Genomic DNA, 57,671 nt, shown 5'->3' on the forward strand with positions numbered 1-57,671 from the left:
TTCCAATCAACGTCCAAATTGTACAAGCCATAAAAATAGACAAACTCGATTTTCATCGAGTTTGTCTACAGTCTGAAGCCCGCACTCATGTGCGGGCTTTTAACTGTTTTATAGCGCTATTTTTAGTATAGTACTAAGTTAGTGAAATGCACGTGAATTTCGGTCATTTACTTGTGATTTGGAGTAATACTCGTGAATTTCGATCAAATACTCGTGAGTTTTGGTGTTTTACTCGTGTTTGGCCATTTACTCGTGAGTTTGAGCGTAATACTCGTCAATTGGCGTAAGTACAAAAAATAAAGATTTAAAATGATAATTCTTGTGGAGGTTCACCATTGTTGTTCATCAACCGTATGCTTTCCGGCTTAATTTGCAGAATTAAATAATTTGGATCTTTCGGACCTTCGAACCACTTTTCGAAGGATTCATTCCATAATTTATCTTTCAGTTCCTGTGATTCGTTTATTTTCGAGGTACCTGAGATTTCCAGGTAAGAATCGCCCAATCCTTCATTATCATAGCCGATCAGGATATGAACATTAGGGTTCTTTTCAATTTCATCGATTTTTTCCGTCTTTCCGCTCGTTGGTGTGTATAAAGTTAATTCATCGTTAAAAAATGTCATATAGCGTGAATGTGGTTTGTTGTTTTCAACTGAAGATAAAACTCCTATTTTATGATCACGGATGATGTTCAATACTTTTTCTTTTATTTGGTTTTGGCTCATTTTTATACACTCCTTTTATTTTTTACTCTATTTACTTTTCCTCTTTTTTCATTAAGTTAAACAAAATTATGCAGTTTGGCATTTTTATGAATGAATACTGAAAGAAGTTGCCATACTAGTCATTATGTGTTCTGTTTAGAGCAATTTCATGATGTGAATCCATTTGTAAAGGTGAGTATGATGAATGAATTGTGGTGAATTACTTATCATTGGCGGGGCAGAGGATAAGTGCCTTGAAGGTGAAGTATTAAATAAATTTGTCGAGCTTGCAACCCATAGCGAAGGCGGAATAGGAATATTGCCTACAGCGAGTGAAATTCCTGAGGAAGTGAGTACAGAGTATATCAAGATTTTCAGGGATTTAGGTGTGGACAGGGTGGAAGTGATCAAGCTGGATTCGAGGCAGGATGCAGACGATCCGGCAATTTGTGAACAGCTTGCATCTTTTTCCGCCATCTTCATTTCAGGGGGAAACCAAAGCCGATTGTCTGAACTGATTGGAAAAACAAAGTTCCACGATGCCCTTTCTAAAGCCTGGCATGAAGGAATGGTGATAGCAGGGACAAGTGCTGGTGCTTCGATTTTAGGTAAATATATGATCGTTGCTGCTGACACGATGCTGAATGACAATAAGTTAAAGGTTGAAATTGGCGTAGGTTTCGGCTTCCTGGACGGACTGATAATCGATCAACATTTTTCCCAGCGTGGCCGTTTTGATCGTCTGTTAAGTGCAATAGCAGGGAAAAAAGAAATTATGGGTATTGGCATTGATGAAAATACAGCAATTTTAGTTAAAGACGGTCATTTTGAAGTAGTCGGCCAACATCAAGTATTGGTTCTTGATGGCAGCACCAGTGATTATATCAATATCACATCTTCTGATAATGGCAGTGAAGAGTTGACTCTTTCGGGATTCAACCTTCATGCACTAACCAGGGGATACCGTTTTGACCTGCTTAAAAGGAAATTGTTGATGAAAAAGGGGATCCAACAATGAAGATCAATCGAGTCCGTTATTTAAAAGGACCTAATTATTTTGCTTATACACCTACGATTTGCATTGAATTGGATATAGGGGAACTGGAACAGAAACCATCTGATTCAATACCTGGATTCAATGAAAAATTGTTAAAGGTGCTCCCGAACTTGGGAAGCCATACATGTTCAAAAGGGTATCGAGGCGGATTCGCCGAAAGGCTGAGAAAAGGAACATGGATGGGACATATATTGGAGCATATGACGATTGAGCTTCAAAACTTGGCCGGAATCGAAGCCATTCGGGGAAAAACGATAATGATGGAAAAGAAGGGTTTTTATTATGTTACCTTTGACTATCAGGAGCCTCACTCAGGTCTTCAAGCTTTTTTAGCAGCAAAAGATATCGCGGAGGCCATCCTGAATGGTGAAAAACTTATAAATGTACAATCTTATGTAAAACAAATAGAGCAGTTATATTATAAAAATAAGCTGGGGCCAAGTACCGAAGCCATTTTTAAGGCAGCGCAAGCAAAAGATATCCCTGTCGAGCGAATGGGTGATGAAAGCTTATTGCGTTTAGGAACAGGTGCAAGGCAGAAGTATGTCCAGGCGACAATCTCTAGCCAGACTTCGAATATTGCTGTTGAGAATTCATGTGACAAAGCATTGACCAAATCCATTTTAAGAGGATGTGGCCTCCCTGTACCTGAAGGGGAAGTTGCCCATTCCATTGAAGATATCTTTGCCTCGGCGGACAGGCTGGGTTTTCCGCTGGTCATAAAACCGTATAATGGGAGACAGGGTCAGGGTGTCATCACCCATATCAAAAATAAGGATGAGCTATTCAATGTAATCAATTGTTTGGAGTTGCATGTGGAGAAGTATATTATCGAACGGCATATTGAAGGACATGATTATCGGTTACTGATAGTTAATGGAGAACTTATCGCCGCCAGTTTGAGGCTTCCACCTTATGTTATTGGCAATGGCAAGGAAACGATACGCAGTTTGATAGAAAAGGAAAATTGTAATGATTTGCGGGGAGAAGGTCATGAAAAGCCGATGTCAAAAATCCCACTTACACATACCGTGACGTGTTACTTGGAAAAATCGAATCGGACGCTCGATACGATTCCGAATCAAGGTGAATTGGTTCAAGTTGTCGGCAATGCAAATCTTTCGACTGGCGGAAAGGCAATCGATGTAACGGACCAGGTTCATCCGACCATTAAGAATATGACTGTTGCAGCTGCGAAAGCGATCGGTTTGGATATCGCCGGAATAGATTTTATTTGTGAGGATATATCAAAACCGATTGAACATTCAAAGACTGCAATTATTGAAGTGAATGCTGCACCGGGAATTCGAATGCATCATTATCCGAGTGAAGGGAAAAAAAGGGATGTAGGCAAAGCCATTGTCGATTATTTATTTCCGACCAGGGAAGAGGCGGCTATACCGATCATTGCAGTGACCGGAACAAATGGCAAGACGACAACAACCAGATTGATTCATTATTTTCTTACTAATGAAAAAACAAAAGTTGGGATGACAAATTCTGATGGAGTATATATCGGCGATGAGGTATTGGATCACGGTGACTGCAGTGGCCCTGTCAGTGCAAGAATGGTATTGGCCCATCCTGAAGTCGATATTGCCGTATTGGAAACGGCCCGGGGCGGGATTCTGCGTGAAGGTCTTGCTTTTCGTAAATGTGATGTGGGGATCATCACCAATGTAAGTGAGGATCACCTCGGCCGTGATGGAATCGATACATTGGATGATCTCATTAAATTAAAGAGGCTGGTAGCTGAAGTCGTAATGAAAACAGGCTATTGTGTACTGAATGCAGATGATCCGAATGTAGCTGCCATGAACGCTTATACAGATGGGGAGGTCATTTACACCTCTACAGATGCCACCCAGCCTCACGTGAAAGCTGCGATAGATAAGGGATGTAAAGTTTGGTACGTCAATGAAAACGGCGTCATTTGTCATTCAGCTGATGGAGTCATCCATCCATTTATGGATTGCACGATGGTTCCAATTACGATCTCCGGCATGGCACGTCATAATATCGCCAATTTACTTCAGGCGTTAGCCGCAGCCGAAACACAAGGCATTTCCATGGAAGAACTAAGAAGGAAGGCTGCCACATTTATGCCTGATACGAATTTGTCCAAAGGACGGTTCAATTTGAAAAAGTTGAAAGAGCGCACGATCATCATCGACTATGCTCATAATGAAGCGGGATTGAAGGCCATATTCGAAACGGTCAGTGCCTATAACAAAAATCATCTTATCACTGTTTTGGCAGGGCCGGGGGATCGTATTGATGAAGAACTTATCAGACTCTCCAAGGTAGCGGCCATTAATTCCGATCTGTTCATCATTAAAGAAGACGATGATTTGCGGGGGAGGGAGCCGTTAGAAGTAGCCGGGCTGCTTCAGGATGCTGCGGTAGAAGCTGGGTTACAAAAAGATCGGACATTCATCGAACCTAATGAATTGGACGCATTCATAAAAGCCTGGGAGAAATCACAACCGGGTGACCTATTATTGTTCTTTTACACGGATTTCGAATATGTAGAGAGATTTTTCGAAAAGGTTTCTACAAATCCGTTGCCGAAGAAATAAAACAAAGTGATCTCACCCAGGAAATCGCTTCACTTTCCAGCGTAAGTGGAAAATGAATGTAAGAAAAAAGCTAATCCAAATGGATTAGCTTTTTTTCATGACCGTTTCATTTGCAGCCGGGACAGCGGCATGGTCTTTTTTATATATTCGCTTAAGCACGATTGACTGAACAATCATGAATATACCTCCGATAGACCAATATAGTGGCAATGCAGCAGGAGCAGAGAAAGAAATGAATAAAATCATTGCTGGTGAGAGCAAGCTCATCATCTTCATTTGTTTCTGCTGTTCTTCCGGCATTTGTCTCACGGAAATGGCCGATTGGAAGTAATAAATGACACCAGCGATTATCGCCATGGCAATATTCGGCTGACCTAGGCTGTACCAAAGGAAACTATGGGTCGCAATTTCATGGGAACCTTGAATCGCATAATAAAAGCCCATTAGGATCGGCATTTGAATTAAGAGCGGCAGACAGCCCATGTTTAAAGGGTTGACTCCATGTTTTTGGTAAAGCTGCATCATTTCCTGCTGAAGGGCCTTTTGTTTAGCAGGATCTTTCGTCTCTTTGATTTTCTGCTGGATTGCTGTCATTTCCGGTTTCAGGCCATTCATCTTCGTCTTCATGCTAAGCTGTGTTTTGTATTGTTTGGCAGTCAGTGGTAGCAAAACAAGGCGAATCAAAAATGTCATCATGATGATGCTTAAACCATAGTTGCCATTAAATAAACCAGCATTGAATTCCAGCATTTTTGTCATGGGGTTAACCAATGCTGTATGAAATGGTCCGCTCGTTGCTGCTGAGCAACCAGTCAAAAGGGTCGTTGCCAAAAATAGGACGGCAATTAAAAACATGTTTTTCTTCTTCAATATAATTTCCTCCTCGAATTGTTAATGTTTAAACAACTAGAAGGAGGCTTGGCTCATCGGAATCATCTGGTGAATCTTTTTGCCGGATAAAGGTGAAAAAGCGCTGTGCACCGCGCCAATCAAAGGTGCTGCCTGTATGAACAGGGGATTTACTTTTATCTGTATGAACGGAAGCTTGATATTTGTCATTCAAGAGCGATTGCTTTTTATTTAAGAAGTAAAACGCGGCCAGTGGAAAGACAAAGGTAAATAAGTAACCTGCCCATACCGCATGGCGAACGGTTTGATAATCGAATTCTAATAATAATTCCCACATAGGAATCCCTCGTTTTTTCTAAGATAAGAAAATTTGTCCAAAAATGATTTAGGGCCTGATATGACTTTTGACCACATTTAAATCATTACCAACACTATATCAATTCTAGGGCAAGAAAGCTAAAAAATATAGGGGTTTTTTCAAAAAATAAACAGGGAATATTTTCTGATGCATCAATTTCAAAAATAGATCAAATGGAAATCAAATTCGAGACCGTTCAGAGCAAAGGTTGCACAAATGGTCATTCGTCTACATACGGATAAATGGAAGTTCAAATTATGAGGTGAAAAGGTATGAAACCATAGGATTCATTCAATCAACAGAACGACCATAACGGTAATGAACGAAATGCACATCTCCGAAATATGGGCAATCATTTCATGGAGGGGGCCAGCCACCGCCTCGGCCGCCGCACGGAGGAGGACTGCCTCATATAGCTCCGCCATTATTCACTCCACAACTTCATGAAGGAATGTATAAGGCAATGGACACTGGGTCAATGAAAGGGTGCTTATACAAACATACGTATATTTGGCTTAAGAATGGCCGTTCATTTTGGTTTTACCCAACATATGTCGGATATAATTCAGTGGCAGGTTATCGTTGGAGACGAAGTCAACAGCGATGGGCCTATTATGGGACGGACGCGCATGAAATACAATACTTTCATTGTTATTAAAAAACAAAAAACAATCCGCATTTGCGGATTGTTCAGAATGTAGACAAACTCGATTAAAACCGAGTTTGTCTACATTTTTTTGCTTGTACAAATTTGGACATTGATTGGAACGTAGGGCACTCGCTTTCCGCGGTCGGTCCGGACTCGGCGCATTTGCGCCTGTGGGGTCTCCCTTGGACTCGCTATTCCCGCAGGAGTCTCACACACCCGCAATCAACTATGTTTTTGCCTAAAGTCTTTTGTTCTTAACCTTTAATCAAAATTTCAAAGGGAATTTTAAAAGGGATTCGGAATGGTCTCACCCTGAACCGTGTAAAGAACTAGTTATCACTTATCATTCAAAGTTTCAATCCAAAAAATAATCTGGAAAATCGGAAATGATCCCATCTACCTGCATCATTTTGAACATATGTATTTGTTTTTTATTGTTGACGGTCCATGTAAATACTTTCATCCCGTGCTTTTGGATTCGCCTTTGCAGCTTCGTATTCAAAATCGTTTGTTTTGGATTCAAAAATGACGCGAACTCGGCAATCTCTTTTATTTTTTGGTCATTGATTCGCCGTTTTATCAAAACGCCCACTTGTATGTCCGGCATTAATTGATGAAACCTTTTCATGGATTCCATATCGAACGAATGAACCATTATCTTATTTTTACTTGTTGAACATTCTTGGAATTTACCTAATTCTTCGGCAAGTTTCTCTTCTATGCCGGGATAAGCAGAGGGATGTTTCAACTCGACTAAAATTCCGACCTCAGACCCGAAATTCTCCAATACCTCACTTAGTAAAGGTATCCTTTCGTTTTTATAGCGAGAATGATACCAGCTTCCTGCATCCAGTTCCTTTAATTCGGCTGCCGTGTAATCACGGAGGTTCCCTTTGCCGTTTGTGGTTCGATCCAAGGTGGGATCATGATGAACCACAAGGACATCATCTTTACTGAGGTGGATATCCACTTCTAGGAAATCAGCACCCAATTCAATGGCTTTTTTATAAGATGCCATTGTATTCTCGGGGCAATATCCAGATGCACCTCGATGTCCAATTTTAATGGGGGAATGCTGCTTTATTAAGCTTTCAGGGAAATCACTTTTTGATCTTTTAGCGTAGAGAGCGAACAGGACAAGCATGGTTATCACAATAATAAGAAAAAATGCGGTCATCTTTCACACTCCTATCAGGCATAATGATTAAAAGTTAGCAGGACAGTCTCATTTCATAATATTACATGTTAGGCAGGAAAAAATCATGTTTTACACAATGTTATAATCCGACTTAAAGGATTTATTGGAAAGGTATGGAATACATATAATTTAAGTATCAATAAGGAGGGAAAGCAGATGGAATTGCAGGTGAAACCGAAGTCTAAAAAATGGAAGGGGAATTTTGGTTTATATTTTTCCCTTCCCATTCTCTCTTGGGCGTTTTACGATTTTGCCAATACGATTTTTTCTTCTAATATCAATACGATTTTCTTTCCATTCTTCCTCCAGGAACAGATTGGGGAAAATGCCGTTCTTGATCAGATTGCGAGTACCTTCATCTCCTACGCTAATGCGATTGCCAGTTTGTTTCTCGTTTTGTTTTCCCCGCTGTTCGGTGTCATGATCGATCGAACGGGAAAAATGAAAAAATACATTATGATTTTCACACTCATTTCTGTTGTATGTACATTTTTAATGGGGGTATTCGGGGGGAAGCCGTTGGATGGAAAGATTCTGGGCATTCCCGTTTCCTTGGCGATCGTCATTCTTTTATTTGTGATAGCAAAGTTTTTCTATCATTCGAGTCTGGTTTTCTATGATACGATGATGAGTGATTTAGGCACGAAACAGCAATTGCCGCTAATATCAGGGTTTGGCGTGGCGGTAGGCTACCTTGGAACGTTAGTGGGACTGTCAATCTATCCATTCATAAGTAAAGGGAGTTCACATGAAGCCTTCATACCCACGGCCATTTTATTTCTGGTTTTTTCCCTTCCCTTATTCTTTTTTTTAAAAGAATCTCCAAAACAGCAAAAAGCGAAAGAACCTTTTTTATCAGGTTATAAGGAAATTAAATCAACATTTAAAGAGATGCGCTCCTACCGATCGGTTTTTACATTCATGATTGCTTATTTCTTTTTAAATGATGCAATTGCGACCACTATCGGCATGATGGCCGTATACGCCAAGACTGTTGTTGGATTTTCCTCCAGCGGATTCATTTTGCTATACCTGGTATCGACAGTATCGAGCATTGCCGGATCGTTTCTGTTTGGATACGTCACGCAGTCGAAGGGACCGCGGCTGGCTGTGACATATGTGGGAGTTCTGCTCTTGGTCGCATTATTTATAGCGGTCTTCGCACAAACCGCCCTTTGGTTCTGGGTTGCAGGGAGTATGTTCGGCATTTCGCTAGGTTCGATGTGGGTGACATCACGGACGTATATCATTGAATTGACTCCGGATGAGAAGAGGGGGCAATTTTTTGGACTATTTGCATTCTCTGGAAAAGTCTCTTCAATAATCGGTCCGCTATTATATGGAACGATAACATTGATATTCCATGACCTCGGTACATTGGCGAGCCGGATGGCATTAGGGTCATTGATCATCATGGCGATAATAGGTCTTGGCTTTCTTTTGAAATTGAAGGGATTGGAAGAAGTGAAATAAGAAAAAGGGACTGGAGCCGGCCTTAATGCCGTATCCAGTCCCTTGCTTAAACGTTATACCAAAATCAAGGTGACATCGACGTTTCCGCGTGTTGCTTTTGAATAGGGGCAGGTCATGTGTGCTTTTTTGGCGAACTCTTCGGCTTCTTCCCTGCTTAGGTCGGGAATCGAAACATCCAACCTTACAGCCAATTTAAAACCGCCATCTTCCTCATCTTTACCGATCGTTACATTTGCCGTCACGGACGTATCGACCTTTTTCTTTTCTTTTTGCAGTACAAGATTCAAGGCACTGTCAAAACATGCCGCGTAACCGGCTGCGAATAACTGTTCAGGGTTTGTGGCGCGCTCACCGGAACCACCTAATTCCTTCGGTGACCTCACATCGAAATCCAGAATCCCGTCCTCTGATTTAATATGTCCTTCACGACCACCGTGTACGGTAACTGTAGCTGTATATAATGGTTTCAATGAAAACAACTCCTTTATTCATTCTTACTATCATTACTTCCCTGCTGTAAGTCTTGTTAAACAAAATGAAAGTGAGTATTGTTTGAAAATGGTATTAAATTGGAAGATATTGTTTTATAATGTACTGTATTAGGAGATGTAATACACCCATTGCAGGGAGGGTTCATGATGTTTGAATTGGATGTTCAAAGTGGAAAGCCGGTATATGAGCAATTGATGGATAAGTTAAAGGAACTAATGATCAATGAAGTTTTACAGGAACATAATCAGCTCCCATCCATCCGAATATTGGCTCAGGAATTGACCATCAATCCAAATACGATCCAGAAAGCTTACAAGCAGCTAGAGTCTGACGGGTTTATATATACCTTACCAGGCAAGGGGAATTTCGTGGCACCTCCTAGATCCTTCAAAAATTCATTGAAAGAAGAAGAGATCAGAAACGAGCTTTCAAAGGTACTCGCTGAAGCTCTGTATATCGGAATCGATAAACATGAAATTTATAGAATAATAAAGGAAATCAGTCCGTTGGCAAAGGGGGGGGATTCATGATTGAAATAAAACAGGTGAGTAAATTATATGAAGGAAAAGAAGCAATCAAAAACGTCACCTTGGTTATATCAAAAGGCTCCATATTCGGGTTATTAGGTTCAAATGGGGCGGGAAAAACGACTCTATTAAAAATGCTTTCAGGCAACCTGATACAGGATGCAGGTGAAGTTCTTATTGATGGATCATATGTGTTTGAAAACCGTGAAGTGAAAAATCGTTGTTTCTTCCTTCCTGACACGCCTTATTTCCTGGCTAACTATACGATCACGCAAATGGCAGGTTTTTATAGCCATATTTATAGCGAGTGGAATCAAGAACGTTTCTATCAATTACAGGAAGTATTCCCGATACCCGTCCAAAATAAAATACATAAACTATCGAAGGGGATGCAGAGACAGGTTGCTTTTTGGCTAGCACTCTCGACGATGCCGGAAGTTCTAATATTGGATGAACCGTTTGATGGATTAGATCCGGTCATGCGAAAAAATGTGAGACAGTTGTTGATTCAGGATGTTTCGGAAAGGGATATGACGATTTTACTATCGTCCCATAATCTCCGGGAAATTGAAGATTTAGCCGATCATGTAGGGATTTTGCATAAGGGTGAGCTTGTTATCCAAAAGGTTTTGAATGACTTGAAAGCTGATGTACATAAAGTGCAAATTGCCTTTAAGCACAAAATTCCCCATGGTTTATACCGCGGAATTCAAATCCTTAACAAGGAAAGACGCGGCAGCGTGATCGTTTGTATCGTTAAAGGTAGTGAATCCATGATTAAATCGCATTTTAATCAGTTTCAGCCAGAAATATTAGATATTCTCCCACTTACTCTTGAGGAGATATTCATTTATGAAATGGGGGATATCGGTTATGTCATCCAGAATAACCTGGATTAATAGGGAACTGATTATCTATATTTTCAGAAGTACTGGCTGGATTGGTTTCCTATATCTTGTAGGCCTCATATTTGCGCTGCCTTTGGAAATGTTAGCGATTATCTTGAATGGGAACAATGAATATGTGGAATTCGAAAACCTTTTTTCCTGTCAGCAGATGATACAGTTTGTTTTGGTCATCGTTATTCCAGTATTACTTGCCATCTTCCTTTTTCGGTTTTTACAAATGAAACAAGCCTCAGACTTCATTCATAGTTTACCGATTACGAGACGCAGCATCTACGTACATATGATTGGAACGGGAATTGGCTTCATGGGTTTGCCGATTTTACTTACAGGTTCAATATTGATATTATTTCACTCGGCAATTGATATAGAACGGCTATATACCACGACGGATATATGGTCTTGGATGGGGACTACATTTATTTTGGAAGCTTTGATCTTTTCTGTTGCCGTTTTACTTGGAATGGTTACGGGATTATCAGCCTTTCAAGGAGTGCTGACCTATATTTTTCTTACTTTGCCGGTGGGGCTTTTTGTTTTGTTTGCAGCCAATGTGAAATTTTTGATAGCAGGATTTTCTGCTGATTATTATCTAAGTGCCAATATGAATGGCATATCCCCATTATTAGCAGCAACGGAGATGGAAAAAATCACTTTCTTCTCTATTAATACATTAATTTATAGTATATTAACCTTTCTTTTTCTGATCAGCTCTCTTTTTCTCTATGAGAGGAGAAAGCTGGAGCATGTGTCTCAGGCATTTGTTTACCCGAAGATTAAGCCATTGTTTAAATTCGGCCTGACATTATGCATGATGCTGTTTACAGGGCTTTATTTTAGCGAAACGACAGGTGAACCTGGGTGGATTTTTTTCGGATATACCGTCGGTTCTTTGCTTGGATATTATTTAGGGGAAATCGTCCTGCAAAAGACTTGGCGAATACGGGTCAACCTGAAAGGTTATGTAGCATTTATAGCGGCTGTCATTGTGCTGGCACTCATTATAAAAATAGATCCCCTTCAGTATAAGACCAAGATTCCTGATGAAAAGATGATTAGCCAAATTTATATTGGGGATTCTCCTTTATTTTTTGAAGGCGATGACACGTCGGATAATGCTTCTAATTATCTTAAAGAGAAGGAAAATATTGAAGCGATCAGGTTATTGCATCAGGAAATCATCGATAAGGGTAAAAAGGTTTCCATTGGTGAATGGAATGATGGTCAATCTGTATTTCTGATGTATGAACTCAAGAATGGAAAACGGTTAGCAAGAGAGTATCATTTGCAGAATTACGACTCATACATGCCACTATTGGCAAAAATATATGAGTCGAATGAATATAAAAAAATGGTTAATCAGGTATTGAATGTTTCCGCTGAAGACGTTTCTAAAATCAAGATAACGGCAAGCGGCCAAGTGGACAAATCCATAACGATCACGGACCGTCAACAGCTGGAAGCTGCAGTGAAGGCATTGTCGGAGGATCTGAATAATCAATCGTTCGCGCAAATGACTTCTTCTTTTGGTGATTATGCCTCCATAGAGATACTTTTGAAAAATAACAAAACCATTTATATGAATTGGGACTTTTCATATACTCAGTTTTCAGAATGGATGGTAAGTACCGGACAATCGGAACAAGCGCGGTTAATGGCTGATGATATTTCTTATATCCTGGTTGCAAAGTCCGATTCGAAAATTTATCTCACGAATTCTGAAAGTGAACTTGCACAGCAGATTGAACAACAGCCAAATCGCTTGAAAATTAAGACCGCTTCTGAAATCGAGACAGCCATTGATAATGCCCAAATTGATTGGAACGGAGAGTATTCAGCTGCCTTTTATTATAAAGAAAGCAGAGATGTGGACATCAAGAGTTTTTCTGGCGAACATGTTCCCGATTTCATTTTGGATCATTTTAATGAAAAATAACGTGAATATTTCGCATGTACACATAAAGGAAAGGATGCCGCCCAATATGGGCGGCATCCTTTTGCATTGCCTATCAATTATGTTTGTGTATCTATGCTTTAGAGTTTTACGACGTTTTTAGCTTGTGGTCCGCGGTTTCCTTCTTCGATCTCAAATTCAACCTCTTGACCTTCATCAAGGCTTTTGAAACCTTCTCCTTGAATGGCGGAAAAATGTACGAAAACATCATCTCCGTTTGGTACTTCGATGAAACCAAATCCTTTGTCACTATTGAACCATTTCACTTTACCTGTTACTGTCATTCGATGAATCCTCCTAAAAAGTTAAAAAATATTAATGGTGATGATTTTACCTAGAGGGAAAAATCAATTTCACACATTATCCAGCACCCTCATTCAAGTTAAAATTATCATACGACGATGCTTGATAATATGTGAAAGCCTACAGGAAAAATTACCACAATAACCTCTGGAGTAATTTCCAGTTTTTTAGTATATACCCACCTTTATAAAGGATAAAACAAATGGAAGTAATTTATACACTCCCATTTGGGGAAAATAATATTAGACAGGTTTTATATGGGGAAATATAACGATATTGTCGCGCGGGATTTTTCTTGATTGAAATTTGACTTGGGATTCCATGTCAAATATGAAATGGCTTTATGGTGAAAACAGGAAAACAAGTTGGCATTAAAGTTTTCTGCGAAAATAATCGGGTATAGGATAAGAAAGAAAGGACTGATGAAAAATGAAGAAATTATTAAAAAGAGCTCTCATTTTTGCTGCTCCAATCATATTCAAGGAAGTAAAAAAACGCTGGAAGAACAAGCGGAATCAAAAATCGTTAAAAACTGCAAGGTAAATAAATAAACCATGAATAAATGAACGGTAATCATATGGATCAAGATAAGGGGCGCTGATTAAGCGTCCTTTGTTTTGCATCTTAATAAATCCCCTATTGGTGTTTCATTCACCTCTACATCTTTCCTTCATATCGTGTTAAAATAGAAAGGTTGATTGAAATGAATGCTGAGTAGCCAATGCTTAAGCCTTATGATATATTTCTTCTTACATATATTGTGTATGATCAGGATTTTTGCATACAAAGAAAGGTTGCCATTCCAATGTAAAAAATACAGTAAACCTCCTATAAATTTTTTTATTGATGACTCCAATAATGAAAGGAACATATTATGACTAATTTAAAAGACGAGGTTCAATCCCGACGGACCTTCGCAATCATCTCTCACCCGGATGCAGGGAAAACGACTTTGACAGAAAAATTACTGCTGTTTGGCGGCGCGATCCGCGATGCCGGAACAGTTAAAGCTAGAAAAACAGGGAAGTATGCAACCAGTGACTGGATGGAAATTGAAAAGCAACGGGGAATTTCCGTTACATCCTCAGTCATGCAATTCGATTATGATGACTTCCGTGTCAATATTCTCGATACACCGGGCCACCAAGATTTCAGTGAAGACACATATCGTACACTGATGGCTGTTGATAGCGCCGTGATGATCATCGACTCGGCAAAAGGTATCGAGGATCAAACGGTTAAATTATTCAAAGTATGCCGGATGAGGGGTATACCGATTTTCACTTTTATCAATAAAATGGACCGACAAGGTAAAACGCCGCTGGAATTGCTTGCCGAACTTGAAGAGGTATTAGGAATAGAAACATATCCAATGAACTGGCCGATCGGGATGGGAAAAGACTTCGTGGGCATTTACGACAGGTTCAACAATCGGATTGAACAGTTCAAAACTGAAGGGGAAGAGCGTTTCCTTCCGTTGAATGAAGATGGTGAACTCGAAGTGGATCATAAACTTAAGGATTCCCAGTTATATGAGCAAACTTTGGAAGAAATCATGCTGTTGACGGAAGCGGGTAACCAATTCTCTGAAGAAAACATTGCGAATGGAAAACTTAGTCCTGTATTTTTCGGAAGTGCTTTAACGACATTCGGTGTTCAGACGTTTTTGGATGCTTATCTGAAGTTTGCACCAGCTCCACAAGCACGGATGACAACATCAGGTGAAATGGATCCTGTCAGCAATGATTTTTCCGGTTTCATTTTCAAGATCCAGGCGAACATGAACCCAAAACACCGTGACCGAATCGCCTTCCTTCGCATTTGCTCCGGTAAATTCGAGCGTGGAATGAGCGTCAACTTGAGCAGGACAGGGAAACCGATCAACCTTTCTTCCTCCACCCAATTTATGGCTGATGATCGAAACACTGTAAATGAAGCGGTAAGCGGAGATATCATCGGTTTATATGATACTGGTAATTATCAAATTGGCGATACAATTACCACAAGCAAAGACATGTTTCAGTTTGAAAGGCTGCCTCAGTTTACGCCGGAACTATTCATGAGGGTAACAGCTAAAAACGTCATGAAACAGAAACATTTCCATAAGGGTATTAACCAACTTGTACAAGAAGGGGCAATTCAGCTCTTTAAAACGGTTAGGATGGAAGAATATCTGCTTGGTGCGGTTGGGCAGCTTCAATTTGAAGTATTCGAGCATCGAATGAGGAACGAGTACAATGTTGAAGTCGTGATGGAGCGTATGGGCAGCAAGATTACACGCTGGGCTGAAGATGAAAAGCTTGATGAAAACCTTCATAGCTCGAGAAGCATCCTTGTTAAGGACCGGTTTGATAAATATGCATTCTTATTTGAAAATGAGTTTGCACTTCGTTGGTTCCAAGATAAAAATCCTGACGTGGAATTATATAATCCAATGGATTTGAAATAAAGAAGAAAGCCCGTGTTTTATACACGGGCTTTCAGTTTATAGACAAAAGGGGTTCGGAATTAAAAAATTCTGAACCCCTTTTGAAATTCCCTTTGAATTTTCGCCTAAAGTTAAGAGGTTGCGGCTCTACGAGCCCACATGTTAGGCCATTTTTGGACCTCGCCATGTCCAATTGGCCATCTTCTTTAAATTAATGGCAGCGAAAGTAAGCATCGCCTGCATTGACAATTTTTTAAGTCCCCTTAAAGTAGTCCAACGCATACCATGCTTTTCTTTTGCATCTGCGAATACACGCTCAATCGTTTCATTACGTTTTGATACTTCTATTTTAAGACAAAAATGACTCTAGGCAAAAGTGTTCTGTCTAAAAGGTAAGAAAAAGTTGATTGGAGCGGGTGTTCGAGACTCCTGCGGGAAAAGCGCGTCTAGGGGAGACCCCGCAGGCGAAAGCCGAGGAGGCTCCCCGACCGCCCGCGGAAAGCGAGTGCCTGTAGTGGAAATCAACGTCCAAATTGTACAGGCCATAAAAATAGACAAACTCGATTTTCATCGAGTTTGTCTACAGTCTGAAAGCCCGTGTTTTATACACGGGCTTTTTCCTTTATCTGGGGTATTGTTTAAATATCGAAAGGTTTTTTTGATAGTACCTTAAACATGTTTCCATACTAGGGAAAATGACGACCCTTTTTGGTCAAAAAGTCTAGATAGGGTAGAAGATTCTTGAGTACTCTCTTTATTACTTTGTTGTTTTGAAATCTGTTGAAAATGCGTGTATTTTAATCATTCCTCCTGTTTTAAACATGTCGATTTTAGATATACGGAAACATGGAGATAGAAGATGGTATACAGCTGTATTTTTGAAAATTAAATAGTAACTAATTGGAAAGGTTAAATAAGAAAATCATAGTAACTTCGAGCATTGTAAGAATTGCTGGGATATTCCGCTAAACTTCTTATGAACCGCATAATACTAATAGAAAACTTGTGGATTTAACCTTGGTGCAGGAGGAGTATGGGCAAAAATTACTTATATTGAACTATCGAGGTAAGTTGGGTTCAGACATTAAAGGGGAATAATTAATTTATATCCAAGCCTACGAAGGTATAGTCTGTTTTATTATTTGGAAAATATTGCGGTTGAATCAGTGTTTTTAAGGATACATTAGCAAATGGTTAGGTTATATATATCTTCTCTTAATTGATTTAAATCACTTGGCTACCTTTTTGAACTTGATACAGTACAGAATAATTGTGTGATGTAAGCAAAATGAACATAATTAACATAAAAGTATCCCTTAAAATTAATAGAGTTTTTAGACCAAAGAGGTGTGTAGAAGTGAAGAAAGGTAAATGGAGTCTACAGTTTACTATTATGATACTGGTGTGTGGGGTGGTAGCCCTCTCATTATTCATTACAGATATTCTCATTAGCCAAACAGTTGCAGATACTATAGAAAAGAGCCAGACTGAAAAAGCAGTAAACGTGGCACGCATGGCAGCACAAACCCCGCTTGTAATCGAAGCGTTAAGTGGAAGTGAAAACAATCAGGAAGTTCAGCAATTTACCAATAGGATTAAAAAATCGACAGATGTAGAATTTGTAGTAATAATCGATAATAATGGAATCCGGAAAACTCACCCCGATCCAAGTAAAATAGGGAAAAAATTTGTTGGAGGGGATGAGAAAGATGTATTACGAGGTAGAGAGCACATCTCTATTTCCAAAGGAACTTTAGGCAGGTCTTTGCGTTCTTTCACCCCTGTTTATGATTCAGAGGATAATCAAATTGGAGCCGTGGTGGTCGGTATTTCCCTTCAAAAAGTTAATGATGCTGTTTTAAAAAGCCGTCTTAATATTTATGTAGGAACCGTTTTTGGAATATTGACCGGAATTGCCGGCGCAATACTTTTGGCAAGGTATATTAAGAAAATATTATTTGGGCTGGAACCTTTTGCTATTGCGAAGGTTCTAAAAGAGCGAAATGCCATTTTACAATCAGTTCGAGAGGGGATCATAGCGGTAGATCAGAGTTCAACCATTACCCTCGTAAACAAAGCAGCTTTAAAGATATTTCAGAAAGCGGGCATTAATGAAAATCCAACGGGTAAAAAGGTAACTAGTTATATGCCTGACTCAAACCTGGATAGAATCCTGGAGACCGGAATAGTCGAATTAGATAAAGAGCAGGATTTAAAAGATAGTGTCTTACTAGTGAATAGGGTACCGGTATTTGTGAAGGATGAAATCGTAGGGGCCGTGGCTACATTTCGTGATAAAACAGAAATACATCTGCTGGCGGAACAGCTGACTGGAGTCCGCTTATATGCTGAATCGTTAAGGGCCCAGTCGCACGAATTCATGAACAAACTTCATGTAATACTTGGTATGGTGCATATGCATTATTATGATCAGCTTGCAGCATATATTAGTGATCTTGTTGACCACAGAGAAAACGAGATTGGCTTTATTACCAAAACCGTTAAAGATCCAGTACTAGCCGGTTTTTTAATTGGAAAACTAAGTTATGCAAGGGAAGCAGGTGCTAAGCTGGCATTATCCTCTGACTTTCAATTGCCCGAACCAGAAAATGCAGCTATTACTCATGAGCTAATTACGATAATAGGAAATTTGATTGACAATGCTATAGAAGCAGTAGAAAAAAGGCCCGTTAAACGAATTGAATTAAAGTTTGATTATGCAGATGATATTTTAACTATTGAAGTTCATGATACTGGACAGGGAATATCTGATGCCAATCTTAATCATATCCTTCAAAAAGGATATACAACGAAAGGAGAGGACAGGGGGATTGGTTTATATTTAGTTAAGGCAAGCCTGGATAAGCTAGGAGGAGATCTCAATATTAGTTCAAAAGAAGGTCAAGAAACAACGTTTGTGGTTTATATACCATACAAAGCAAGGATGATGTAGGATGATTAAGGTAATGATCGTAGAAGATGACCCGATGGTTGCAGAGTTCAATAAGCGCTATTTGAATCAAGTCGATGGCTACGAATTAGCTGCTGTCTGTTCCTCAGTGGATCAAGCTCTGAATGTATTGGAAGTTCAAAGAATAGGGTTAGTTCTATTAGACATTTTCATGCCTGGGAAAAATGGACTCGATTTACTCTCGCAAATTCGAGAAAGTGAAAAAGAGATAGATGTTATTGTCATTTCTGCTGCGTCGGACATTGAGAGGATTCAGAAAGCATTAAGACTAGGTGCTGTTGATTATTTAATTAAGCCGTTTGAATTTGACCGTTTTAACGCGGCCTTATCAGCATATCGGAACAAATCAGATTTTATTCAAGATAAAAATATGCTAAATCAAGAAGAATTGGATTATCGAATTTTGCATCAAGAAGAAATTCATTTACCAGAGGAATTACCGAAAGGATTAGCACAAGATACCTTAAAGATTATATGGAATGTGATACAGGTATTTAAAAATTCTCCCTTTTCAACAGAGGAAGTCGTAAATGTGGCGGGTATATCCAGGGTATCAGTAAGGAAATATTTAAAATTCATGAAGGATATCGGTGTCCTTGATGTTAAGGTAATCTATGGAACGGTAGGCCGACCAGTCTCCCAACACAAATTTAATGATGAAAAGAGCCATATTATTCAACGTTATCTGTAAGCAGCCAAAGTGCTGCTTACTTTTTTTAATTACATAATACTAAAATTAGTTAAATAAGCTAGTGTCCTCCGTAAATGACTACTAAGATATAGTCTGGCGATTGAGTTATTTATAAATTTTTCACAAGATTGAACAAATAATCAGTAATGAGGAAATATTATTTTTGTGCTGTATATTTATTTTCCTTTTTACAGTTTTCTTTTAGTAATTACACTTCCCCAGGGAAGAATATACTCTATTGCCTGGTAATGATCATTTTTAAATATACATTTTTAGGAAGAGGGAACGTCTATGACAGCTTATGAAAAGACAAAAACGGGTTTGGTTACAACTTTAAGAGGAAAAGGTGTTCTGTCAAACCCATTTATTAATAAAGGGGTCGCTTTCACTAAGGAAGAAAGAAAGGAGCTAGGATTGGTAGGCTTGCTACCATCCCAGGTGCTTACTCTTGAGGAACAAGTAAAAAGAGCTTATGAACAATTCTCCACTCAACCGAGCAATATTCGGAAGAATGGAATGTTATATGATTTATTTAATAGGAATGTGGTCCTGTTTTACCGTCTACTTAAAGAACATCTAAGTGAAATACTGCCGATCATTTACACACCTACTGTAGGAGAGGCTATTCAACAGTACTCCCAGGAATATCACCGTCCAGGAGGTCTTTACCTATCTATTGATAATATGGAGGGAATGGCAGATGCATTTAATAACCTGGACCTTTCATCTGATGATATCGATTTAATAGTTGTTACAGATTCTGAAAGTATTCTTGGAATCGGAGATCAGGGAGTTGGTGGAATTAACATAGCCATTGGCAAATTGGCAGTCTACACAGCAGCTGCGGGAATTGATCCAAGCAGGGTGCTGCCTATTGTCCTGGATGTTGGGACAGACAATGAAAGCCTGATTAGTGATCCACTGTATATTGGTAACAGGTTTGGGCGTGTTCGCGGTGATGAATACACCGAATTCATTGATTTATTTGTTAAAATGTCTCAAGCCTTCTTCCCAAGGGCATTACTTCACTGGGAAGACTTAGGAAATATAAATGCACGAAATATAATCGATAATTATGGCGAGAAAATTCTCACTTTTAATGATGATATACAAGGTACAGGTGCAGTAACACTAGCCGCCGTAATGTCTGCCTTACAAGTAACTGGTGTTCCTTTAAAGGAACAAAGGGTGGTTGTTTTTGGTCCAGGTGCAGCAGGAATCGGTAATGCTGATCAAATGGTTGAAGCCATGATCCTAGATGGCGTTTCCAGAGAAGAGGCATATGGTAACTTTTGGGCCGTCGATTATCGTGGATTGTTGATAGATGACATTCCAGATGTTTTGAAATTCCAAAAGTCGTATTGCCGGAAAGCTGAGGAAGTCGAGGACTGGGAGCGGAATGAAGTCGGAATTATTCCATTATTAGAGGTAATAAAAAAGGTTAAACCAACCATCTTAATCGGCACTTCTGGTCAAACAGGGGCTTTCTCAGAAGAAGTTGTAAAAGAAATGGCAAAGCACGTGGAACATCCTATAATTATGCCGATGTCAAATCCGACTTCCTTAGCGGAAGCTGTTCCTGAAGACCTGATAAAGTGGACTCAAGGTAAAGCCTTAATAGCGACAGGAAGCCCGTTTGATGATGTTGACTATAATGATGTGATTTATTCAATCGGACAATCTAATAATGCATATATTTTCCCAGGACTTGGACTTGGTGCAATTGTCGCAGAAGCAACAAAAGTCTCTAAGGGAATGCTTGCAGCAGCCTCATCTGCTGTTTCAAGATTATCGGATAGCAGTAAGCCTGGTGCTTCTTTACTCCCTTCAATCAAACAATTGCAAGAGGTTTCTAAATCTGTAGCCATTGAAGTGGCAAAGACTGCCATTGAAGAAGGCATTGCGAAAGCGGATATAACAGATATTGAAAAAGCAATAACAGAATCCATGTGGAAGCCGGAGTACAAAACTATTCGTGGGAAATAAATCCAGATCATTTTGTTGTCTCAAAAGAAAGGGGATCCGTTTTAGGGGAATCTCCGTATAAGTCAGTCATAGTAATCTTTTAAATCGGACAATTTATTTGGAAAGAGAAGTGCATCTCGAGTGAATATTGGGAATATATTTTTAACATTAATACCAATCTTTTTTACAATTATTATTGGTTATTTGGGTGGGTATTTTAAAGTTTTTAATTCAGAATCATCCAAAGGGCTTAACACGTTAGTTACAAAATTTGCATTACCTGCACACTTATTCATTGGGATCACAACAACCTCAAAACAAACCTTAATTAATCAATGGTCATTTTTCTTAACTATGACCATAGGTGTTATTGGCTTTTACATTATCCTTTTAATAGTTGCTCGTTTGGTGTTTAAATTCGATTTAACTAAAGCATCTATGTTTTCATTAAACGCAACTCAGCCAGCCTTTGCTTTTATGGGGATATCTGTATTAGGCAGCTTGTTTGGGGCGCAAGAGATAGCTATACCTATTGCGATTACCGGTATTGTGGTGAATGCCCTTCTGGATCCATTGGCAACAATAGTTGGTACGGTCGGACAATCCGGATTGGGTAAATCTAAAGATGAAAAAACAAACATTCTGGGTATCGTTTTGCATGGTCTTAGCGAACCGCTTGCATGTATTCCCTTACTTGCTGTTGTATTAACACTATTAGGGTTCCAGGCACCGGATATCATAAAAAATGCGCTCGATCAAATTGGGTCAGTGACATCTGGGGTTGCATTATTTGCTGTTGGTGTAACCGTGGGTATCCGTAAGATTAGCTTACGACCAATTGCTTTTGGTATTTCCATTTTAAAAGTTGTGGCTATTCCATTATATATGATTCTGGTTGCTCATCTAATTGGCCTTGATCATGCAGATACAATTAAAGCCATTTTGCTAGTATCATTTCCGGGATCTGCTGTAGCGGCAATGATCTCAACTAGATTTGATTCGTTATCAACTGAAACAGCATCTTCATTTGTAATTAGTACCATTCTATCTTTAATTACATTACCTATCTATATATCCTTGTTAATGTAGCCTTCTAAGTATCCATCCTTCTTGGATGGATACTTTTTAACGGAAGTTTGTGAAATGTTTAACAAACTTATTGTATAACATTAACCTTTTTTTGAAAAGAGGAGATGTTGGCTATTTTTATTTAAGGCTATGTTAAAGGTAAAGGTAAAGGTAAAATAATAAAATAGATAGTTTAAAAGGCGTGGATGGCGTTTTAATAAAGGTATAAGCCCAGGAAAATGCGTCGCAAAAAGTATCAATTGCAAAAATTCGCTATAAATCAAAATAAGGTTATAATAAAAGAATTTGTGTAATTACACATTCGAATGCAGCAGTTGATGAAATTTTAAATCTAAATCTTCGGCGTCCAGGAATCATAGTTAAAAGCCAAATTATCTATGATCAGGAACGGTTACATCGGTATTGGATTAAGACAGGGCCTTATTTGGGGGCAAAGCAAAGAAGAGGACTATATCTTAGGGTATACTAGGCTGAGCCGATACGAAGCAAAGTATGGGTTTTCGTTTTGTGATAAAAAGGAATGAAGAATCGAATTCTACTAAAATAGATTATTATTCCTTTGACAATCACCTGAAACTCCTTTATATTTAGCTAGTAACTTTAGTGCTTAAAAGCGTTTCAGTAATTATGAGGAGTGAAAAGGTCCGATCCTTACCTCAGTGAATACACAACATGAAAGCGGGGAAATACATCATGCGTCTTGAAGATGCAAAGCTAAAACTCTCCTTACCTGAAGCAATCGGGGTTTTGGCAGTTCTTTTCTTAATCATTGCAACTGGCATCATTCATTATGGACTTGCCCCCCATATTCCAATTATAGCGGCAATCCTATTTCTATTTGTTTATGGAAAGTTCAAGAAGCTGCCATTTTCGATTATGGAGGCAGCTATCGTAAAAGGTGCAGGCACTGGTATGGGAGCCATCTATATATTCTTTTTCATTGGAATGCTGATTTCGATCTGGATGGCAAGTGGGACAATCCCTACCATCATGTTCTATGGGTTTGACTGGATTTCTGGTGAATATTTCTATGCAATCACATTTCTGGTGTGTTCGCTAATTGGGCTCTGTATCGGGAGTTCACTTACAACATCAGCAACAATCGGCGTTGCTTTGATAGGGATGGCGGCGGCGATGGATTTATCGTTGGCGATTACAGCAGGTGCTATCATTTCCGGTGCTTTTCTTGGCGATAAAATGTCTCCATTATCCGACTCTACCAACCTTGCATCAGGAACGGTTGGAGCACCATTATTTGAACATATTAATAATATGCTTTGGACTACGATTCCAGGTTTTTTCATATCGCTTATCATCTTTTACTTCCTTTCACCGAATGTCAAAGTTGCTCGCGTTGAGGAAATCGAAGCCATGACCAAAGTCCTGGAAATGGAAACGAATATAAGCATATGGAGTTTGATTCCGTTTGTCATCGTTCTAATCATGGCTTTGAAAAAGGTGTCAGCGATTCCGACATTGTCAGCAGGAATCATTTCGGCGGCTGTCATTGCTTTCATACAAACCCCAAGTTTGACGGTTGCAAAACTAGCGGATATCTTATACGGCGGTTTTGTACTGAAGAGTGGAATGGAACAACTTGACTCAATCCTATCGCGGGGCGGAATTGAAAGTATGATGTTCTCCGTTTCGATGGTGTTGCTGGCATTGGCGATGGGCGGATTATTGTTTGAATTGGGAGTCATACCTTCTATTTTAAATGCAATCCAGGATTCATTGACGAGTGTAGCGAAAGTGATTTCCGCTACTGTATTTGCAGGAATCAGCGTGAATTTCCTAGTGGGTGAACAGTATTTGTCAGTTATACTGCCTGGGAAAGCTTTTCAACAGAAATATGAAGATTTAGGCCTGCAGCCCAAAACGCTTGCGAGGGTACTTGAAGATGCGGGAACAGTTGTGAATCCTTTGGTTCCTTGGGGTGTCTGCGGTGTATTCCTGACACAGGTATTGGGTGTTTCAACCCTTGAATATGCTCCGTTTGCATTTTTCTGCCTACTTTGTCCTTTGCTTAGCCTGATTTCTGGCTTTACTAAAATCGGTATCCATTATAAATGAAAAAACAGGCGGTCGGATTCGACTGCCTGTTTTTTTTGTGATAACTTCCATAACCTTATTGAGAAGGGAAACCCCTGCCATGAACAGAAATGACAGGGGTATTTGATCGTTTATTTTGAAGATGCGATCTCATCTTTTGGGATGGATACGACTTTTTCTTTCTGTTCAAGTAAATTCATTCGCATGACGACATTTTGGAATATGCCCATTGAAAGCATGAGCAGCAGTAAGGAAGATCCTCCATAACTGATGAATGGAAGGGTGATCCCTGTAATAGGGATAAGTCCGGTCACTCCGCCGACGTTGATACCGACTTGAATGCCGATCATGGATGAGATGCCGATCAATAAAAGACTTCCAAATGGATCTTTGCATTTGGCTGAAAGTACAAATCCCCTCAGGACGATAAAACCCAGTGTCAATAGAACGAATCCCACTCCGAATATCCCGAGCTCTTCTGCAATGACGGCCATGATGAAATCAGTATGTGATTCAGGCAGGTACCCGTATTTTTGTACACTGTCACCAAGTCCCACTCCAGTAAGGCCGCCGGATCCTATTGCGAATAAGGAATTCACGAGTTGATACCCGCTTTCTCCTGCCTTTCCGAAAGGGTCTGCAAACCCGGTAAAACGGGATAACTTATTTTCAGAAAGAACGGCTGAGAAATTTCCTGTCACGAGCACCCCCAATGCAAATATGGCAACGAATATCGCAGTGATCAAAGAGAGTTTGAATATACTCTTAAAAGACATCCCGGATGAAATGATCATGGTACTTGAAATCAGGAAAATGACCGCTGCCGTTCCATAATCAGGCTGTATTCCGATTAAAAAGCAGATGAATACCAGAAAGAAAATCGGCGGGATGACGGCTTTATCAATACTATTGATTCGATCCTGCCTTTTTCCGTAAATGGCTGCCAGATAAATGATCATGGCTAACTTGGAAAATTCCGCAGGTTGTATCGATGCTGTCCCTAACTTGAACCAGCTTGTGGCATTTCCTGCTGTATGGCCGAAGACAAACAACAGGAAAAGGATACCGGCCATGCCAAACATCATAGACATCAAGAACATTTTGTTTTTGTACATCTTATAAGGAAGAATCATCGTGACGATCATTGCCACGAATGAAATGAGAAAGGCCGTTTTTTGTTTCTCAAAGAAGTAATCCATGGACTGGCCGTATCGAGCGACAGCAGTGACCATGCTCGAACTGTAAATCATGACTAAACCAAACAAACAGAGTAATACGACAGCGATGAAAATAGGGAAGTCGTATGCTTTAATTATTCTTTTCACTTGTGCGCTCACCTCAAATATGTATGCGCGAAAAAATCGCCTTCTTATATAGTAACGGAAAATCGGTTATATAGATAATAATTTATATTCGATAATATGAATTTATCCTCCATTACCCGGTATTAAACACTAAAACCGATAAACTTGTCTGCCGGATTAGCAGAATTTCGATTCTGATTCTTATATATTACCTTCGATAAAAAAGTGAATATTCCTTTTAATAACGAAAAAAATTTACTATATATTCCATTTTAAAGTGCTATCATGTCTGGAAGTTTACTAGTTAATGGTATTTGCGATGGAGGTGGATTCATGGAGCTTCACCAATTGAGTTGTAAAACGTGATGTGATGCAGTGGCTACTGTAAACTGTAAACGAATTTGTTAGTGTAATTCATCTTAAGGGGAATACACCGATTAAGCGGCAGGGAGTCGGTCAGGAATCTTATGAAGAGAAAGAACCGGTTGTGAAGTTGGTTCCAAGCGATTATATTATACAGGCTGCTTTGTCTCTGGCATTATATAAAGAGGGTTCAGGGGAGAATTTTCGTACGTTTTGTGAAGTATAAGAACGTATATCTGTTCAAGAAAAGTGCTCAGGCGCTCTAATCAATTCTTCCAGGCATCCTAATTTCACTTTTAAAAGGGCGTTTTGAGAGCTGTGCAGCCGATAAGTTTTGCTGCATTTCAGAGGAGGTGTTCCTCCTCGGTCGATCTTTATTTAAAGCATAAAAATGATATGGAGTACCGATAAAAAAAGTTAAAGCAAGGGGAGTAGTTATGGAAGAAATACATGACAAGTTGGAAGTGTTTTCTCCGGTAACAGGTGAGAAGATTGCGGAAATCGTCCCAACACCATTGAATTCGATTCCTCATATATATATGAAATCAAGACATGCGTTCCAATCATGGTCGAATCTTCCCATCAAGGAACGGCTGCACTATTTAAAACGGCTCCGTTTATTGATGGTTGAAAGGATGGATGAAATAGCAGAAGTCATTTCAAAAGATGCGGGAAAAGTGAAAATTGAAGCGCTGGTTGCTGACATCATGCCAACGATCGATGCAATCAAGCATATCGAGAAACATGCAGTAAAAACTCTTTCCGGGCGGAAGGTCACCACTCCACTCTTGTTAATTGGTAAAAAATCTTATGTCCATTATATGCCCCGTGGAACGATTCTCGTCATTTCACCCTGGAATTATCCGCTGCAGCTTTCCATGGTTCCCATTCTTAATGCCCTAGCGGCTGGAAATACTGTCATCGCCAAACCATCAGAGGTAACTCCTTTAGTTGGGGCGTGCATCGAAAATCTGTTTCTTGAAGCTGGTTTCCCAGAAGGAACAATACAGTTTGCCCATGGAGGGAAAGAATTGGGTGCGGCATTAACTGAGCAAAAACCAGATTATATATTTTTTACTGGATCTGTAAGGACCGGAAAAATGATTGGTGAGGTTGCAGCAAGAGACCTGATCCCAACGACTTTGGAGCTTGGCGGTAAGGATCCGATGATCGTTCTGCGTGATGCTAACCTGGAACGGGCTGTGAACGGGGCTCTTTGGGGGGCTTTCACAAATAGTGGGCAGGTGTGCATGAGTGTTGAAAGGGTTTATGTGGAACGTCCTGTTTATAAGGAATTCCTGATGCTTCTTAAAGAAAAAACGAAGTCCATGAGGCAGGGGGTGCAATCGCAGGATGATATCGGATCAATGACTTTCCCTAAACAAGTCGATATTGTGGCTGACCAACTGGAGGATGCACTGAATAAAGGGGCGGTACTTGAAACCGGAACACCTCCGAAAGAGTGGAAAACGGGGCAGACCCATTTCATTCCGCCGACGATTCTTTCCAATGTCGATCATTCCATGAAAATCATGAAAGAAGAAACGTTCGGACCCGTGTTGCCTGTTATGCCTTTCGATACGGAGGAAGAAGTGATCGCCCTGGCAAATGAAAGTGAATATGGACTCAATTCCAGCGTTTGGACAATGGATAGGGAAAAAGCAAGTCGGATTGCATCACGGTTAGTAACCGGTGCGGTGACGATCAATGATGTGCTGATTACGGTTGCTAATCATCATTTACCATTTGGCGGTGCCAAACAAAGTGGGGTTGGCCGCTATCATGGCGAGCATGGATTGAAGATTTTCTGCCATGAAAAAGCAATCATGATCGATAAAGGGAAAAACGATACAGAAATACAATGGTATCCATATGAAGGGAAATACACGAGTTTTTTATCGCTGTTTCAGAACTATTTTTCTGCCAAACCGAACTGGATTCGTTTCGGCAAAGAATATTTATCGTTGATAAAATTATCCAAAAGGACCAGAAAATGAGATCCGTTTATAAAAAAAAGATTGTTATTTTCATAACGAGCGCGTATACTATTAATATACTTAATAACTGATTTTCCTTTTCAAAGGGGAGTAGCGTTAGGGTTCGCCCTAAAACAAAGTCGTCATTACGTGAATGTTAAACATTCATCGGCTTTGTTGACATGATTTCATGTTCAGCAAGACCTTTGCCTATACGGCAGAGGTCTTTTTCTTTTTGCCAATGCCAATAGGAAGGAAATACCACTATTGGAGGTTGAATGGATGGAAGCATCAATGTTATTGGAATATGGCTGGGTCCTACTTATCTTGGTTGGATTAGAAGGGATACTGGCTGCAGATAATGCAGTCGTCATGGCTGTTATGGTTAAGCATTTGCCAAAAGAACAACAGCGGAAAGCCTTGTTTTATGGTCTGATGGGAGCTTTTGTTTTCCGTTTTGCCAGTCTATTCCTTATTTCCTTTCTGGTCGAGGTGTGGCAAGTTCAAGCAATCGGTGCGATTTATTTACTTTTCATCGCTTTTCAGCACATTTACAAAAAATACGCTGGTAAAGGTGAGAAGGAAATCACGAAACCTAAAAAGCAATCCGGCTTCTGGATGACCGTGGTAAAGGTTGAAGCGGCTGATATCGCTTTCGCAATCGATTCCATGTTGGCTGCCGTCGCGCTGGCTGTTACACTTCCTGCAACAGGCTGGATGAAAGTCGGCGGTATTGACGGAGGGCAATTCGCTGTCATGTTCCTCGGCGGCATGATCGGGTTGATCATTATGCGATTTGCAGCAAATGCGTTCGTTAAGCTGCTTCATCGACGTCCTTCTCTTGAAACGGCAGCATTTTTGATTGTGGGTTGGGTTGGTGTGAAATTGGCGGTACACACACTTGCACACCCTTCACTTGCTTTCATTGATCATCATTTCCCTGAATCAACTCTTTGGAAATCGATTTTCTGGACTGTATTGATTGGAATTGCAGCAGGTGCATGGATCATTTCAAGCAAAAAAGAAAAAAAAGAGAAAGAAGAGAAAAAAATACAGGAAGCGTAAAAAACAGGCGTGCTGGTCACGCCTATTTTTTTTGCTTCTTAAAGTATTTATGGAGATGACCCTCAAAAGCCCAGGTATGTTTACGAATGATATGTTAAAAGATGTGAATATTAAATTCCGGTTATAAAAATGACAATTGTCCCATTGTATTGGGCAAAAAAACGGAAAAAGATATTTTACTGTAATTGCACTGTAACAAACGAGAAAAAACTAAGTATTTTATCATGTTGATAAATTGTGTGATTTCATTTTTATCGCAAAAATAGTTCTTTTGGTACTGTCTTTTAGACTCCCTCCGCTTAAGATAAGTATGTTGATGCGTATTTTATGTTCAACAGGAGCGAGGTGAGCAAATGCTTGGTTTGTTGTTTACAGCATTCAAAAAAAAGCGTTCTTTAGAAGAAACCGTATTGAAAATTCAACAAGGCGATAATAGCCTTCGTAATGATACTATAGAGTCATTCAAACCTTTTATTGCAAAAACAGTCTCATCGGTTTGCAAACGTTACATATACGAATCAGATGATGAATTCAGTATTGGAATGATTGCTTTTAACGAGGCAATTGAAAAATACTCCCCGGAAAAAGGCCGTTCTTTATTGGCATTTGCCGAAACCCTCGTTAAACGAAGGGTTATAGATTATTTAAGAAGCCAGTCCAAACATAAAGAAATCCTATTGGATTTAACACTGAATGATGAGAATGATCAAAGCCAAATATATATCGATAATGAAAATTCCATCAATGAATACGAGATGCAGAAGGAATCGGAAAGAAGAAAAGAAGAAATTCAGCTTTATATAAGCCATCTAGAGGATTTTGGTCTGTCATTTGAGGATTTAGTTGAAAACTCTCCCAAACATGCAGATGCCAGGAAGGGAGCTATTATGATCGCTAAATTGTTAATGGAAGATGACGAACTGAAGGAAATCCTGTTTGCAAAAAAGCGGCTGCCCGTAAAACAGCTTGAGGGAAAAGTGGAAGTAAGCAGAAAAACGATTGAACGGAACAGAAAATACATCATTGCCGTGGCAATCATAATAAACGGAGATTTTTTGTATTTGAATGATTATATAAAAGGGGCTATCGATGAATGAAAAAAGGAGTTATTCTTTCAGTTAATAAACGATTTGTAACCCTATTGACCCCCGAGGGTGAATTTCTGAAAACCAAAAGGCAGGAAAGGGAATATGAAGTGGGTGAGGAAATCACTTTTTCACCTGCAAAACAAAAATTCACTTTAGCCTTTTCCAATATTCATTCATCTTTCAAAAAAACGGCCGTGCTAAGCATTGCCTCCACCTTTCTGATTCTCTTTTCAATTCTTCCTTCTTATTTCTCTGGTCCTGTGTCGGCATATATGACGATAGATGTGAATCCAAGCATTGAATTGGAGCTTGACGATGATTTAGAAGTTCTTAAGCTTACAGGATTAAATGAAGACGGAAAGCTTGTTATCGGTCAGCTGAAGGACTGGAAAGGCAAGGATATAAAGGCTGTTACAAACCGAATCGTTGAAACGACGAAGCAACTTGGTTATTTGAAAGGAAATAAACAAATAGTCGTTTCCACAACGTTAATGGAAAAAAATAAAGAACTGGATAAGAATTTGAAAGCGGAGATAAAAGAAATATCTGAGCAGGATAATGTTTCCAAAACAAAGATGAAAGTGATCCAGGCAACAAAAAGCGATCGGAAGCAAGCTAGGGAACAAGGCATATCCACGGGTAAGTATCTCGAAAAGAAGTTGAATGAAGATAAAGATAAGATAAAGGTCAATAAGAGGGAGCCTGCCCCGGCGCCAGTTAAAAAAGTCGAGGAAAACGTTGTTATTCCGAAAGAAAAAGGCGTAATGCTAAGTGCGGAAAACAAATCGGATGGAGAAAAGAAAAAAGAGAATAATGAAAATGAAATAAAACAAAAGCCGGCCAATGAAGCCAAACCGACTGAACGGAAAAACGCGGAAGTTACCAAAATTAAGGAACAAACCGACCGGAAAGATACAAGTGGAAAACGGAATGCAATAAATGGATATAAGGAAAAAAGCAACGAGTCAAAAGGGAAATCGGATAGATATCACAGCAACCAATCAAAGGACAAGCAGAAAAATGAACAGAATGATAAAAAGTTCGATGAAAAAAAAGTTTCATCACTCAAAGAAAAGAATGGTGATGATTCTATAAAGCCCGACAATAAAAATAAGCAAAATAAACAGGGTAGGCATGATAGACAAGATAAACAGGATAGGCAGGAAAAACAAGGTAAACAAGTTAAACAAGGTAAACAGGGTGAGCAGTATAAACAAGATAGGAAAGATTGGGATAAGTCGAAAAGGGGTAAAGGCAATAATGGAAATGGAAATGGACATAATCATTAAAAAGAGTCCAGCATGCAGCTGGACTCTTAGCCATGGATATTTAATTGTGAATTATTGACCTTTAAGTTGAGATTGTGCTTGTTGTACAAGACGTTTCGTGATTTCTCCGCCAACTGAACCATTGGCACGTGCTGAAGTATCGGAACCTAATTGTACACCGAATTCAGATGCAATTTCATATTTGATTTGTTCTAATGCTTGTTCGATTCCTGGAACAAGAAGGTTGTTACTGCTGTTAGCCATTTGAATCTCCCCTTTACTTTTTCAACGGCTTTTGCCGCTGTAATGATAGTATAAGTAGAATGTGGAGTTTTACTTATGCGAGCAGCATCAAACTTATTGGTAAACCTGCCTTTTTGTTGTAAGTAAGTCAGTTTTAAAAGAGAATGGAAAAAAGAATGAAAAAAGGGTAAACTAGATTTTTAATGGTTATGTGATTTGCATAACTATAAAGGAGCAAGAAAGGAAACTCTTTATGTTTGCTATCAAAAAATTATTATCAAAGTTAACACCAGCTCAGCTTATCGTCGGTTATTATGTTTTGGCAGTCAGCATCTCGACCGTACTGTTGAGTCTGCCGGTCGCTCTTAAGCCAGGCGTGGAATTTGGATTCATGGATGCTTTATTCACAGCCGTAAGTGCAGTTAGTGTAACAGGTCTAACAGTTGTAAGTTTGCCCGAAGTGTATAATGAGGTAGGCTATTTCATTCTCATGTTCGTTCTCCAATTTGGCGGTATTGGCATCATGACACTCGGAACCTTTTTCTGGCTTATAGTGGGCAAGAAAATCGGCTTGAAGGAAAGACAATTGATCATGACAGATCAAAACCAATCGAATCTTTCCGGTCTTGTTAAATTATTGATCCAAATCATTCAGATATTTGTCGTAATTGAAATGATAGGGGCTCTCGTTTTAGGCATTTACTTTCTGAATTATTTTCCAAACGGGAAAGAAGCCTTTTTAAATGGCTTATTTTTAGCCGTAAGTGCCACCACGAATGCTGGTTTTGATATTACCGGTATATCGATGATTCCATTTAAAGACGATTATTTTGTACAGTTCATAACGATTATCCTGCTTACCCTTGGAGCCATTGGGTTTCCTGTCTTGATTGAGCTGAGGGAGTTTTTGTCCAATAAGGCACGTACTTATAAGTTTCATTTTTCTTTGTTCACGAAGCTGACCTCAGTCACTTTCTTTTCCCTTATCGTTGGGGGAACGATCCTGATTTATCTTCTGGAAATTAGTGGGTTCTTTAAAGGTAAGAACTGGCATGAATCGTTCTTTTACTCATTATTTATGTCCTCCAATACGCGGAGCGGCGGGTTGGCAACCATGAATGTGAGTGACTTTTCGGAACCGACCCTTTTGTTGTTGAGCATATTGATGTTCATTGGAGCCTCCCCAAGTTCAGTCGGGGGAGGAATCCGGACAACTACACTGGCCATCATGATTCTATTTTTATGGAATTTCATGAGAGGAAGGCGTTCCATAAAAGTTTTCAAACGGGAGATTCATCCCGATGATATCCGAAAAGCGACAGCGGTTATGATCATGGGATCGCTTCTTTGCATAATGGCGGTCTTCATATTATCCATTACCGAAAATTTCACTTTGATGCAAATCATTTTTGAAGTATGTTCGGCTTTCGGTTCAGTCGGCCTTTCGATGGGAATTACACCTGACCTCAGCAATACCGGTAAAATTGTCATTATGATCATTATGTTCATTGGCCGTGTTGGGATAACCTCCCTCCTGTATATCATAGGCCATAAAGAAGTTACGGAAAATTTCCATTATCCAAAAGAACGCGTCATCATTGGGTAAATGATTTAAGTTGAACAGTGACCTTTCCACCCGTGGGAAGGTTTTTTGTGTTGTTTGCAGGAATCATGGATAAAATGTTGAAATTTACCTATAAGTGAGTGTCCTACCATTTCAAATATGCATAATTTGATCCTTTACTTGGAATTCGATCGGATGAAGTATAAATCATTTTGGTAAGGAGGTGGAGAATGTGAAGAAATATACTGGAAGGATCATTGTCCCTGTTCTTTTTTTTGTATTGATATTACCCTATATAGGGTGGCTGGGTCATGAAGAACGCGGGTTTTCCGCCTTTGCAGGAATATATTTAGTCGTAATTTTAACCATAGCCTGGTGTTTGGGTGCCATCTATGATCATAAACGGAAAACGATAGCTTTATTGCAGGATAGTGAAGGGCGTTATCGCATTTTCTCCAATTACTCTAAAGAATTGGTCAATAGCTTCAATGAGGTTATTTTCCAAACGGATGATAAAGGAAAATGGTTGTACTTAAACCCGGCATGGAAATCGATGAGTGGTGCAACCGTGAATGAATCCCTGGGGCTTCACTTTTCTAAACATATGGATAACAATTCTTATCAAGACGTATTAAAGGCCTTTGCGGACTCCTTTCATCGAGGGGATAAATATTTTCGTGCTGACATTAAACTAAATGCGAAAAAGGGAACAAGCTGGGTGGAGGCATTCGTTAAACTTATTTACGATGACGCTGGGAAATTCATCGGGACGGCGGGCATATTATCGGAAATCAATGAACGGAAACATGCGGAGGAAAAGCTTGTGAGCCTAAACGAACATTTGGCAATCACATCAAGCAAGTTATCAACGGCCGCCCAACTTGCGGCTGGGATTGCACATGAAGTCAGGAATCCGATGACGGCGATAATGGGATTCGTGAAGCTGATTAAAGATGGCGGTGCCGAAAAGGAGGAATACTACGATATTATTTTTTCGGAAATAAATCGAATCGAGAAAGTGCTGAATGAACTCTTGCTGCTATCGAAACCCACTGGGGCGGTATTCCTTGAGAAGGATATAAAGGAAAGCTGCAACCATGCCGTAACGCTGTTGGAGACAAATGCTGTACTGAACAATATTCAAATTCATAAAAATTATGATTCAGAACCAATTTTTATGTACTTTGATGAAAACCAAATCAAGCAAGTGCTAATAAACATGATAAAAAATTCCATAGAATCGATGCCGAATGGCGGAAATATTTTTGTGAGCATAAATGAAAAAAATGGGGAAGTTTTTTTGAGCATTTTGGATGAAGGGGATGGTATTCCGGAAAACTCCCTTCAAAAAGTAGGAGAACCATTTTTCACTACAAAAACATCAGGAACGGGTTTGGGTCTTTCCGTTTGTTTTAGAATCATCGAAAAGCATGGAGGAAAAGTATTCATTACAAGTGAACTGAAAAAAGGTACGAAAATCGTTTGTATATTTCCAACCGTGCAACAAAAGCAATATAGTGAGAACGAAAAGGTCAAGATACGGGATCTTGAATGACAAGAAAACAAAAGATTGAATTATTTGAAAAAATCAGAATCTTGTGTATATACTTTAAAAGTAATAACATACTAACCGGTTAGTAAGTTTAAAAGGAGGAATTCAATTTGCACTTTGAACATACTGAAAAGGTGAAAAATCTGGAAATGAAGTTAACGGAATTCATGGAGAAGCACGTTTACCCAAATGAATCGACCTACAAAAAGCAGCTCGAAGCACAGGAAAGCCGCTGGAGTGAAATTCCCCCGATTTTATCTGAATTGACGGCAAAAGCAAAAGAAGAAGGATTATGGAATTTATTTTTACCTGATAGCGGTTATGGCGCGGGTTTAACAAATCTAGAATATGCCCCGCTTTGCGAGATCATGGGTAGGTCGACGATAGGACCTGAAATCTTCAACTGTAATGCGCCGGACACTGGTAATATGGAAGTATTGGTAAGATATGGCTCGGATGAACATAAAGAACGCTGGCTGAAGCCCTTGCTTGCTGGGGAAATCCGTTCATGCTTCTCGATGACGGAACCGGAAGTGGCGTCTTCCGATGCGACCAATATCGAATGCAGGATTGAAAGGACGGGTAATGAGTATGTCATCAACGGCCGAAAATGGTGGTCTTCAGGAGCAGGCGATCCCCGATGCAAGATTGCCATCGTCATGGGTAAGACAGATCCTGAGGCGGCCAAGCATGAACAACAGTCAATGATTCTTGTCCCGCTCGATACGCCTGGTGTCAAAATCGAAAGAATGCTCCCTGTGTTTGGTTATGATCATGCCCCGCATGGCCATGCCGAAATCACGTTTGAAAATGTAAGGGTCCCGGCAACGAATATTCTATGGGGTGAAGGAAAAGGATTTGCGATTGCCCAAGGAAGGCTCGGACCGGGAAGGATACATCATTGCATGAGGCTGATCGGCGCTGCTGAAAGAGCACTTGAAGAATTATGTAAGCGCATTCAAGAGCGTGTCGCTTTTGGTAAAACATTGGCGAGACAAGGTGTAATCATGGAGTGGGTTGCTGATTCACGGATTGAAATCGAACAAGCAAGACTTCTGACCTTAAAAGCTGCCTATATGATGGATACCGTCGGGAACAAGGAAGCGAAGGCGGAGATTGCGATGATAAAAGTGGTGGCGCCAAATATGGCATTGAATGTGCTGGACAGGGCCATCCAAGGCTTTGGAGCCGCCGGGATTTCCGATGATTTCCCTTTTGCTGCTCATTGGGCCAATGCACGGACTTTAAGGCTTGCTGATGGTCCCGATGAAGTTCACCGCTCACAAGTTGCTAAAATTGAACTTCGAAAATACCAACAAAAGCATGAGGTGAAAATATGAAAGTTACCGACTTATTCGATCTAACTGGAAAGACGGCGATCATAACCGGTGGAGGGAGGGGATTGGGAGCACAAATAGCGACAGGCTTTGCCGAAGCTGGGGCAAATGTCGTACTTTGTTCAAGGAAGAAGGAAGCATGTGACGAAGTTGCCTCGCAAATCGAAAAGCTTGGAGTCAAGGCGCTTTCTTTCAAGTGTGATATCACTAATCCGTCAGATGTCCAGGAAGTCGTTAACGAAACTTACCGTGAATTTGGAGCCATCGACATATTAGTGAACAATAGCGGGGCATCCTGGGGGGCACCAGCCGTCGACATGCCCCTTGAAGCGTGGCAGAAGGTGATGAATGTCAATGTAACCGGAACCTTTATCATGAGCCAGACAACAGGCAGGGTCATGATTGAGCAGGGACATGGGAAAATCATAAACATCGCTTCCGTTGCCGGATTAGGGGGTACCGACCCGAGGGTGCTCGATACGGTCGGATATAATACGAGTAAAGGGGCGGTCATTACTTTAACGAAGGATTTAGCCGTTAAATGGGGTCAGTATAATATCAATGTTAATGCAATCGCACCCGGTTTCTTTCCGACAAAAATGACGAAAGGGGTTCTTGAGCAAGGAAAGAATCCTATCTTGGATTCCACGCCGCTAAAAAGGTTAGGGAGTGATGATGATTTGAAAGGGGCAGCGGTTTTCCTGGCCTCAAAGGCATCTGATTTTGTGACTGGTAATATTTTGATCGTCGATGGGGGTTCACATGCAAAGTAATGAAAGGTAAGTAAATATGGCTGGAGGGTATGAAATGATGAATGAAAAAAAATGGCTTTCCGTTTATCCTGATTCAATTTCAAAGGAAATAAAAGTCCCTGAGTTCCCGATGCAAAGAATCCTTCAAAATGCATGTGAGTCCCATCCAAACAATACAGCTATTACTTTTTATGACCGGAAGATATCTTATCAGGAACTTTTTCATGCGTCGCGAGCTTTTGCTTCAGCCTTGCAAAAAAAAGGTGTTCAAAAAGGTGATCGTGTCGCCATCATGCTACCTAACTGTCCGCAGTATGTCATAGCTTATTATGGATCATTGACAACAGGAGCCATTATCACCCAAATCAACCCAATGCTGGTTGAAAGGGAGCTGCAGCATATTTTACAGGACTCCGGTGCAGAAACGATCGTTGTATTGGATGGATTATACCCGAAAGTGAAAAGTGTGCAGCAACATTCAAATTTGAAAAATATTATCGTCGTAAGCCTGCAGACTTCGGATGCAGATTTTCAGCCTGATGCGTCTTTTGATCAATTCATGAAGACAGGAGACGGAAAAATCAATCCCGTATCAATCGATCCGGAAAATGATATAGCCGTTCTTCAGTATACAGGAGGAACGACTGGCCGTTCAAAAGGGGCGATGCTGACACACAGCAATATTCTGGCCAATGTCGTTCAAACGTATGAATTCTTCAAGCATGAATTAAAAATAGGTACTGAAAGAACGCTGTCGGTCATCCCGCTTTTTCATGTTTTTGGAATGTCGTCCGCAATGAATTTATCCGTGTATATCGCGGGTGACTCCATCATGCTGCCACGATTTGAAATAGAAGAAGTGCTGGAAACGATTAAGCGTGAACAGCCGACCACTTTTCCTGGTGTACCGACCATGTATGTAGCGTTGACGAATCATCCGAAGGCAGAAGAATATGGAATGGGCTCCATTCAGGTCTGTAACAGCGGAAGTGCACCGATGCCCGTGGAACTGCTGCGTGAGTTCGAACGAAAATCAGGTGCGAAGATATTGGAAGGCTACGGTCTTACGGAAGCTTCGCCAACAACGCATTGTAATCCGGCATTTGCAAAAAGGAAACCTGGGAGCGTCGGGATTGGTGTCCCTTCGACTGAATATAAAGTGATGGACCTGGGAGATGGAACAAAAGAAGTGGAATCTGGCGAATTGGGGGAATTGGTCGTCAAAGGGCCTCAAGTGATGAAAGGTTACTGGAATATGCCAGAGGAAACGGCGGTTACCCTAAGGGATGGTTGGCTTTATACGGGTGATATCGCCAAAGTTGATGAAGATGGATACCTCTATATTGTCGACAGGAAAAAAGATTTGATCATCGCAAGTGGTTATAATATATATCCGCGAGATGTCGAGGAAGTTCTCTATGAACATCCAGCTGTCCAGGAAGCCGTTGTCATCGGAGTTCCAGATGCTTACCGAGGGGAGTCGGTAAAAGCGGTGCTTGTACTTAAAAATAATAAAACGGCCAATGAACGGGAAATCATCGATTACTGCCGTGCAAACCTATCGGCTTATAAAGTTCCGCATTTCGTTGAATTTCGTGAAGAGTTACCGAAAACAAATGTCGGAAAGATTTTAAGGCGGGCTTTAAGAGAAGAACTTTCCAGGCAATAAAAGGGCTTTGATGGCACGAAAGCGTATGATATCAATTCAGCTGAAATTTTAACAGATTGCGAGGATGCATACATGAAAGAAAAAATGACAGAACATAGCATACGCTTATTTGAAAAGAAGGGCTTTAGTGAAACGTCGATTTCTGATATCGTCGAATCGGTCGGGGTGACGAAGGGAACGTTTTATTATTACTTTACGAGCAAAGAGCAGTTGCTAATGGATATTCATCTAGCTTATATCGATGAGTTGCTTAGCGATCAGGAAAGAATCATGTTGGAACCTGGGAAAAGCTGCAAGGATAAACTTTTCGATATGGTCTTGATGCTTTTAAAGAGCATTAAAACCAAAAAATCCAGCGCAACGGTCTTTTTCCGTGAAATGAAGAATCTAAGTGACGATAAGCTTGCACAAATCCTTCCTAAGCGGGATGAGTTCCGTAATAAAATCGAGCAAGTTCTGATTAGTGGCATCGAGAGCGGAGAACTGCGTGCCAATCTCGATGCATCGATCATCTCTTTTGCTATTTTGGGTGTGGCCAATTGGAGCTATCATTGGTTCGACCCAGAAGGTGAAAAAACCGAACAGGAAGTTGCAGCCATTTTTATGGGGATGATTCTGCAGGGAATTGAAGCGTGACCAGGTTACATACTAACCGGTTAGTCGAAGGGAGATAGAAGGCATGGCCAACAAGCAAATTCAATCAATAACCGTTATTGGGGCTGGGCAGATGGGGCATCAAATAGCGATGCTTGCTGCACTGGGAGGTTACGAAACGATTCTTCAGGATGTTCATGAAAACGCGTTGAAAGCAGCCAAAGAAAAATTGGACGTCATTTTGACTAAATGGGTTCAAAAAGGAAAATTGTCTGAAGATCGTAAATTGGCTGCTTTTAGCCGTCTTCAATATACCACCGATCTTGAGAAAGCGGCCAGTGGGGCTGATTTGATCATTGAAGCGGTAGTTGAAAAACTTGATGTGAAGCAGGAGGTTTTCGCCAAACTTGAAGAACTGGCCCCAGCAGAAACCATCTTTGCCACGAATAGTTCAACGATTGTCAATAGCCTGATTGCGAGTGTAACGAATCGTCCGGATAATTTCATTAATATGCATTTCTTTTTCCCGCCTCTAGTAATGGATTGCGTTGAGGTTGTAATGAGTGACCAAACATCCGAGGAAACAGCGAAGCTTGCAATGGAAGTCACAGAGAATATGAATAGGACAGGAGTTTTGTTGAGGAAAGAGATATCGGGATTCGTAGCCAACCGAATTTTGGGAGCGTTGCAGCGTGAGGCCTTATATTTGTATGAAGAAGGAATTGTTGACTATAAGGATATCGATTTGATTTGCAGGAAAGCTTTAGGCCATCCCATTGGTCCTTTTGAACTGATGGATCTATCAGGTATTGATGTAGGGTATTTTGTCATGCAGCAGCGTTTCAATGAAACTGGAAATCAAGAAGACAAGCCAAATGCTTGTATAGAAGAAAAGGTGAATAAAGGACATTTAGGCAGGAAAACAGGAAAAGGCTGGTATGATTATCCAAACCAAGGAGTGAAGAATTGATGACAAAATTAATTAAAGTGGTTAAGGAAAATAAGCTTGCGGTCATCACCATCGATAATCCTCCATTAAATGTAATCAGTAAACAAGTATTCAGAGAATTGGGAGAATCTTTCGATGAACTTTCAAAAGATACTGAAACTGTTGCGGTACTCATAACCGGTGCAGGCAATATCGCATTTGCGGCCGGGGCTGATATAAAAGAATTCCCTAGCATGATGGGGAACCCGAATATGAAAGAAATGGTTAAGGAAAGTCATGCCGTCCTAACTAAAATCGAACAGTTTCCTAAACCTACGATGGCTGTATTAAATGGCCTGACCTTGGGCGGCGGATGCGAACTGGCACTGGCCTGTGATTTGCGAGTAGCTGAAACACAAGTTCAAATCGGACTGCCGGAAGTGAAATTAGGCTTATTCCCTGGAGCTGGCGGTACACAGCGTTTGTCAAGACTTGTAGGAAATGCAAAGGCAAAAGAGATTATATTTACCGGTGATCCGCTTGGTGCCGCGGAAGCGGAAAAGATTGGGCTTGTCAATAAAGTCGTTGAGCAAGGCAGCGGCTTATCGGAAGCGAAAATCTTGGCCTCACGAATGACAAGGCACTCACTTCAGTCACTTTCGAGAATCAAGAAGGCGATTAATGAAGGAAGTGAGGCAACACTTGAACAAGGTCTAGAGATTGAAACGAATCTTTTTGAAGAAATCTTCCAAACTGAAGATGTTAAAGAAGGAGTTTCCGCTTTCTTGGATAAACGTAAACCTGCTTTCGTACATCGTTAATAAAGGAGGGGTCTTATGCATGAATTGGAAGTCAACGTCCGTTTTTCCGAAACGGATGCTTTGGGCCACATCAATAACACAAGCTATTTCGTATACCTCGAAGAAGCACGCCTGAAATTTTTTGAAGCTTTAGGCCTAGCGACAAATGTAGAATCTTGGAATTTTTTGTTAGCCTCCACTAAATGCGACTTTATTGCTCAGGGATATTTCAATCAACTCTTGACCATTCGTACATCTTTGACAAAGGTAGGTACGAAAAGCTGTGATATGGTCCATGATATCCTCTGTTCACAAACTGGGGAAGTGATTGCTAAAGGAAGTGCAGTTTTAGTCTGTTTTAATTTTTTGAAACAAAAAAGTGAACCTATTCCTGAATTTATTAAAGAAAAGCTCATTTCACATCTTGTTCATAATTAGAATGACAAAGTCTAAAGGAGTGGAAGAACATGGTTGACGATACGATTCCTGTTCGGCCCGGCGAGGAATTGAATATTGGTGCATTAGAAGGTTTCCTAAGAAAAAATGTATGGGACCTTCCAAATGAACCGTTGGAATTACAACAATTTTCTATGGGCTATTCCAATTTGACCTATCAGCTGAAAGTTGGTGAGTGGGAGGCTGTTCTCAGAAGGCCGCCGCTTGGCCCTGTTGCTCCAAAGGCACATGATATGAAGCGTGAACATCATATCCTTTCCTCAATCAACCCATATTTCCAAGCAGCTCCCGAGCCTTTTCTGTTCTCGGATGATGAATCGGTTGCGGGGGCCCCTTTTTTCCTAATGGAAAGGAAACATGGAATTGTAATAGATACTGAATTTCCGAAGGGAATCGAGCCTACTGTTGAAAAGTGCCGACAGCTTTCATATGTGATGGTGAATCGGCTTGCTGATCTTCACTCGATTCCCTATGAGAAAACGGGTTTGGTCGAAATATCCAAACCTGAAGGGTTCATTGAAAGACAAGTACACGGATGGATTTCCCGCTATGAGAGAGCAAAGACTGATGAAATAAAGGAAATATGTCCGCTTATTAATTATTTTCAACAGAATATCCCGAAGTATAGCCAGACTTCAATAATCCATTATGACTATAAGATCAATAATGCCATGTTCAATCAGGACCTTACAGAGATGGTTGGTTTATTTGATTGGGAAATGTCCACCGTTGGTGATCCGCTGGCCGATCTAGGAGTGGCATTAAGCTACTGGACTGAAAGCGGTGACCCGGAACTTATCAAAATCGGTGTGGGTCAAGCGTCCGTCACGACTTTAACTGGTTTCCTGACTCGAAGGGAGTTTATCGAGACGTATGCAGCAAGAAGTGGCAGGGATGTTACCAACGTCGATTTTTATTTAACCTTTGGTTATTTTAAGTTAGCTGTCATCCTTCAGCAAATCTATTATCGATATAAAAAAGGCCAGACTGATGATCCCCGTTTTTCCAATCTTGGAAAAACGGTGAAAAGCTTACTCACTCATGCTGCAAATGTAGCTGCGAAGGAAGTTTAATAAAATGGAATATATTCAAAACATTCATTTACTACTAAAAAAAGAAGAGATAGATGTGGAAAAGCTTCAAGAAGGGGAGAAAGTTGCGGTCATCCTGGATGTGTTATTAGCGACTACCACGATTATTTCAGCACTTCATGATGGAGCACGCCAGGTGATACCTGTCATGGATCCACTGGATGCCTTGGTGAAAAGCCAGGAATTGGACCATGGCGATTTTGTAGTGGCAGGAGAACTAAAAGCAAAGCCGGTTGATGATTTAATGTATCCAAGTCCAACGCTATTGGGTAAGTTGGTACGCGGCAAAACTTTAATATTGTCCACTACTAATGGAACGGTCGCGTTGAGGAATTCAGCCGCTGCCAAAAGGGTTTATATTGCTTCTTTGTTGAATAATCCGTCTGTTGCGGAAAAAATAAAAAAGTATCATAAAACAGAAACGATCCTCATCGTTTGTTCGGGAAATTCAGGTGAATTCAGTCTGGAAGACTTTTACGGTGCAGGCCATTTGATAGATTGCCTGATTGCTGGATCACAAGGTACGTTCATACTCAACGATGCAGCAAAGGCTGCCAATGCGCTTTATCGCACGAATAGCGAAAATGCCTTTGATATCCTGAAATCATCGTATGTCGGACAGTTGTTTGACAAACATAGTTTGATCGCCGATTTGGAATTGGCGGCGCAAAAAGGTTCGTTGGATCTTGTCCCAGAGTTGGTGGATGGAAGGATCGAGGCGGAATTGAAAAGGCAGGAATCGTAGTTCAAAAATAAAGATAAGGAGTGAAGGGGATGAGGTTTTCGCAGTCAATAGCGGTGGTGACAGGTGCAGGCTCTGGTATTGGGAAAGCTACGGCGATGCGCTTGTCGGACGAAGGGGCAAAAGTGCTGTTGGTAGGGCGGACGAAAGGAAAGCTGGAGGAAGCAGCTGCAGAAATCAATGCCAGGCACCCGATTCCGGTTGCTGATATTTTCCCTGCAGATGTTACCGTCGAGGAAGAGGTAATGGAGCTGGCCAAGTATGTGAAGGAAAAATATCGTGACCTTCACATTTTAATCAATAACGCAGGTGGTTCAAAGTCCTCGAAGCTCCTGGATACATCTGCAGCTGATTGGGATATGATTCAACATGTCAATTTGAAAAGTGTCTTTCTAGTTTCCAAGTATTTGGGGAAATTGATGGAAGAAGGAGCTAGTGGCGGAATTGAAGGTTCCAGCAATCGGGCAATCGTGAATGTGGCTTCACTGTCAGGACATCAGGCAGGAGCGTTCATCCCGCATTACAGCTCTGCTAAAGCCGGAGTCATCAGTTTAACGAAATCTTTGGCACTGGAACTCGCTGCAGTCGGCATTCGGGTCAATTCCGTATCACCGGGATTCATTGAAACGCCATTGACGGAGGATGGACTGCAAAATGAAAAATTCGTAAAGTCCATTCAACGGAACACGGCACTGGAAAGAGTGGGGAAAGCGGAGGAAATAAGTAATGTCATCACCTTTGCTGCTTCCCCGGAGGCTTCCTATATGACTGGTACGGATTTATTGGTGGATGGCGGCTGGTTGATCAAATAGAAAAAGGGGATGGGTAAATGTTAAAAGAACACTTATTGAAAGAAGTAATCGATAATGTAATGATCCTGACTTTGAATCGCCCTGAAAGCTTGAATGCATTTAGTCCGGATATGATTGCAAGCTTAACGAAAGCAATTAAGGATGTTAAACAAACACCGCATATAAGGGCAGTCATCATCAAAGGTGCGGGAAGGTCATTCACTGCAGGAGGCGATGTGAAGTCAATGGGGCAGGCCTCTGCAGGTCAATTGTATGATCATGTTGGCAGAATGAATGAATGCATATTGGCTCTGGGTGCTTCCGAGGTTCCTGTAATCGCTGCCGTCCATGGATTTGCTGCTGGTGCCGGATTCAATTTGGCACTCGCCTGTGATCTGATCGTGGCTTCCGATGATAGTCAATTTGCCATGAGTTTTTCACAGGTAGGCCTGATCTCTGATGGAGGGGGTTCGTATTTTTTACCTAAATTAGTAGGGCCCCACCTTGCAAAGCAGCTCTTCTTTTCGGCCGAGCCAATTACCGGGGAACGCTTATATCAGCTAGGTGTCATTAATTATTTATATCCACTCAATCAACTTGAAGAGGAATCATTGAAACTTGCGGTAAAACTGGCAAATGGACCGACAAAAGCATATGGGATGATGAAAAAGCTCGTCAGCCATTCATTTACGGCTACACTTGATGAAATACTGGAACAGGAACGTATTACGCAAACCTTGATGGCTTCCACGGAAGATCATCTGGAGGGGGTAGCGGCATTCAAAGAAAAAAGAAAGCCGGAATTTACAGGAAATTAATAAGGGAGGGATAAAGATGAAAGCTATTCATTTTGAAGAATACGGCGGACCGGAAGTACTGAAATTGACTGAAATGGAAAGACCTGTGCCAACAGGGCATGAAGTTCTGATTGAAATCGATTGTGTAGGCGTCAATTATGCAGATACAGCCAGAAGGGAAGGGCAATATGTAGTTCCTACGCCGCTTCCGTTCATTCCCGGTGCGGAAGTGGCTGGCGTAGTGGTGGAAGTCGGTGGAAAGGTGACCAAAATCAAACCTGGTACAAGGGTCGTCAGCTTAATTGAATCTGGTGGATATTCAGAATATGCCCTTTCTGATGAATTCTCGGCCATTCCGCTTCCTGATGCCATTCAGTTCCATGAAGCTGTTGCCTTGCCCCTCCAAGGTCTGAGCGCCTATCATATTCTTAAGACAATGGGACGCATGCAACAGGGCGAAACGGTATTGGTCCATGCTGCTGCAGGGGGAGTGGGATCGATTGCCGTACAGTTAGCCAAAATCTTCGGGGCTGGAAAAGTGATTGCCACCGCCAGTACAGTGGAAAAGCTGGAACTGGCTAAAGAGATGGGGGCGGATGAACTCATTGATTACACGCAAGAAGGATGGGAAATGAAAGTCCGTGAGGTCACGGGAGGAAAGGGAGTAGACGTCGCGCTGGAAATGGCTGGAGGGGATATTTTCAATAAAACGTTGAAATGTTTGGCTCCCTTTGGACGTCTTGTTGTTTTTGGCAATGCAAGTCGTAAGCCTTATACGATGAACCCGCAGCAATTAATGAGGCGCAATCAATCCGTCGTGGGATTTTTCCTGCCACAGATCATGAAGCACCCGGATTTGCTGTTGCCTAGCATTCAAGCCCTTTTTGCATACGTTGCGTCTGGGGAGCTTAAGTTAACTATCGGGGGCATCTACCCAATTGAAAAGGCAGCAGCCGTTCATGAGGAAATGAACGCCCGGCAAACGAAAGGGAAGTTGATTTTGCAGGTTAAATGAGAATAAGGGGTGTATGATGCACCCCTTCTAGGATTTCACTTGTTCCTTTGACCCTAAAGAAAGCACGCCTCAATCCGTATCAGTGCTAACATCTTTATCTGGATGCATGAAAGGCGGCTGTGGCGCTATTTTAGACTCTAATAGTTGGCGGTTTTCAGTTGAATTCCAGCCTATATCATTGGTGGGGTGTACCCATTCGTCTCCAGCCATGATTTCCGGGTCTGTATCTTCGCTCCAGTTTTCGAGTGGTGAGTTTTCAGAGGCATATTTACTGTCGCCAATGACGACTCCATAATCATTGACGAATGGAGCCTGTGGTTTTATGCCGGTCCCTTTAAAGCTTGGTGCGTTAATTTGGTGTGGCTGTGTATCGTTGACAATTGGTGAATCCAATTTCTTTTTCATGTAGTGTCTCCCTTTTCGTTTTACGGTTATTTTTCTCGTCTGTCCCTATATTATCCCTGAATAATTTCCGGCATTTTTACCCCATTCTAAAAGGTAAACTATATTAAAAAGGGTGGATGAAAATGAAACGGAAAGCCAATGTGGATGGAGCTGTAAAAGCAAGTAAAACGCCAAAAAGAAATCAAGCTGAAAATGAATTTTCCAATGAGTTCGCAATGGAGGAAAATGCAATGAAAGGTGCCAACCGCAATTCAAAGCAAGGCAGAAAAGGAAGAAGTAATGGATAAAGAAAAACGGAACAGCGGGGAAAAGATGGGTGAACATGTACGAACTGAATTTGGAATCGAATTCAGCGGCGATATGAACGCAACTAAAATTTATGAAATTTTGGCAAAAGAAAATAAAAAACGTGAAAGTGATAAGTAAAAAAGGACGGACCCAGCCTTGGGTCCGTCCTTATTATTAAAGCATGATGCTACCGGATTTTGAAAGAGGGAAAATCGTTGATCCCTTACCACTCGGATCAAAATAGGCAAGCATGAATGAAGGTTTATCGACGATTGTTCCCTCAGCTAAATACGTTTCCAAATCAAAGGGAAGTGCCTCGAGCAACGTGTGTTTGTGTATTTCTTTTTCATTCAGGGCCAAAGCGGTGAAAGAGGAACCAAGCTGTTCAGGCTTATTGAGAATATATTCATATATCTCTTTCCGACCACTTTTATCTAATGAAGCTTCCCACCAAGGTTTACGTGGTTTGTATTTTTGATTCATGAAATAATCCAATTTCATGAGTCCGATAATGTTTTTCAGTTCGGCAGATTCCCGGGAAGCCAAAAACTGCTGTAAACGTCTGAACAAGTCTTCAAGCTGATGGCCGATTCGTGACCACCCTTGTTCATCCCAATAGGTACCGAAATCTTGAAAGAAGTCGAACGGTGATTGAAATACCGTTTTGACAAGATATTCCGTAGTATGATCCATTCTATGATCGTTCCAGTATTTTTCAAGTACATCTTCAACTTGTTTAATGCGGACAATGTCATCGAAGGATAAAACATTATTCCCCAATATTTCATAAGGAGCATGTTCGCTGTATATATATTGGTGTTCATCGGCTCGTATCCGTAAGCCGGTTCCACGAAGCATCTTTAAGAAACCAAGCTGCATCTCTTCGGGTCTAAGCTCGAAAACATCATTGAAGGTCTTTCGGAAAGAATGATAATCTTCTTCCGGTAAACCGGCAATAAGGTCTAAATGCTGATCAATTTTCTGACCATCTTTTACCATGGTTACGGTCCTGGTCAGTTTTTCGAAATTCTGTCTTCTCATTACTAGATCATTCGTATGATCATTCGTCGATTGTACCCCTATTTCAAAGCGGAACAGTCCTGCAGGGGCATTGTCGTTCAAGAACTGAATAACTTCCGGACGCATGATGTCCGCCGTGATCTCGAACTGGAAAACCACACCGGGAAGATGCTCATCGATTAAGAATTGAAACATCTCCATGGCATAGCTTCGGCTGATATTGAAGGTTCGGTCAACGAACTTAATGGTCTTTGCACCATTAGCCATAAGGTACCTGATATCTTCTTTAATCTTTTCACGATCAAAATACCTGACACCCACTTCAATCGATGAAAGGCAAAATTGGCAGCTGAACGGGCAACCTCGGCTAGTTTCGATATAGGTGACACGTTTAGATAGGTCGCCGCGGTCTTCCTCCAAACGATATGGAGAAGGGAGGGATTTTAAATCAACCTTGCCGTTCTGAGGCTGGATGATTTTTTTTCCATCCTGTCGGTACGCAATGCCGCCGATCTTCTTATAGTCATTCGAACCTTCAATTTCAGATAAAAGGGCCTTGAAGGTGACTTCACCTTCACCGATTACGATGAAATCAGCCCCGGGAATCTGATCAAGCCATTCCCCAACATCATAGGTGACTTCAGGTCCGCCGAGAATGATGACCAATTCCGGGTTGATTTTTTTAAGCATGGCTACGACTTTCATTGTTTCCTCGATGTTCCAAATATAGCAGCTGAACCCTATGACATCAGGTTTTTTGGAATGAAGGTCACCAACGATGTTCATAATTGGATCTTTTATCGTATATTCTGCCAGCTGGACATCATAATCAGGCTGGGCGTAAGCTTTTAAATATCGGATGGATAGCGATGTATGGATATATTTTGCGTTAAGAGTACTGATTATTATATTCATGTTAAAGGGCGTAAAAGAAACGCCTGGCTCCTTTCGTGTACATGTCTTTTTAAGCCAACAAGCACTAACGAGTTATTTTACCATAGCGTGCTCCATTTGAAAAATGAGTTATGGTATTGAAGGGGAATCTTTTCTGCTTGAAAAGTCGGATAAGAAAACGAATTTGAAAAAACGGATAAAGCAGGAAAGCTTCATCCGTTTTATTTAAAACGCTTGTTTAATATAGTCTTTCGTTTTAGTCATGAATCGTTTTGTTTTGGTCGCCTTCAATTCGATGATCGGCTGTGCCATGGAAGCGATCATTTCACTTGATAATAACACGGTAATCAAGAAAGAGAGTCCGGCGAGCATTATAAAGCTCTCTGTATTGCTGAAGTATTCCTGTATGGTGCTTTCGCGGAAGAAACGAATGAAGAAACCATGCAGCAGATACACATAAAGGGTTTGTTTACCCCAATTCGTAAAGAAAAATTGTCTGCGTGGGATGAACGAAAGGAAGCTGAACACTGAAATGATGCTCAATCCATAAAATCCCAGGCGTTTAAACATGGACACGATTGTCGCATCTTCAAGTTCGGCATATGGTTTCGAACCGAGCAGCCATTTATAATTAATATCGGTATTTAAATAAAAACCGATAAAAATCACTAACATGACAATAAGTGATGCCAAACGAACTTTGGGAGTGAATAGTTTTTTTAAATGTTCCTTGCTTAAATGGTACCCAATCAAAAACATCGGGAAAAAAACGAATGTCCTGGAGAGACTAAGGTAATTGGAAATATTGTCTATATAACCAATCAATAATGCGATTATTAAAGATAAACCTATGCCTACTGATGGCTTTAGCTTTGAGAAACCAAGCAGCATGATGTTCCAACAGAATAAACTGATCAAGAACCATAGCGACCATTGGGGGTCAAGCAGGTCTACAGTGATGGCAGAACGTTCATATAAGAAATAATAGTAAACGGTATATATCAATTGGAAAATGATGTAGGGTAAAATCAGCTTTTTAGTAATTTTACCTAAATACCCTTTTTGATAAAAACCTTTCGCAAAGAATCCTGAAACAAGGATAAAGGCAGGCATGTGAAAGGAATAAATGGTTTTATATAAAGCATATATCGTTTCACTGTCATGTATATACGTATTCAGCAAATGACCAAAGACGACAAATGCCATGAGAATGAACTTGGCGTTATCGAAGAAAAAATCACGTTGTTTCATTTATTGCCTCCATTTAATAAATTTTAAGGTAGCTAGAAAGCATTGTTATTTCTTATTCCCTAAATACCTTGTACTAAATCATTATTTATTAAATTTATTATAAAAACCTTAAATTAAGCTTAACGCTAAGTTTTACAGCATTCAATATACTATCATTTGATATATAGGTTAATTTTGGATAAAGGTGTTTGTCCTGATTTTCGAAAAATACCGAGGAAAATCAAGATGGATGTCGAATATGGTTGGGTAGGTATGGGTTTTGATGAGGGGGGTTAATATGAATATCGGTTATGAGAATGAAACGGAATATAAACAGGAAATTTTAAAATTGAATAAACAGATCGAAGGGTTTCTGAATATGTTCGATTCAATGTCAGAGCCTTATATCAGGGTTGATGAGGAGCTGCGTCTCACTTATGCCAATGATGCCGCTTGTGCCCTGCTGGAAACACCTAAAGATCAACTGGAGTCCATGAGGATAACTGATTTTCTCGATTTCATCCCTTTAAATAACCAGGAAGTGTCAAGCACCCTAAAAACCTCGAATGAAAGTGAAAGGCAAATTATCCAGCTACATACAGGAGCCCTTAAGCAAATAGAGTTTATACGAATGGGATCACTTTCCGAAGGACAGCAGTTCTATCGTTTGGGGGATGTGACATTGGATGTTTCTTCGTCAAGGGAAACAGGGATGTCAAGACAGATGTTTTTGGACATTTTCGATACAGCCATAGAAAGCATCGTTCTATTCGACAGTTCAGGAATAATAATGGAAGTGAACCATGCCTTTATCCATGCCTTGGGCATTCCGAAAAAAGAGATTGTCGGTAAGAATATGAGGGACCTCATCTCCCCAGATTATCGGGGATATTGGGATGATAGCATACAAAGAGCCTTTGATGAGTCGAACTATAAAGGGGAGGTAGAGATAAAGGTCGGGGATGCACTGCATCATTTTACTTTTTCGATAAGTTCAACGGTAGGAAATGAACTATATATGTCTGTGCTTGGAAGAATCACAGAATCAAATATAATAGAAAAAAAGTTAGAGACGAGCGAACGGATTTTTGCGGAATTATTCGACCAGTCCATGGATGCAATCATATTCTGGAATGATGACGGGATCATTTTTCGGGTCAATCATTCAGCATGTAAAATATTCGAATCCAGCAGGGAGGATTTGATTGGCAGTTATATCTGGAAATACGTTTACAGCAACAATCACCATTTTAGTCAGATGATGGAAACGTTTGAAAGAGACACTCAGGTGCGTGGTGAGCTGATTTATAAAATGCCTAATAACCAAATTAAATTGCTGGAATTGACTGCAAAAAAACATGAAGGTGACGGATATAACGTAACGATCTTTCGAAATGTCAGTGAGCGCTGGCTGATTGAGAAGGAATTAAGGGATAGTGAGAAGAAGTTCAGGAAGATTTTTGAGGGAACATTAGACGGCCTGATTTTATGGAATCATGAAGGGTTCACGGATATTAATGAAGCGGGTCAGAAAATATTGGAGATTTCGAAGCGCAAACTGCTTTCTTTATCTGTTAAGGGGTTCATCGAAAAAATTCCTGAAAATGCTTCAGAATTGAACTCTCACATTGAAAATGTTTATAAGCATGAGGTATACTCCTCCATCATTCCGATAACATTCGAAGATGGAAGAGTTAAGCATATTGAATTTTTGACGAGGAAAAATTTATATTCGAATCTGAATTTAAGCATTTTCCGTGATGTGAGTAAAAATCTCGAAATGCAGGAACAAATCCGTAAATCGGATACTTTGAATGTCGTTGGTGAATTGGCGGCAGGTATTGCTCACGAAATCAGGAATCCAATGACAGCTTTAAAAGGTTTTATCCAGTTGCTTGAGGATGGTGTTAAAGGGGAGTTTTCCACATATTTTCATGTGATTACATCCGAAATTAAGCGAATCGAAACCATTATCACGGAATTTTTGGTTCTGGCAAAGCCCCAGGCGCTAAAAGTTTTCAAACAGGACGTTCATACCATATTGAGAGAGACACTGGAATTACTGGCCGCTCAGGCACTGTTGGAAAATATTCAATTCGAGACAAACTTTGAAGAAGATGAATGTAAGGTTTTATGTGAAGCGAACCAGTTAAAGCAAGTGTTCATTAATATCATCAAAAATGCATTGGAAGTCATGCCGGATGGCGGATCTGTTCACATTAAAACAAGCCGATTTTCAGAGAAATACGTTTGCATTTCAATTACTGATAAAGGCATGGGGATTTCAACGGAAATGCTAAAAAAATTGGGTGAACCTTTTTATACGACGAAGGATAGGGGAACAGGACTGGGGCTCATGGTCAGCTATAAAATCATTGAAGAACACAATGGCTATATAGAAGTGGAAAGCGAAGTGGGAAAAGGGACGAGCTTTCATATTTATTTGCCATTCGAGTAATGTAGAAGGGGATGCTCTATACCTTTCTTAAGTTAACGGAAAGCATGGATACTTCATTAGGGATCCTTTATCGGATTCCTTTTTTGTTCCATCATCATTATCCTGGGATTTCAAATGAGGGTTGTAATAATGATAAACATTTTTGCTTCACTTAAGGGGCTGTCCTGCTTTTAAATCATTGAGAAATTATTTGCTCGAATTGAATAAGCGAAGACTAATAATAGCATCCAAATAGGGGAATCTTTCAAAGCGATTTTCGGAGCTGGCTTCATATGAAATCTTCCTGATCAATATATGATGCTTATGCTTAGGAATTTCCGTCATATCCTGTCTGCTGATGGACCAAGCCATATCGCAATTTAAGAAGTTTTGTCTTTTTTTGCGAATCTATTTACATATAAGGCATATTTTGTAATACTTCTTTATTATAATGTAACTTTAAAAGGGCAGGAGTAGTGAATGTAGTTATGAATTCTAGGTGTGCAACGGAAATTTGTTCTGAGATTCGAATGAAGCGTTGGGAAATGATGGAGTTGGCGAAAATGTATGGACTTGGCCATGAGTATACCCTTCGCCAAAGCGAGCAGCTTGACAAACTTATAAATGAGTATCTGATCCTTCAACATCATTCATCAGTGGAAGTGAGAAATAAGCGAGATGAAATGGTTGTTATTGTACAGCAGCCCTTTAATGAAGACATTTCCTTTTAGAAGGAACTGAATGCCCATGACTTTTTATATTAGCAGGCAAGAGACAATCAACTTTGTGTGATTTCTGGTGAAATGAAACATATCTGAAAACAAATAAAGAAAGACTTATATAAACAAGAATATATCTTTTGAATTTCCTTTGGATTTGGGGTATATATCGAGGGGAGGTCACCAGAAGGTGTCCTTCGTGCATCGGATTGGTTTAGAAGTCTTAATTTTTCTGAATGGATTACACTGATAAATAAAAAGTAAGAGCTGACTCACTTGATGGAGCCAGCCATGGAAGTACCGCAATTATAAAATTTCCAATAATATGACCATGAACAAAAGGCCGATAATGAAGGAATAGGTGGATGTGCGTTCATTACCATCCCCATGGCTTTCGGGAATCAGTTCCTTATAAACGATGAAAAGCATGGCCCCGGCGGCGAAAGCTAGGCCGTATGGAACCAGGAACCCAATGTAAGAGGTTAAATAATAACCCAGTAAGCCTGTAATTATTTCGATGGTGCCGGTTAAGGTTGCAATCAGGAATGCTGTGAGTTTACCGATTTTTTGATTAATTAAAAACAAGGCGACCAGTAAGCCTTCCGGAGCATTTTGCAGGCCGATGGCAAAAGCGATCAAGTTACCTGTATCAGCTGTATCAGAGGCGTAACTGACCCCGACAGAAAGCCCCTCAGGAATATTATGGAGTGTAATGGCAGTGATGATGAGCAAGGCCTTTTCATCGAACTGAATACCACTTTTCGTATGGCTGAGATCGATATGAGGAATGTTTTGTTCCATGACCGTTAATGTCATTACCCCGAGAAAAACCCCAATTACCAGCTGAATATACCCTCCGGTGGCCAGAGACTCCGGGATCAGGCTCAATAACGAAGCAGCCATCATGATTCCAGCGGTAAATGCCAGTAGCGTGTCTCTGAATCGATGTGTGATTGAACCTTGAATGAACAAGATCGGTAACGCACCAAACCCTGTAGACATAGCAGATAGGATGCTTCCTAATAAAACTCCACTCATAAATTTCTCCTTTGTAAGGTACTTATCGTTACTTCTTTGCGGATTTTTGGGTGAAACAATAATTCATTGTATTTAGACATAAAGAATATGTTCCTGGAAAAAACCATTTTGCATCAATCTTCTGCATACCATTTTTTCAATGTTAGATCAGACGGTAGCAATATGCTGATGATTCCCAGTAATGGCAGGAATCCCACTAGTTTAATCATGGATTCAATTCCAATTATATCTGCAATGGCTCCCAATGAAACGGATCCAATGGCACCCATTCCGAAGGCCAAACCTACGGTCAAGCCTGCCATCGTACCGACTTTTCCCGGGACCAATTCCTGTGCGTATATTACCGTGACGGAAAAACTGCTCATTATAATGAATCCCGCTATCAATAATAAGATAAAAGCGGCTGTAGGAGGTACGAATGGTAAAAGTGCGGTTATTGGCATGCTGGCAGCGAAAGAAAAGAAAATGATGTTTTTACGTCCGAATCTATCAGCAAGCGGGCCTCCGAAAAAAGTACCAACAGCACCAGCTGCCAAAAAGGCAAATAGGAAAAATTGAGCGGCTTTTATCGTGAATGAATACTGTTCGATCAAATAAAAACTATAAAAGTTCGTCATGCACGATACATACCAGGAACGGGCAAAGATTATGAATAAAATCAATACCAAGGCTTTGGCCACTTTATGGGACCGCTCTTTATTGATTATTTTTGCAGCAAGCTTTTTAGGCTGGAAGTGAACTAATTTTTGGGAATACCAATTGGCAATATACAGCAATAGGATAACGGCCATTAAGGCAACCAGGGCAAACCAGAGTGCGCCCTTTTGACCAAATGGGACAAGTACGATGGCTGTGATGAGTGGGGCAAGTGCCTGCCCGCTATTCCCGCCGACCTGATAAATGGATTGTGCCAGGCCTCTCTTTGGTCCGCCTGCCATGTAGGCAACCCTGGAGCCTTCCGGATGGAATATGGCCGACCCTAAGCCCATCAGGATGACTGCACCAAGGATAATGGTATAGTTTGGGGCAATTGCGAGAATGATGACCCCGATTAAAGTACTGGTCAACCCAATGGGCAATGCATATGGAAACGGTTTTTTATCCGTATAAAACCCAACTGCCGGTTGCAGGAGCGATGAGACGATATTCAGGCAGAATGCAATCATTCCAAGTTGTGTATATGAAAGCGACATTGATTTTTCGAGGATTGGGAACATGGCCGGTACGACGGCCTGAAGAGAATCATTCATTAAATGGCATATGCCTATGATGATCATGATTTTCAGAGTCATATCTTGTTTTTGCGTTTTTGTTTTAATGGCAGCGATACTTCCCATCTGTATATATCCTTCTTCCTTATTAAGATTTTTACCTATTCCATAAATAGATTCAATAAGCATGCACCGTATGCATGACACCTTTAAATAAATCGGGATCGTTACTAGCCTTCATGAAAAAAACGATAACTCTTCAAAGTATTGCTAAGTGTGGTCTTTTATAAGCGGCAAGCTGATTGTAACGGTTGTACCGACCAGAGGTTTACTTGAAAACTTGATGGTGCCGTTAAAAGATTCAATGATTCGTTTACACACAAATAGCCCTAATCCCGTTCCTTCTTTTTTCGATGTATAGAAGGGATCGAACACTTTCCCTATATCTTTTTCAGTCAGTCCTTGCCCGTTATCGATGATCATGATTTTAGCCGATTCATTTTCATGGTGAATTCGAATCCTTAACTTTTTCCCAACTTCCATGGCCTCGAAACCGTTTTTGGCAATGTTGAGAATGACTTGTTTGAGTTGATCCTTTGTACAATGAACCAGGATTGGCTCCTTTATGATATTCCATTCCACTTCAATATTGAAGTGACGTGCTTCTGATTCTATTATTGGTCTCAATTCAGCAATGATACTGCGAATATCATATAAGGATAAAGTTTGTACCATTGGCTTTCCTAAAATCAAAAATTCGCTGACGATGCTATTGATCCGTTCAATTTCCTTCATGATGACAGAGTAATAGAACTGATCTTGCTCCTCAGGGTGTTTTTCTACCAGTAACTGAACTAGCCCCTTTATGCCGGTAAGTGGGTTTTTTATTTCATGTGCAGTACTTGCAGCCAATGTACCGACAAAATCTATTTTTTGGCTTTCGTTTAGTAATTTTTGGTTTTTGGCATGCCTGCGAACGATCAGTTCCTCCATGATGATATAAATCATGTGAGTAATAAAGAAGGTGAAAAAGACAAGCATTAAAAAAACATTCATGTTATTTGTGTTAATCTTGTCGGGCACTTTGACGGACAGTTTCCAATCGACTTCGGTCAAAGGAACATCCACCCATGTTGAATGTCCATTGAATCCCTCGGCATTTATATCTAAAATTCGGGTTTTGTCCTTTGTTTCCAATATAAAGGTATGACCAGGGCTGAGCATTTTCAATATTTTTTCCATATGATCCAGCCTGATATGTGCCAATAAAAACCCTTGCACTTTTTTATCTTGATCCAGTATGGGAGCAAAAATGGAAAAATAATTAAAATGAGCGTTATAAAGCTCCTTTGTTCCTGCTACAACTGCTTTTTGAGTTTTTACTGCACGTTCTATATCATTTTGTTCGATTAAATGGTAATGATGGAAATTCTTATTCGTACCCGAAATGGAAACACCGTCGCGATTTAGCCAATATACTCCGGCATACCTGGAATCTGTATCTTTGATCCAGTTCATAAGAAGATCGGTTTTTTTATCATCCATATAAAGCACGGAACTGCTAAGGCTAAGCAGTTCAAGGTTTTCCTTCGTTTCCCTTATAACTTGATCTATGTATTCTTGATAAACCGTTCCCGCCCATTCAGCTTGTTCCTGTCTTTCTTTTTGAAGGGAACGTTCTAAATGCATCCAATAAATGATAGAGAGAAAAATTAATGGTAAAATAACAATAAGTAGGTATGTGGTGAATTTATGCCTTGTTTTCATGTTTGTCACTACTTTAGCTTTTTTTTCAAGTATATCAAAATGATTGATTAAACAATAGTGCATACTAACAGGGCAGATTGACAAAAAATCCTTAATGTCATATAATAACTTTTAATTCAAGATATTTTAATTAAAAATTTTTAAGGTTGTGAAGTTATGGAGAATAATAACATCCAACAGTCTTTGAAACTGTTCATTGTGATGTCTAGAGCTCATCGATCCATTAATGATGTGGTTAATAAACATATAGCTGAAGAGGGTTTGAATCCAACTGAGTTTGCAGTACTGGAATTGCTTTATCATAAAGGGGATCAGCCTCTTCAGCAAATAGGCGGAAAAATCCTGCTAGCCAGCGGCAGCATTACCTATGTCGTGGATAAACTTGAACAGAAGGAATATCTGCAGCGCATAGCATGTAAAGAGGATCGCCGTGTAACCTTTGCAAAGATAACCGATAAAGGAAAGGCCTTTATTGAAGGAGTATTTCCTGAGCATGAAAAAAGAATCGATGATATCATGAGTGTACTTACGCAAGATGAAAAGGCGACCGTGATCGAATTGCTTAAAAAGATTGGGTATTCCGCTCAAAATTAGCTAAAGAACCAGCACCTGGATTTGACTACAGGTGCTGGTTTTTTATGTCTGATAAAACATGAATTTGTTTTAGCGACATAAAAAGGTTTTTAATAAGCTATGGCGAATTAAATTACATTACGACAACCGTGATAATGGTGAATGTTACTTGGAAACGAATTCGATTGGATAACGTCACACTGGTTATACAGAAAAAATGTTTTATATTCGAAAGGGAGTTTACATATGAAATTTAATGAGTATAAATATAAGCGGCCTGAAATGGATGAAATTAAAACCCGGTTCATGAAAGCTTTGGAAAAGTTTACGGATGCTGCAAATGCCGATGCACAAATAAAAGCCATGGAAGAAATAAACGGAATACGAAATTATGTAGGTACGATGTTTAATTTAGTCTATATCCGGCATTCCATAGATACCAATGATG

Annotated in this window: 52 protein-coding genes and 1 pseudogene (1 of these 53 running past the window's edge); 37 read left to right on the forward strand and 16 right to left on the reverse strand. The window is 40.3% G+C overall.

All coding sequences use genetic code 11. The annotated features are described in order from the left end of the window. Window positions 1–304 precede the first annotated feature (304 nt). A complete protein-coding gene (locus tag AC3WLU_RS16545) occupies window positions 305–727 on the reverse strand; it encodes a pyridoxamine 5'-phosphate oxidase family protein (RefSeq protein ID WP_492597591.1) in 423 nt (140 codons plus the stop codon). Between the two features lie 184 nt (window positions 728–911). Here AC3WLU_RS16545 and AC3WLU_RS16550 point away from each other — a divergent pair, with 184 nt between their 5' ends. Together AC3WLU_RS16550 and cphA are read left to right on the forward strand one after the other, a co-directional pair. Then, on the forward strand, window positions 912–1,724 hold the full coding sequence (locus AC3WLU_RS16550) for a cyanophycinase (RefSeq protein WP_063576993.1): 813 nt from the start codon (window positions 912–914) through the stop codon (window positions 1,722–1,724). Next, the gene (gene cphA, locus AC3WLU_RS16555) at window positions 1,721–4,342 is read left to right on the forward strand and encodes a cyanophycin synthetase (RefSeq protein WP_492597592.1); all 2,622 of its coding nucleotides are present in this window, start codon (window positions 1,721–1,723) and stop codon (window positions 4,340–4,342) included. Before AC3WLU_RS16550 ends, cphA begins: the two co-directional genes overlap by 4 nt. 84 nt (window positions 4,343–4,426) lie before the next feature. Here cphA and yidC read toward each other — a convergent pair whose 3' ends face one another. The 4 genes from yidC to AC3WLU_RS16575 form a co-directional block, all read right to left on the reverse strand. Further along, window positions 4,427–5,212 (reverse strand): membrane protein insertase YidC, encoded by a 786-nt coding sequence (gene yidC / locus AC3WLU_RS16560; protein ID WP_222620141.1) that lies wholly within the window; start codon window positions 5,210–5,212, stop codon window positions 4,427–4,429. Window positions 5,213–5,240: 28 nt separating this feature from the next. Continuing rightward, window positions 5,241–5,528: a hypothetical protein gene (locus AC3WLU_RS16565; protein WP_034314256.1), complete on the reverse strand. Its 288-nt coding sequence runs from the start codon at window positions 5,526–5,528 to the stop codon at window positions 5,241–5,243. Window positions 5,529–5,836: 308 nt separating this feature from the next. Further along, a complete protein-coding gene (locus tag AC3WLU_RS16570) occupies window positions 5,837–5,974 on the reverse strand; it encodes a hypothetical protein (protein WP_492597593.1) in 138 nt (45 codons plus the stop codon). A 579-nt stretch (window positions 5,975–6,553) separates the two neighbouring features. Further along, entirely contained in the window at window positions 6,554–7,375 is an 822-nt protein-coding gene (locus AC3WLU_RS16575; RefSeq protein ID WP_098866656.1) for a glycerophosphodiester phosphodiesterase, read from the reverse strand. Between the two features lie 177 nt (window positions 7,376–7,552). Between AC3WLU_RS16575 and AC3WLU_RS16580 the strand changes: the two genes are divergently transcribed. Then, entirely contained in the window at window positions 7,553–8,869 is a 1,317-nt protein-coding gene (locus AC3WLU_RS16580) for an MFS transporter (protein WP_063576990.1), read from the forward strand. Window positions 8,870–8,922: 53 nt separating this feature from the next. Here AC3WLU_RS16580 and AC3WLU_RS16585 read toward each other — a convergent pair whose 3' ends face one another. Next, window positions 8,923–9,339, reverse strand: coding sequence for an organic hydroperoxide resistance protein (locus tag AC3WLU_RS16585; RefSeq protein ID WP_063576989.1), 417 nt, complete (start codon window positions 9,337–9,339; stop codon window positions 8,923–8,925). 168 nt (window positions 9,340–9,507) lie between these two features. On the opposite strand from AC3WLU_RS16585, the gene AC3WLU_RS16590 reads away from it, so the two are divergent. Genes AC3WLU_RS16590 through AC3WLU_RS16600 form a run of 3 tightly spaced genes read left to right on the forward strand, consistent with a single transcriptional unit; the run spans window position 9,508 to window position 12,729 of the window. After that, the gene (locus tag AC3WLU_RS16590) at window positions 9,508–9,891 is read left to right on the forward strand and encodes a GntR family transcriptional regulator (protein ID WP_063576988.1); all 384 of its coding nucleotides are present in this window, start codon (window positions 9,508–9,510) and stop codon (window positions 9,889–9,891) included. Then, window positions 9,888–10,787, forward strand: a complete 900-nt coding sequence (locus AC3WLU_RS16595; protein ID WP_063576987.1) for an ABC transporter ATP-binding protein — start codon at window positions 9,888–9,890, stop codon at window positions 10,785–10,787. Before AC3WLU_RS16590 ends, AC3WLU_RS16595 begins: the two co-directional genes overlap by 4 nt. Next, window positions 10,762–12,729: a DUF6449 domain-containing protein gene (locus tag AC3WLU_RS16600; RefSeq protein WP_492597594.1), complete on the forward strand. Its 1,968-nt coding sequence runs from the start codon at window positions 10,762–10,764 to the stop codon at window positions 12,727–12,729. The genes AC3WLU_RS16595 and AC3WLU_RS16600 overlap by 26 nt, the downstream gene beginning before the upstream one ends. A 98-nt stretch (window positions 12,730–12,827) precedes the next feature. Here the strand turns inward: AC3WLU_RS16600 and cspD are convergent, their stop codons facing one another. Beyond that, the gene (gene cspD / locus AC3WLU_RS16605; protein WP_034314240.1) at window positions 12,828–13,031 is read right to left on the reverse strand and encodes a cold-shock protein CspD; all 204 of its coding nucleotides are present in this window, start codon (window positions 13,029–13,031) and stop codon (window positions 12,828–12,830) included. Window positions 13,032–13,472: 441 nt separating this feature from the next. Between cspD and AC3WLU_RS16610 the strand changes: the two genes are divergently transcribed. Continuing rightward, window positions 13,473–13,601: a hypothetical protein gene (locus tag AC3WLU_RS16610; protein ID WP_268563974.1), complete on the forward strand. Its 129-nt coding sequence runs from the start codon at window positions 13,473–13,475 to the stop codon at window positions 13,599–13,601. 323 nt (window positions 13,602–13,924) lie between these two features. Then, window positions 13,925–15,499, forward strand: coding sequence for a peptide chain release factor 3 (locus AC3WLU_RS16615; RefSeq protein WP_034314233.1), 1,575 nt, complete (start codon window positions 13,925–13,927; stop codon window positions 15,497–15,499). 141 nt (window positions 15,500–15,640) lie between these two features. Here AC3WLU_RS16615 and AC3WLU_RS16620 read toward each other — a convergent pair. Further along, window positions 15,641–15,817: pseudogene (locus AC3WLU_RS16620) on the reverse strand (transposase); the annotation flags it as partial. 1,018 nt (window positions 15,818–16,835) lie between these two features. Here AC3WLU_RS16620 and dcuS point away from each other — a divergent pair. From dcuS to nhaC, 5 genes are all read left to right on the forward strand, one after another. Next, window positions 16,836–18,431 (forward strand): DcuS/MalK family sensor histidine kinase, encoded by a 1,596-nt coding sequence (gene dcuS, locus AC3WLU_RS16625; protein ID WP_492597595.1) that lies wholly within the window; start codon window positions 16,836–16,838, stop codon window positions 18,429–18,431. Window position 18,432: 1 nt separating this feature from the next. After that, the gene (locus tag AC3WLU_RS16630; RefSeq protein ID WP_034314228.1) at window positions 18,433–19,140 is read left to right on the forward strand and encodes a response regulator; all 708 of its coding nucleotides are present in this window, start codon (window positions 18,433–18,435) and stop codon (window positions 19,138–19,140) included. A 291-nt stretch (window positions 19,141–19,431) separates the two neighbouring features. Next, the gene (locus tag AC3WLU_RS16635) at window positions 19,432–21,126 is read left to right on the forward strand and encodes an NAD-dependent malic enzyme (RefSeq protein WP_492597596.1); all 1,695 of its coding nucleotides are present in this window, start codon (window positions 19,432–19,434) and stop codon (window positions 21,124–21,126) included. Window positions 21,127–21,246: 120 nt separating this feature from the next. Beyond that, complete coding sequence (locus AC3WLU_RS16640) at window positions 21,247–22,194, forward strand: AEC family transporter (protein ID WP_034314223.1); 948 nt, start codon at window positions 21,247–21,249, stop codon at window positions 22,192–22,194. Window positions 22,195–22,887: 693 nt separating this feature from the next. After that, entirely contained in the window at window positions 22,888–24,267 is a 1,380-nt protein-coding gene (gene nhaC, locus AC3WLU_RS16645; protein WP_492597597.1) for a Na+/H+ antiporter NhaC, read from the forward strand. A 110-nt stretch (window positions 24,268–24,377) separates the two neighbouring features. On the opposite strand, the gene AC3WLU_RS16650 is transcribed toward nhaC, so the two are convergent. Then, window positions 24,378–25,571: an FtsW/RodA/SpoVE family cell cycle protein gene (locus AC3WLU_RS16650; protein ID WP_268936769.1), complete on the reverse strand. Its 1,194-nt coding sequence runs from the start codon at window positions 25,569–25,571 to the stop codon at window positions 24,378–24,380. Window positions 25,572–26,350: 779 nt separating this feature from the next. Between AC3WLU_RS16650 and AC3WLU_RS16655 the strand changes: the two genes are divergently transcribed. From AC3WLU_RS16655 to AC3WLU_RS16670, 4 genes are all read left to right on the forward strand, one after another. Then, window positions 26,351–27,910, forward strand: coding sequence for an aldehyde dehydrogenase family protein (locus tag AC3WLU_RS16655; protein WP_492597598.1), 1,560 nt, complete (start codon window positions 26,351–26,353; stop codon window positions 27,908–27,910). Window positions 27,911–28,171: 261 nt separating this feature from the next. Continuing rightward, complete coding sequence (locus AC3WLU_RS16660) at window positions 28,172–28,954, forward strand: TerC family protein (protein WP_048689105.1); 783 nt, start codon at window positions 28,172–28,174, stop codon at window positions 28,952–28,954. Between the two features lie 353 nt (window positions 28,955–29,307). Continuing rightward, a complete protein-coding gene (gene sigI / locus AC3WLU_RS16665; protein ID WP_054397036.1) occupies window positions 29,308–30,051 on the forward strand; it encodes an RNA polymerase sigma factor SigI in 744 nt (247 codons plus the stop codon). After that, entirely contained in the window at window positions 30,048–31,331 is a 1,284-nt protein-coding gene (locus AC3WLU_RS16670) for an anti-sigma factor domain-containing protein (protein WP_492597599.1), read from the forward strand. The genes sigI and AC3WLU_RS16670 overlap by 4 nt, the downstream gene beginning before the upstream one ends. 51 nt (window positions 31,332–31,382) lie before the next feature. Here the strand turns inward: AC3WLU_RS16670 and AC3WLU_RS16675 are convergent, their stop codons facing one another. Beyond that, the gene (locus AC3WLU_RS16675) at window positions 31,383–31,574 is read right to left on the reverse strand and encodes an alpha/beta-type small acid-soluble spore protein (RefSeq protein ID WP_034314196.1); all 192 of its coding nucleotides are present in this window, start codon (window positions 31,572–31,574) and stop codon (window positions 31,383–31,385) included. Between the two features lie 190 nt (window positions 31,575–31,764). On the opposite strand from AC3WLU_RS16675, the gene AC3WLU_RS16680 reads away from it, so the two are divergent. The 14 genes from AC3WLU_RS16680 (at window position 31,765) to AC3WLU_RS16745 (ending at window position 45,641) form a co-directional block, all read left to right on the forward strand. Then, complete coding sequence (locus tag AC3WLU_RS16680; protein ID WP_492597600.1) at window positions 31,765–33,159, forward strand: TrkH family potassium uptake protein; 1,395 nt, start codon at window positions 31,765–31,767, stop codon at window positions 33,157–33,159. A gap of 190 nt (window positions 33,160–33,349) precedes the next feature. Beyond that, a complete protein-coding gene (locus AC3WLU_RS16685; protein ID WP_492597601.1) occupies window positions 33,350–34,672 on the forward strand; it encodes an ATP-binding protein in 1,323 nt (440 codons plus the stop codon). 107 nt (window positions 34,673–34,779) lie between these two features. Further along, window positions 34,780–36,009 carry an acyl-CoA dehydrogenase family protein gene (locus AC3WLU_RS16690; protein ID WP_492597602.1) on the forward strand — a complete coding sequence of 410 codons (1,230 nt, stop codon included), beginning with the start codon at window positions 34,780–34,782 and terminating at the stop codon, window positions 36,007–36,009. Continuing rightward, window positions 36,006–36,779: an SDR family oxidoreductase gene (locus AC3WLU_RS16695; protein ID WP_268936763.1), complete on the forward strand. Its 774-nt coding sequence runs from the start codon at window positions 36,006–36,008 to the stop codon at window positions 36,777–36,779. The genes AC3WLU_RS16690 and AC3WLU_RS16695 overlap by 4 nt, the downstream gene beginning before the upstream one ends. 37 nt (window positions 36,780–36,816) lie before the next feature. Beyond that, the gene (locus tag AC3WLU_RS16700) at window positions 36,817–38,427 is read left to right on the forward strand and encodes a long-chain-fatty-acid--CoA ligase (RefSeq protein ID WP_413002181.1); all 1,611 of its coding nucleotides are present in this window, start codon (window positions 36,817–36,819) and stop codon (window positions 38,425–38,427) included. A gap of 72 nt (window positions 38,428–38,499) precedes the next feature. Continuing rightward, a complete protein-coding gene (locus AC3WLU_RS16705; RefSeq protein WP_098184731.1) occupies window positions 38,500–39,063 on the forward strand; it encodes a TetR/AcrR family transcriptional regulator in 564 nt (187 codons plus the stop codon). 43 nt (window positions 39,064–39,106) lie between these two features. Continuing rightward, window positions 39,107–39,991: a 3-hydroxyacyl-CoA dehydrogenase family protein gene (locus AC3WLU_RS16710; RefSeq protein WP_413002083.1), complete on the forward strand. Its 885-nt coding sequence runs from the start codon at window positions 39,107–39,109 to the stop codon at window positions 39,989–39,991. Further along, window positions 39,991–40,770: an enoyl-CoA hydratase gene (locus AC3WLU_RS16715; RefSeq protein WP_098184729.1), complete on the forward strand. Its 780-nt coding sequence runs from the start codon at window positions 39,991–39,993 to the stop codon at window positions 40,768–40,770. Before AC3WLU_RS16710 ends, AC3WLU_RS16715 begins: the two co-directional genes overlap by 1 nt. Window positions 40,771–40,785: 15 nt before the next feature. Beyond that, window positions 40,786–41,187, forward strand: a complete 402-nt coding sequence (locus AC3WLU_RS16720; protein WP_063576973.1) for an acyl-CoA thioesterase — start codon at window positions 40,786–40,788, stop codon at window positions 41,185–41,187. Window positions 41,188–41,216: 29 nt separating this feature from the next. After that, window positions 41,217–42,278, forward strand: a complete 1,062-nt coding sequence (locus tag AC3WLU_RS16725) for a phosphotransferase family protein (RefSeq protein ID WP_492597603.1) — start codon at window positions 41,217–41,219, stop codon at window positions 42,276–42,278. 4 nt (window positions 42,279–42,282) lie between these two features. Next, window positions 42,283–43,041, forward strand: a complete 759-nt coding sequence (locus tag AC3WLU_RS16730) for a 2-phosphosulfolactate phosphatase (protein WP_492597604.1) — start codon at window positions 42,283–42,285, stop codon at window positions 43,039–43,041. 29 nt (window positions 43,042–43,070) lie between these two features. After that, window positions 43,071–43,850 (forward strand): SDR family NAD(P)-dependent oxidoreductase, encoded by a 780-nt coding sequence (locus AC3WLU_RS16735; protein ID WP_268936757.1) that lies wholly within the window; start codon window positions 43,071–43,073, stop codon window positions 43,848–43,850. Window positions 43,851–43,867: 17 nt separating this feature from the next. Continuing rightward, a complete protein-coding gene (locus AC3WLU_RS16740; RefSeq protein WP_268564749.1) occupies window positions 43,868–44,647 on the forward strand; it encodes an enoyl-CoA hydratase/isomerase family protein in 780 nt (259 codons plus the stop codon). A 16-nt stretch (window positions 44,648–44,663) separates the two neighbouring features. Continuing rightward, window positions 44,664–45,641, forward strand: coding sequence for a quinone oxidoreductase family protein (locus AC3WLU_RS16745; RefSeq protein ID WP_034314170.1), 978 nt, complete (start codon window positions 44,664–44,666; stop codon window positions 45,639–45,641). Window positions 45,642–45,710: 69 nt separating this feature from the next. Here the strand turns inward: AC3WLU_RS16745 and AC3WLU_RS16750 are convergent, their stop codons facing one another. Then, the gene (locus AC3WLU_RS16750; RefSeq protein WP_034314168.1) at window positions 45,711–46,046 is read right to left on the reverse strand and encodes a DUF3905 domain-containing protein; all 336 of its coding nucleotides are present in this window, start codon (window positions 46,044–46,046) and stop codon (window positions 45,711–45,713) included. A gap of 122 nt (window positions 46,047–46,168) precedes the next feature. On the opposite strand from AC3WLU_RS16750, the gene ykzP reads away from it, so the two are divergent. Both ykzP and AC3WLU_RS16760 read left to right on the forward strand, forming a co-directional pair. After that, window positions 46,169–46,333 carry a protein YkzP gene (gene ykzP / locus AC3WLU_RS16755; RefSeq protein ID WP_057278994.1) on the forward strand — a complete coding sequence of 55 codons (165 nt, stop codon included), beginning with the start codon at window positions 46,169–46,171 and terminating at the stop codon, window positions 46,331–46,333. Further along, on the forward strand, window positions 46,326–46,472 hold the full coding sequence (locus tag AC3WLU_RS16760; protein ID WP_164468810.1) for a hypothetical protein: 147 nt from the start codon (window positions 46,326–46,328) through the stop codon (window positions 46,470–46,472). The genes ykzP and AC3WLU_RS16760 overlap by 8 nt, the downstream gene beginning before the upstream one ends. Window positions 46,473–46,508: 36 nt before the next feature. On the opposite strand, the gene AC3WLU_RS16765 is transcribed toward AC3WLU_RS16760, so the two are convergent. After that, window positions 46,509–48,269: a B12-binding domain-containing radical SAM protein gene (locus AC3WLU_RS16765; protein ID WP_095391730.1), complete on the reverse strand. Its 1,761-nt coding sequence runs from the start codon at window positions 48,267–48,269 to the stop codon at window positions 46,509–46,511. Window positions 48,270–48,473: 204 nt separating this feature from the next. Then, complete coding sequence (locus AC3WLU_RS16770) at window positions 48,474–49,499, reverse strand: acyltransferase family protein (RefSeq protein ID WP_063576967.1); 1,026 nt, start codon at window positions 49,497–49,499, stop codon at window positions 48,474–48,476. 277 nt (window positions 49,500–49,776) lie between these two features. Between AC3WLU_RS16770 and AC3WLU_RS16775 the strand changes: the two genes are divergently transcribed. Beyond that, entirely contained in the window at window positions 49,777–51,936 is a 2,160-nt protein-coding gene (locus AC3WLU_RS16775; RefSeq protein WP_492597605.1) for a PAS domain S-box protein, read from the forward strand. A 467-nt stretch (window positions 51,937–52,403) separates the two neighbouring features. Next, window positions 52,404–52,646: an aspartyl-phosphate phosphatase Spo0E family protein gene (locus AC3WLU_RS16780; protein ID WP_034314155.1), complete on the forward strand. Its 243-nt coding sequence runs from the start codon at window positions 52,404–52,406 to the stop codon at window positions 52,644–52,646. A gap of 294 nt (window positions 52,647–52,940) precedes the next feature. On the opposite strand, the gene AC3WLU_RS16785 is transcribed toward AC3WLU_RS16780, so the two are convergent. The 3 genes from AC3WLU_RS16785 to AC3WLU_RS16795 form a co-directional block, all read right to left on the reverse strand. Further along, entirely contained in the window at window positions 52,941–53,672 is a 732-nt protein-coding gene (locus AC3WLU_RS16785) for a ZIP family metal transporter (RefSeq protein ID WP_057278998.1), read from the reverse strand. A gap of 113 nt (window positions 53,673–53,785) precedes the next feature. Continuing rightward, window positions 53,786–55,009: an MFS transporter gene (locus tag AC3WLU_RS16790; RefSeq protein ID WP_063577806.1), complete on the reverse strand. Its 1,224-nt coding sequence runs from the start codon at window positions 55,007–55,009 to the stop codon at window positions 53,786–53,788. Between the two features lie 144 nt (window positions 55,010–55,153). Next, window positions 55,154–56,650 (reverse strand): ATP-binding protein, encoded by a 1,497-nt coding sequence (locus AC3WLU_RS16795; RefSeq protein ID WP_413002070.1) that lies wholly within the window; start codon window positions 56,648–56,650, stop codon window positions 55,154–55,156. Between the two features lie 156 nt (window positions 56,651–56,806). Here AC3WLU_RS16795 and AC3WLU_RS16800 point away from each other — a divergent pair, with 156 nt between their 5' ends. Then, window positions 56,807–57,244: a MarR family winged helix-turn-helix transcriptional regulator gene (locus AC3WLU_RS16800; RefSeq protein WP_034314147.1), complete on the forward strand. Its 438-nt coding sequence runs from the start codon at window positions 56,807–56,809 to the stop codon at window positions 57,242–57,244. A 225-nt stretch (window positions 57,245–57,469) separates the two neighbouring features. Further along, window positions 57,470–57,671, forward strand: the 5' end (the start) of a protein-coding gene (locus tag AC3WLU_RS16805) for a M3 family oligoendopeptidase (protein WP_063576964.1). The gene runs 1,493 nt beyond the window's last position; only the first 202 of its 1,695 coding nucleotides appear in the window; its start codon is at window positions 57,470–57,472; its stop codon lies beyond the right edge, outside the window.

The organism is Peribacillus sp. FW305-BF15 (assembly GCF_058783805.1).

Coding starts and splice junctions, on each gene's coding strand:
- AC3WLU_RS16545 (WP_492597591.1), bottom strand. CDS start 727: ATGAGCCAAAACCAAATAAAAGAAAAAGTATTGAACATCATCCGTGAT.
- AC3WLU_RS16550 (WP_063576993.1), top strand. CDS start 912: ATGAATTGTGGTGAATTACTTATCATTGGCGGGGCAGAGGATAAGTGC.
- cphA (WP_492597592.1), top strand. CDS start 1,721: ATGAAGATCAATCGAGTCCGTTATTTAAAAGGACCTAATTATTTTGCT.
- AC3WLU_RS16565 (WP_034314256.1), bottom strand. CDS start 5,528: ATGTGGGAATTATTATTAGAATTCGATTATCAAACCGTTCGCCATGCG.
- AC3WLU_RS16570 (WP_492597593.1), bottom strand. CDS start 5,974: ATGGCGGAGCTATATGAGGCAGTCCTCCTCCGTGCGGCGGCCGAGGCG.
- AC3WLU_RS16575 (WP_098866656.1), bottom strand. CDS start 7,375: ATGACCGCATTTTTTCTTATTATTGTGATAACCATGCTTGTCCTGTTC.
- AC3WLU_RS16580 (WP_063576990.1), top strand. CDS start 7,553: ATGGAATTGCAGGTGAAACCGAAGTCTAAAAAATGGAAGGGGAATTTT.
- AC3WLU_RS16590 (WP_063576988.1), top strand. CDS start 9,508: ATGTTTGAATTGGATGTTCAAAGTGGAAAGCCGGTATATGAGCAATTG.
- AC3WLU_RS16595 (WP_063576987.1), top strand. CDS start 9,888: ATGATTGAAATAAAACAGGTGAGTAAATTATATGAAGGAAAAGAAGCA.
- AC3WLU_RS16600 (WP_492597594.1), top strand. CDS start 10,762: ATGTCATCCAGAATAACCTGGATTAATAGGGAACTGATTATCTATATT.
- cspD (WP_034314240.1), bottom strand. CDS start 13,031: ATGACAGTAACAGGTAAAGTGAAATGGTTCAATAGTGACAAAGGATTT.
- AC3WLU_RS16610 (WP_268563974.1), top strand. CDS start 13,473: ATGAAAAATGAAGAAATTATTAAAAAGAGCTCTCATTTTTGCTGCTCC.
- AC3WLU_RS16615 (WP_034314233.1), top strand. CDS start 13,925: ATGACTAATTTAAAAGACGAGGTTCAATCCCGACGGACCTTCGCAATC.
- AC3WLU_RS16630 (WP_034314228.1), top strand. CDS start 18,433: ATGATTAAGGTAATGATCGTAGAAGATGACCCGATGGTTGCAGAGTTC.
- AC3WLU_RS16635 (WP_492597596.1), top strand. CDS start 19,432: ATGACAGCTTATGAAAAGACAAAAACGGGTTTGGTTACAACTTTAAGA.
- nhaC (WP_492597597.1), top strand. CDS start 22,888: ATGCGTCTTGAAGATGCAAAGCTAAAACTCTCCTTACCTGAAGCAATC.
- AC3WLU_RS16655 (WP_492597598.1), top strand. CDS start 26,351: ATGGAAGAAATACATGACAAGTTGGAAGTGTTTTCTCCGGTAACAGGT.
- AC3WLU_RS16660 (WP_048689105.1), top strand. CDS start 28,172: ATGGAAGCATCAATGTTATTGGAATATGGCTGGGTCCTACTTATCTTG.
- sigI (WP_054397036.1), top strand. CDS start 29,308: ATGCTTGGTTTGTTGTTTACAGCATTCAAAAAAAAGCGTTCTTTAGAA.
- AC3WLU_RS16670 (WP_492597599.1), top strand. CDS start 30,048: ATGAAAAAAGGAGTTATTCTTTCAGTTAATAAACGATTTGTAACCCTA.
- AC3WLU_RS16675 (WP_034314196.1), bottom strand. CDS start 31,574: ATGGCTAACAGCAGTAACAACCTTCTTGTTCCAGGAATCGAACAAGCA.
- AC3WLU_RS16695 (WP_268936763.1), top strand. CDS start 36,006: ATGAAAGTTACCGACTTATTCGATCTAACTGGAAAGACGGCGATCATA.
- AC3WLU_RS16700 (WP_413002181.1), top strand. CDS start 36,817: ATGAATGAAAAAAAATGGCTTTCCGTTTATCCTGATTCAATTTCAAAG.
- AC3WLU_RS16705 (WP_098184731.1), top strand. CDS start 38,500: ATGAAAGAAAAAATGACAGAACATAGCATACGCTTATTTGAAAAGAAG.
- AC3WLU_RS16710 (WP_413002083.1), top strand. CDS start 39,107: ATGGCCAACAAGCAAATTCAATCAATAACCGTTATTGGGGCTGGGCAG.
- AC3WLU_RS16715 (WP_098184729.1), top strand. CDS start 39,991: ATGACAAAATTAATTAAAGTGGTTAAGGAAAATAAGCTTGCGGTCATC.
- AC3WLU_RS16720 (WP_063576973.1), top strand. CDS start 40,786: ATGCATGAATTGGAAGTCAACGTCCGTTTTTCCGAAACGGATGCTTTG.
- AC3WLU_RS16725 (WP_492597603.1), top strand. CDS start 41,217: ATGGTTGACGATACGATTCCTGTTCGGCCCGGCGAGGAATTGAATATT.
- AC3WLU_RS16730 (WP_492597604.1), top strand. CDS start 42,283: ATGGAATATATTCAAAACATTCATTTACTACTAAAAAAAGAAGAGATA.
- AC3WLU_RS16735 (WP_268936757.1), top strand. CDS start 43,071: ATGAGGTTTTCGCAGTCAATAGCGGTGGTGACAGGTGCAGGCTCTGGT.
- AC3WLU_RS16740 (WP_268564749.1), top strand. CDS start 43,868: ATGTTAAAAGAACACTTATTGAAAGAAGTAATCGATAATGTAATGATC.
- AC3WLU_RS16745 (WP_034314170.1), top strand. CDS start 44,664: ATGAAAGCTATTCATTTTGAAGAATACGGCGGACCGGAAGTACTGAAA.
- AC3WLU_RS16750 (WP_034314168.1), bottom strand. CDS start 46,046: ATGAAAAAGAAATTGGATTCACCAATTGTCAACGATACACAGCCACAC.
- ykzP (WP_057278994.1), top strand. CDS start 46,169: ATGAAACGGAAAGCCAATGTGGATGGAGCTGTAAAAGCAAGTAAAACG.
- AC3WLU_RS16760 (WP_164468810.1), top strand. CDS start 46,326: ATGGATAAAGAAAAACGGAACAGCGGGGAAAAGATGGGTGAACATGTA.
- AC3WLU_RS16765 (WP_095391730.1), bottom strand. CDS start 48,269: ATGAATATAATAATCAGTACTCTTAACGCAAAATATATCCATACATCG.
- AC3WLU_RS16770 (WP_063576967.1), bottom strand. CDS start 49,499: ATGAAACAACGTGATTTTTTCTTCGATAACGCCAAGTTCATTCTCATG.
- AC3WLU_RS16775 (WP_492597605.1), top strand. CDS start 49,777: ATGAATATCGGTTATGAGAATGAAACGGAATATAAACAGGAAATTTTA.
- AC3WLU_RS16780 (WP_034314155.1), top strand. CDS start 52,404: ATGAATTCTAGGTGTGCAACGGAAATTTGTTCTGAGATTCGAATGAAG.
- AC3WLU_RS16785 (WP_057278998.1), bottom strand. CDS start 53,672: ATGAGTGGAGTTTTATTAGGAAGCATCCTATCTGCTATGTCTACAGGG.
- AC3WLU_RS16790 (WP_063577806.1), bottom strand. CDS start 55,009: ATGGGAAGTATCGCTGCCATTAAAACAAAAACGCAAAAACAAGATATG.
- AC3WLU_RS16795 (WP_413002070.1), bottom strand. CDS start 56,650: ATGAAAACAAGGCATAAATTCACCACATACCTACTTATTGTTATTTTA.
- AC3WLU_RS16800 (WP_034314147.1), top strand. CDS start 56,807: ATGGAGAATAATAACATCCAACAGTCTTTGAAACTGTTCATTGTGATG.